The following is a 57,671-nucleotide window of genomic DNA, read 5'->3' on the forward strand; positions in this document are numbered from 1 at the left end:
CGCAGCCGCATCGTGTGCGTTACAAGAAGCTGGCGCAGTAAGTGTTCGCCAGATGAAAAAACGGAGCCTTCGGGCTCCGTTTTTCGTTGAGGCATGTGGGCTGCGTCAGCCTGCGGACTCCGTTTTGTAGGGTGCGCCGTGCGCACCGGTTGCGCTGGAATATCGGTGCACACAACGCACTCTACCTGCTCAGAGTCTGGCCAGCAGACTCTCCAGTGCCTTGGCCTGATCCTCGGCCAGATCGATGATATGAAAGCCGGCCCAACAATGCTGGCCGTCGGCGCCGGGGCGGCTCCACAGGCAATCGGCGCCCAGGCGCACTTCCTGTACCGCATCGCTACCTGAGGTGCACACCAGGCGGCATTCCAGCACCGCGTCGGCGGTGTGGGGGGTGTCGCTGAACAGCATGAAACCATCGGCAGACAGGTCGACTATCCGCCCCAGGCGCTGGCCGCTGTTCAGGTCGAAGACCTCCAGCTGCATTTCGGTGCCATGGCGGCTGTGTTGACGACGCTCTTCCATGGAAATTCCTCAGCGGGGTTCGGCCGTGCGCCCGGTGAAACGCTGCAGCACACGGTAAATGGCAGTCAGCGCGCGATCCACCAGGGGCGCCGCGCGTTCGGGTGTCACGATTCGGGCCAGGCCCTTTTCCATCTCGCTGGCCAGCAGGGTCAGCGGCTTGATCGCAACGCGCTGGCCGCTGTGGTCGACGAACATGTAGTTGTGCGTGGTCGGGCTGAACCAGGAAAGCTTGAGCACGCGGCTCTTGCCGCCCTCGACGAACTCGAACCAGGTGCCGAACTCGACGCTGGCCAATTCCTTGGCCAGGGCTTGTGCGCGTGCCGAGAGCTTACTGCGCAAAGGTGCCTGGCGAGCCAGATCGGCATCCTCTCCGAGCATGGCGCCCAGGGGACTTTCTGGCAGGGTAGGCTTGAGCTGGGCGGCCAACTGCGGCTGCTTGGCCTGGACTGCATGTTGGCAGGCCACCAGATCCTGCAGCAGGCGGCGGATGCCGTCCTCATGGTAGCCACCGAGCAATTCCAGGCCCTTGCGCAGGTCGCTGAGCATCGGCACGCGCTGTTCCTGCAGCTGCAGCACCTCGGCCTCGCCCAGCGGCGTGCCGCTCCAGGCCAGCTGTTCGGCCACTTCGCAGGAGCGCTTCCACTCCGCGCTCTGTTCGCCATGGCGCAGCAGGACGAACACCAGGACGTCGGCCCAGGTCAGTTCGAGGAAGTTGCGGATGATTGTCGGTAGGTCGCGCTTTCCGACGCATCGCTGAACCACCTCAAGCGCCTGCTCGCGAGCCCCCAGCAGACGATCACGCCCCTTGGCCGCCTCGACCGCGCGGCGCTCGCGCAGTTCGACCTTGTGGCGCAGGGTCTCGACATACTCGTTGAACTCATCGATCAGGCTGTCGAACAGTCCCAGATCACCGCTGAAACCGTGAATCACCCGTTCGACCACCCATTGCATCTTGGCCAGCAGGCTGCGTTCGTCACCTTCGCTGCCATAGAGCACGCCGGCCTGGGCCATGGTGTTGAGCAGGCGTCGCGCCGGATGGTGGTGCTGGGTGAACAGCGCCTTGTCCTGCAGCGCGATTTTCAGATAGGGCGTATGCAGGTGCGAAAGTGCGGTCTTGCAGGCGTCCGGCAGGTTCTCGTCATCGAGGATGAAGTCGAACAGCATGCCAACCAGGTCGATCACGTCGGCTTCCTGATCGGACACCTTGCTGTCGCCTGGCAGGCTGCTGTGCGATTCCAGTTGCTGCTGCAGGTCGGCCTTGAGGCCTTCAACGGCTTGCGGTTGGTGCAGGCGTTGGGCCAGTTCATGGGCCGACTGCTGTTGCATGCGATTGAGCGCGGCAAGCAGTTCGCTGGCGCTGTAGGTACGGCTGGCCTGGCGCGGTGAGAAGCTGACGATGCTCCGTGTGCCGCCCAGCAGCGGGGCGTCCGGGTGGCTCTGGCGGTGTTCGCCGAGTAGGCTGGACAGGCCGCTGAACAGCGCGCCCGGATCGCTCGGCGGCGGTGCGCTGAGATCCAGATCGAACAGCGCCGGCTCTACGGGCGCTGGCGTCGTACCCGGTCTGCCCGCTGTTTGTTGGGGCGCCGGGGCTTCTGGCGCAGGCGCGTCGGGGCGGCTGACGCTTTGATTGATCTGCGCGCTGTACTTGAGGTTGGGCAGCACGCCGGCATCGATCAGGCGCTGGTTGAGTGCGCCATAGAGTGAATCGAGGCTCTGCATCACATGGCGATCGAAGAGCATGTAGAGGATGGTCTTGATCTGCAGTGGGAAGGGGCAGGGCGCCAGCGCATCGCGAAACGCCTGGGCAATGGCCTGTGGACCGAAGGGGTTGCTGTCCTCGCCGAGCTTCTGGCCGTTGTTGAGCAGCGCCAGGCGCTGCTCCAGAGCGAATAGCGGCTGGGTGCAGCGTGCCTTGACCCGGCTGACCATATTGGTGACTTGCAGGGTTTCTTCGTAATCCTCGTTCTGCACCAGGGCCAATTGCTCGGGGTCGACTTCGGCCGGCGTCTGATCCAGCAGCTTGCCGTCGAGGAAATCGGAAAAATTGTTGGCGATGGCCTGGTGGTAGCTGCGCTCGATCTGTGGTCGCTGGCGGCGGATCTCGCGCATGTTATCGAAGAACAACGTCTGCACCTTGTTGTTCTCGGCTTTCTCGGCGCATTCGAACAGGGTGTCATCGACTTGGCCGAATACACCGCTCAGATGCTCCGCCAGTCGATTCATCACCAGTTTGCGGCAGGCTTGTACCAGATCGCTGAAGCGCGGCTGTATACCGCGGCTGGCGAGGCTAACCACCTTGGGATGAATGGGGGGCTTGTCCTGGTTGCTCATGGACTGTCCTGGCTGGCGTCGTCGGCTGGCGCGTCCTGCGTCGTGCCGCAGTTCGATGAAACATATAGTAGTCCATGGCTTGCCTGCAAAGCATTGTCGTAAAAGCAGTTTGCAGGGGTTGACAGGGAAATTTTGCTACGTAAAATGGCGCGCCTCTGAAGCGGTAAAGCGAAAGCCAAAGCGCAGCAGAGCTGGAAGACCGAAGTTCCGCGATAGCTCAGTCGGTAGAGCAAATGACTGTTAATCATTGGGTCCCTGGTTCGAGTCCAGGTCGCGGAGCCAACTTCCTATCGGGGTATAGCGCAGTCCGGTAGCGCGCTTGCTTTGGGAGCAAGATGTCGGGAGTTCGAATCCCCCTACCCCGACCATATTTGGGTCGTTAGCTCAGTTGGTAGAGCAGTTGGCTTTTAACCAATTGGTCGTAGGTTCGAATCCTACACGACCCACCACTACAACGAAAAAGCCCGCCTAGTGCGGGCTTTTTCGTTTCTGCGCCTTACGCGGTGCTTGGCCGTCTCGCATTTCAGGCACGGCTCGGTGCTGCGCCCGATGCGATCACTGAGCATCGGCCCGTAGGGTGGGCTTTAGCCCACCAGCGTTGGTCGACGTGGGCTGAGGCCCACCCTACAAGACTAGAATCGCGCTGCGTGCTTGTCTCCCCTCTCCCGCTTGCGGGAGAGGGGCTGGGGGAGAGGGGCATCAGAAGGCCGCATGGCGGCCGCTATCAATGCAGCTTTAGACGCGGCTCGGTGCTGCGCCCGATGCGATCGCTGAGCATCAGCAGCAGGGTGCGTGGTACGCCATACAGGGCCATCTGATGCATGCGATACAGCGACACGTAGAACACCCGTGCGAGCCAGCCTTCGAGCATGACGCTGCCGGTCAGGTTGCCCATCAGGTTACCCACCGCGGAGAAGCTTGACAGCGAAATCAGCGAGCCGTAATCGCGATAGCGGTATTCCGGCAGCGGCTGGGCGCTGATCTTCAAGCGTAGTGACTTGGCCAGCAGCGATGCCTGCTGATGCGCTGCCTGGGCGCGTGGCGGCACGTTGCGGCCCTCAGTGCCCGGCTGCGGACAGGCTGCGCAGTCGCCGAAGGCGAACACGTCGTCATCGAGCGTCGTTTGCAGGGTCGGACGAACCTGCAGCTGATTGATACGGTTGCTCTCCAGGCCGTCGAGATCCTTGAGAAAGCCGGGTGCGCGAATGCCGGCAGCCCAGACTTTCAGGCTGGCCGGGATGAAGTTGCCGTCGGCGGTTTTCAGGCCGTCGGCAGTCACTTCGCTGACGGCCGCACCGGTCAGTACGGTGACGCCGAGCTTCTCCAGGGTCTGATGCACCGGCCGCGCGATGCGCTCGGGCAGGGCTGGCAGTACACGCGGCCCGGCCTCGATCAGGGTGATACGCATGTCTTCGGGGCGAATGCGATTGAGGCCATAGGCAGCCAGCTGCTTGGCGGCGTGGTGCAGTTCTGCTGCCAGCTCGACCCCGGTGGCGCCAGCGCCGACGATGGCGATATCGATCTTCGAGCCGTCTTCGCTCTCGTTGGCATGTGCACGCAGGTAGTGGCTGAGCATGCGGCGATGGAAGCGCTCGGCCTGCGCGCGGGTGTCGAGGAAAATGCAGTGCTCGGCGGCACCAGGCGTGCCGAAGTCATTGGTGGTGCTGCCAACGGCAATGACCAGGCTGTCGTAGGTGATGCGGCGTTCAGGCATCAGTACCTGGCCGTCGTCATCCAGCGTCGGTGCCAGGGTGATGCTCTTGCTGGCACGGTCGAGGCCGGACATGCGCCCGAGCTGGAATTCGAAATGGTTCCACTTGGCCTGGGCCACGTAGTTCAGTTCGTCTTCCGAGGAGTTCAGCGAGCCGGCAGCCACCTCGTGCAGCAGGGGCTTCCAGATGTGGGTGAGGTTGGCGTCGACCAGAATGATTCGGGCCGCGCCACTCTTGCCCAGTTTTCTACCCAGACGGGTGGCCAGCTCCAAACCGCCGGCGCCGCCGCCGACAATCACGATGCGATGGGACATGAATATTGCTCACAAGGCTTTGAAAAAGACGGTGTGAGTGCGAGAGGGCGAGCGCAAGGCAGCTCATAGCACCAGTCGACTCAGAAAGCGGCTCAGCAGGCCCAGGCCAATGGTCACGACCATGACCACCGTCAGCAGACGCCAAACGCGAAACGGCTGACGTTCAACCTGATGCTGCGGTGCGCTCAGGTATTGGTCGACTTTCTGTTGGTCTTCGGGGCTCAGGCGACTGGTCATGGGTGGGCCTCTGCTTGAATGCGGCTATTCTAGGCGTGCCCGCCAGCCTTGGCGAGCGTCGTTGTCCTGCGGGTCAGATATCGTTTCGAGGGGTTCCACACTTACTGTGTCCTCCAGGCGGATGATGCCGCCCTCGATCACGCGAGCGGTAATGCCGCCATGGCCACGCATGGCCTGGAAGGTGCCGCGACCGAGGCGTTCCTCCAGGCGGGCGCAGGGTTGGCACCAACCGGTGGTTTCCAGCAGCGCCTGGCCAATGCGAAAGCGCCGGCCCTTGAGGCTGAACAGATTGATGCCAGCGACTGCGATATTGCGGCGCAGCTCGCTGGGCGGCATGGGCGCATCGCGGCCGAGCAAGGCGGCAACGACGGCCAGGTGTTCCCACTGGATCAGCGTGACCTGCCGCGCATTGCGTGGCCCTGGGCGGCTGTGGTCGCCGGTCAGGCCGGCTTCACGCCGCGCTTCCACGGCCACGACTTCGAGCATCGCCTCGCGCGCCCTGGGGCGCACGCCTATCCAGCGCACCTGGCCGACTTGCGGCACGTCGGCGAGTAATTCCTGCAAGGGGCTCACAGGCCGATACCGATGTCGAACAGCAGACTGCGGCCGAGGTTTTGCCGTAGAAAATCCGGCGCGTCCGGGTGAGCGAACAGTACTCGGGCGAAGCGCGGGCCAACCAGCGACAGCGAGCGCCAGCCTTGGCGCAGGTATTCGGTAGGGGGCGGGAAGTGGCTGTTGCAGTCGAGCACGGCGCGCTTGAGGCTGACGAAGGCGATCAGGTCGAGTTCGCCGAGGTCGATGCCACGCTCGCGGTAGTTATGCGCCTTCTTGCGCAGGGTCGGCGCCAGCCGCGCCTGCATTTCGCTGGCGGGAATGCGTTTGGGGCGCGCTTCACGGCGTACCAGCTGGCTCAGGGAAAAGGCGCTGCGGCGCCGCTCCAGTTCGGCGCGCCACTCGTCATTGAGGCGCCGGCCTTCATCGAGCACGAAAAACACTTCGAAGTTGGCATCGCGAAACAGCACATCCGGCGGCTCCTGGCCGCTGGGAGTGAAGTCATCGCTATGGTGACGCACGTTCAGCGCTTGCAGCAGGCGTTGACAGACCCAACGCTCACGCTCCCATTTCTTGGCGTTGGAGAGGAAGGCATTGGCTTGTTCGGCCTGGTGCGTAAGTAAGCGCAGATAGTCGGAATCGTCCATGTCTGAAGCTTAGCCGCAGCGCTTACCCGCATGCCAGTGCCTGCAGCTCCAGTCGTTCCAGTGAGCGTGGAAATCCAGCTGGGCTTTTGGGGGGGCTGTTGTCGATCAATGGCAGGGCAGTCGCCGTTACAGTTGCTCTGCCGGAAAAATCAAATCCGAGTGCCGGTGTAGACTGCTTGGCATGGCGATGAATGAAGGAGAGGGTGTGCGCGCATGATCGCTTCCAACCTGCTGGCGTTCTCTACCTTGCTGGGCGGCTGGCTGGTCTACGGGCTGGCGCTGCTCTGGGCGATAACACGGACGCCCTGGGTCGAGCTGTTCAGTGATCTGCGCCGCCAGCATCTGCTGTTCGGCACCATGCTCGCGCTGTTTCTACTCTGGCTGGTGCGCCGCGATTTCGACTCTGGGCTTTCCTATCACTTCATCGGTATGACCGCCGTAACCCTGTTGCTTGATTGGCCACTTGCCGTCCTGGCTGGCCTGGCGGCGCAGCTTGGTCTGCTGGCTATCGGTCGCATGGACCTGGCCTCGCTCGGCATCAACGGCGTGCTGCTGGTGTTGACTCCGGTGCTGGTCACCGAGCTGTGCGCAATCCGTGTCGAGCGCGCGCAGCCACGTAACCTGTTCGTCTACATCTTCTTCTGCGGTTTCTTTCCAGCGGCGTTGGCGACGTTGATGACGCTGCTCGGCGGCCTTGCCTTGTTATGGATGGACGGGCTGTTCCCCATGCCGCCCTGGCTGTACGACTTTGCCGGCTATCTGTGGCTGGTGGCGTTCCCCGAGGCCTTTATCAACGGCACCATCGTCACCGCGTTGGTGGTGTTCTACCCGGACTGGCTGGAAACCTTCAACCGCAGCCGCTATCTGCAGGCGCCCTGGAAGGAGGGTGATCGCGGCGAGTGAATGGCGTTGTATTGGCCGATTGAATGGCGCGGCCGAGATTGATCTTCGTCAATGATCAGAGCGGGCCTGCCGCCATGCTGTGAAAAACGCCTGCGAGGGGCTTGAACATGAGTATTCACAGTTGGGCCAGAAGCGCCCTGCACGATGATTTGCGCGACGGCGAGGCCCAGGGTTTCGAGCGTCTGATGGTGTTGCGTGCGCTGCTGGCGGAAATCGTGCAGCAGAACAAGGCGCTGCGTGTCTCTCAGGAACTGGCCAGCGTACTGCAGTTTCTCGCCGACAACCTCGACGATGATCGCGATTACGCCTTCATGCGCCCCTGAGTGCCGTAAGGTGCGCCGTGCGCACCGCCTGCGCGCATGATGCTGATGGTGTTCCGTAGGCGCTACCGTAGGAGAGGCTTCAGCCGCGATTGCTCGTCAATGCGGCCTTGTCGGCAGGTCGCCGCTGAACATCTCGTCTTCCAGGTCATTGCCGGGAATCGCATGTTCTTCGGCGGCCCAGGCGCCCAGATCGATCAGCTTGCAGCGCTCGCAGCAGAAGGGACGGTAGGTGTTTTCGGCTTTCCACTCGACGGGGGCGCTACAGGTTGGGCATTGAACGGTAATGGTCATGGCTGGCCTCCACGCAGGGTCAGATAGAAGTTGTGCAGGCGCTCGACCTCCGCGTCCAGCCAGGCCATATCACGATCATTGACCAGCACGTCGTGAGCATGGCGCAGGCGCTCTTCGCGGCTGGCTTGGGCCTGCATGATGGCGCGAACCTGTTCTTCGGAACTCTGGTCGCGCGCGATGGTGCGTTGCACCTGCAGCTCGGCAGGCGTGTCGACGACCAATATGCGTTGGGTCATCTGCCGCTGGCCGGACTCGACCAGTAGTGGTGACACCAGAATGGCATAGGGCGATTCTGCGCGCGCCAGCACCTGAACGATCTCCTGACCGATCAGCGGATGCAGCAGGCCTTCCAGCCAGCGGCGTTGCTCCGGGGCGGCAAATATCAGCTTGCGCAGTGCGGCGCGGTCCAGTTCGCCATTGGCTTGCAGTACGCCTGCACCAAAGTGCTCGACGATCCTGGCCAGCGCCGGGCGCCCCGGCTCCACCACCCAGCGCGCCGCATGGTCGGCGTCCACCACGTGCACGCCACGCTCGATAAAGCCTTGCGCCACCGCGCTCTTGCCGCTGCCAATGCCGCCAGTCAGGCCGAGTATCCAGGGTTTCATAACGCCAATGCGGTCTCGTTACTGCTCAAGGCCGCGATTGTAGGGGGGATTTCGATGTGATGCGAATCGCGTGTGCCGCGATCCGTCATCCCCGCGAAGGCGGGGACCCAGCTTGTGGAGTCAGGATAACTCCTGGGCTCCCGCCTTCGCGGGAGTGACGAATGTTGTTGGGTTAGCTCAAAACCCAGCGAACTTCAGATAGCTGCCGGTAATCACATCACCCCACAGCAGGGCGATCCACCCGGCAATCGCCAGATAAGGGCCGAAGGGAATCGGCGTGCCGGAATCACTGCCACGCATGCGCAGCAGAATCACACCTAGCACCGCCCCGACCAGCGACGACAGCAGAATGGTCAACGGCAGAATCTGCCAGCCACCCCAGGCGCCGAGCATCGCCAGCAGCTTGAAGTCACCGTAACCCATGCCTTCCTTGCCGGTGATCAGCTTAAACAGCCAATACACTGACCACAGGCTCAGGTAACCGGCAATCGCCCCCCACAGAGCATCTTCCAAGCTGGTGAACAACCCGAAGTAATTGACGATCAAGCCCAGCCACAGCAACGGCAGCACCAGTACATCCGGCAGAATCTGGTGATCAGCATCGATCAGACTCATCGCCAGCAGCCCCCAGGCCAGCACCAGCATCGCCCCGGCCTGCCAGGTGAAACCGAAATGCCAGGCGACGTAAGCGGAAAGCAGCCCGCAGGCCAGTTCAACGATGGGGTAACGCTTGCTGATCGGTGTCTTGCAGTTCGAACACTTGCCGCGCAGAAACAGGTAGCTGATGACCGGGATGTTCTCCCAGGGTTTTATCTCATGGCCGCAATCAGGGCATGAGGAGTTGGGCAGAAGCAGGTTGAAGGTTTCTGCTGGTGCGGCGGGCGGTAACTCCAGTACCTCCCGAGCCTGGCCTTGCCAATCGCGCAGCAGCATCAGCGGCAGACGGTAGACCACGACGTTGAGGAAGCTGCCGATCAGTAGACCGAAAATCGCACAGGCAAAAACAAAGGCCGACAGATTGTCGGCCATAAAGTCGAACGCCATGTTTTAGCCAACCACCGAACCGAGTTGGAAGATGGGGAGATACATGGCGATGATCAGGCCGCCGACCAGCACACCGAGCACAGACATGATCAGTGGCTCCATCAGCGTGGTGAGGTTATCTACCGCGTTGTCCACTTCTTCTTCATAGTAACCGGCGGTTTTATCCAGCATTTCATCCAGAGAACCGGCCTCTTCACCGATGGCGGTCATCTGTACGGCCATGGTTGGGAAAATCCCGGTGTTGCGCATGGAGAAGTTGAGCTGCGAGCCTGATGAGACATCATTCTTGATACGGTTGACCGCATTGCGAAACACCACGTTGCCGGTCGCGCCCGCCACGGAGTCCAGTGCGTCAACCAGTGGTACGCCAGCAGCAAACGTGGTTGCCAGGGTTCGAGCAAAGCGCGCGACTACAGCCTTGTACAGAATGGGGCCAACGATGGGGGCTTTGAGCAGCGCTCGGTCTAGTGAGTCGCGAAACTTCTCCGAGCGTTTGTACATCTGGCCGAAGCTGTAGAACGAGATGAAGATCGCGAACAGTACTAGGAACCACCACTCCTGCAGCCATCTGGAAAGGTTGACCACCACCATCGTAAAGGCAGGGAGCTGTGCGCCAAAGCCTTCGAATACGCTCTCGAACTGCGGTACGACCTTGATCAACAGAATCGCCGTGACGATCACTGCCACCACGACTACCGCAATAGGGTAGGTCATGGCCTTCTTGATCTTGGCTTTCAGCGCTTCGGTTTTTTCCTTATAGGTGGCGACCCTGTCGAGCAATGTTTCCAGGGCACCGGACTGTTCGCCGGAGTCGACCAGGTTGCAGTACAAGTCATCGAAATACATCGGCTTTTTACGTAGCGAGGTGGCGAAGCTATTGCCCGCAGCTACTTCCTGCTTGATCTCATCGATTAGCTTGCGCATGTTCGGGTTGTCGAAGCCTTCGGCGATAATGTCGAACGACTGCAGCAGTGGCACGCCAGCTTTCATCATGGTGGCCATCTGGCGGGTGAACAAGGCGATATCCATCGGCTTGATCTTCTTGCCCGCGCTGAAAAGAGAAGCTGCCTTTTTACGCACCTTGAGTGGGTTGATGCCCTGCTTGCGCAGTTGGGCCTTGACCAGTGCGGGAGATTGGCCGGAAATCTCTCCCTTGATCTTGCCGCCTTTTCTATCGGTACCTTCCCAGGCGAATACGCTGGTTTTCAGTGCTTTTTCCGCCATGGATTAATCCTTGGTCACACGGTTGACTTCTTCCAGGCTGGTGATGCCCTGCATCGCCTTGAGCAGGCCGGAAGTTCGGAGGTCATTGAAGCCGTCGGCTTTCGCCTGCGCGGCGATTTCGATGGAGTTGCCTTCCTCCATGATAATGCGTTGCAGGGAGGGCGTGATTTTAACTACTTCATAAATCCCCACCCTTCCTTTATAGCCGCCTTTGCAATTGTCACAGCCGTTGGGGGCAAAAAGCTTGAAGCTGCCAATCTTGCTTTCAGGAAAGCCTTCTTTCAGCAAGGCCTCGCGCGGTAGTGCGACTTCCTTCTTGCAACTGCAGAGTTTGCGCGCCAGGCGCTGGGCGATAATCAGGTTGACCGAGGTGGCGATGTTGAATGCCGGCACGCCCATGTTGCGCAGGCGTGTCAGGGTTTCCGCAGCGCTATTGGTGTGCAGGGTGGACATCACCATATGCCCGGTCTGCGCGGCCTTGATGGCGATTTCGGCGGTTTCCAGGTCGCGGATCTCACCCACCATGATCACGTCCGGGTCCTGGCGCAGGAAGGCGCGCAGGGCCTGGGCGAAATCCATGCCGTGTTTCGGGTTGACGTTGACCTGGTTGATGCCTTCCAGGTTGATTTCCACCGGATCTTCCGCGGTGGAAATATTGATGTCCGTGGTGTTGAGAATATTCAGGCCGGTATAAAGCGATACCGTTTTGCCTGAGCCGGTTGGGCCGGTCACCAGAATCATGCCTTGCGGCTGCTTCAGAGCTGTCATGTACAGCTCTTTCTGTTCCTCTTCATAGCCGAGTGCATCGATACCCATCTGCGCACTGGTGGGGTCGAGAATCCGCATCACGATTTTCTCGCCCCAGAGGGTGGGCAGGGTGTTGACGCGAAAGTCGATGGCTTTGGTCTTGGATACCTTCATCTTGATCCGGCCGTCCTGCGGCTTGCGCCGCTCGGAGATATCCAGTTGGGCCATGACCTTGAGGCGGGCGGAAAGTCTGCTGGCTAGCTGGATGGGCGGGCGGGCTACCTCATGCAGCATGCCGTCGGTGCGAAAACGTACACGGTAGGCTTTTTCGTAGGGCTCGAAGTGCAGGTCGGATGAGCCACCCTTGATGGCGTCCAGCAGCATCTTGTTGATGAAGCGCACTACAGGCGCATCGTCAGAATCGTTAACCGCGCCAGCATCGTCCGCTTCATCGCTGACGGCTTCGACATCCAGTCCGTCCAGATCGACGTCAGCCAGATCTTCCATGCCGCTTGTACCGGAATCGAAAAACTTGTCCAGTGCGTCGCCCAGCTTGTCATCTTCGACCAGCAGGGCTTCGGTACTGATGCCGGTGCTGAACTGAACATCGGTAAGGGCCTGGTGATTGGTCGGGTCGGACAGAGCGATGAACAGCTTGTTGCCGCGACGGTAGAGCGGCAACACGCGGTGCTGGCGGCACAGTTTCTCGCTGACGAGATCCTTCGGTTGGTGCTCCTTGTCTACTGCGCTGAGGTCGAAGTAGGGCACGCCGAACTGCTCGGCGGCGATCTCGGCCACGGCACGGCTCGAGGCCAACTTGTTCTGTACCAGATAGGACACCAGCGGAATCTTGTTGCGCAGTGCCTGGGCAAAGGCCTGGCTGGCGGTGCGTTCGTCGATAAGGCTGGCATTGACCAGCTGGCGGGCGAGGCCGGTGAGTTGGGCGGTATCGCTCATGATGCAGGCGCTTGATCCGAGGATTGATGCTGCTTATATAGCCCATATTACGTCTCGGCCCAAGCGTAGTTATCTGATGTGACCAAATGCGTCACATGCTGCCGAATTCCTGTGATGTGAATAGGTGGAGGACGCTGGATATCCTTGAAAAAGCGGTATTTCAGAGTTGGCACGCGACCTGCTAAGTATTTCTCAGGTCACTGACCTTAACCACATAGGAGTTAATCCATGAAGTCTCTGAAGAAGCAAAAGGGTTTCACCCTGATCGAGCTGATGATCGTCGTTGCGATCATCGGTATTCTCGCCGCCATCGCTATCCCGCAGTTCAACGAGTATCGCGCCAAGGCGAACGACTCCACTGCTCAGGCTGATGTGAAAAACTCCATCAGCGTTATGACTGCCGCTCAGCGCTAAGGGTGACCGATATGAAAAAGAATCTGCTGGCTCTGTTCGCCGCTTCTGCTGTTGTTTTCAGTTCCTCTCTCTTTGCCGCTCCTGCTGCAATTGAGAGTGGTGAAGCTATTACCACCACCGAGTGCGCTATTCTGGGCGATACCGTTCGCCTTAACCTCTCGAAGGGAGTTTATGGCGCATACAATTGTGATGAGGCTCGTAATGCGATCAACGTAGGTGCTTGCCACACTACTGGTAGCCGCAGCACTACTCTGACTTGTGCTCAGATCGGTGTGGATGCCAACGGCGATGCCGTTTATAACGATACGCAGTGCAGTGCAGCCAATGCTGGCGAGAGTGTGACTGTTACCAACCCAAGTTATCGTGGTTTCCGTGCCTCCAGCACAGGTGGCACTGTTGGTGCTCAATCCCTGAGCGCAAACTGCGATGAAAACGCACCTACCGGGCAACTGGTTAGCTTCCAGTAATTTTTCTAGTTACTGCTAAGTTCGAGGCCGTGGGGGAGCATCTTCACGGCCTTTTTTTTGGTAAAGCTTAAATTTTGAAAGTGGGGGCGCGTGCTTTATGCGTTCTAAAAATTCCGGCTTCACATTGATCGAATTGATGATCGTGGTCGCCATTATCGGCATTCTTGCCGCCATCGCCATTCCTCAGTTCAATGAGTATCGCGCCAAGGCGAACGACGCCAATGCCCAAGCCGACGTCAAGAACTCTTTGTGGATCATGGCTTCCTCGCGGAAGTGATCTGCGCGCTTATGTAGCGATCCTGTTTGCGGTATAACAGTTAATTTTTCACTGTCCAGATACCCTCTGCATATGTTTTCTGATTTTCGTTCGGGCGTCCTGCTCGCTTTTCGAGCCCATTTTCTCTGGCTCGCTAGTATATCGCTCTTTTTTCTGCTGCTTATAGTCTGGATGGCCTCCGAGTTCAGCGGCCGCCAACCTGCAACCGTAGGGCTGGACGTTGGGCTGTCGGTGATGCGCCTGATCCTTCCGCTGATCATGGTCCTGATGGTGCAGGAACTGCTCTCGCGCGAGTTCGACAGGCGTTATTTTCTTTCTTCCCTGACGTATCCGCGTGCCCGGCAGGGTTTGCTGTTGGGGCGCTTCGCTTCGGTTGTGATATTGATGGCGTGCATGCTGATCGTGATGGCGATTGCGCTCGGCCTGCTGGTGGTCTGGATCGGAGAAGACTACGCCCAGGCCACCGGCGTTTCGCTGGGCTGGCCTTACGTCGCGACCGTGGCGCTGATCGGGCTGGATCTGCTGGTGCTGACGGCGCTGGCTGTCTTCCTGGCCATGGTCGCCTCCACGCCCAGTTTCGTGCTGATCGGTACGCTGGGCTTCATGCTGATGGCGCGCTCCTTCGCGGCCATCATCGAACTGCTGACGCGCGAAACCTGGGTCGTCGAGGGCGCGGAAAGCTACCGAGCCGGCGTCGGTGTGCTTGGCTACCTGCTGCCGGACCTGGGCTCGCTCGACATCCGCATGACGGCCCTCTACGGTCGTATGGAGTTCCTGCCCAGTGACCTGGGTGTGCTGGTGATCAGTTGTCTGGCATACGCCTTCGCCTTCCTCTGGTTGGCGGTGTGGGTATTGCAGCGCAAGCGTTTCGCCTGATCATGTTCAAGCGCTCTTTGAGTCTTCTGCTCGCTCTTGCCGGTTTCGCGGCATTCGTGGCTGCGGTGCTGTGGCGCAGTGGTCAGCCGATCATCTTTCACAATGCTACGGTCAAGGACCGTGTTGTGGTGTCGGCCCCGGTCTTGACCGCGCTTTATGCGGGTGATCGCTTTCTCGCTGCGAACATGGAGGCCATACGCCTCTCTGCCACGGCTGTGGACCAGGGGCAAGCCGACATTCATTATTTGGTTCGTGCGCAGGTGGTCGTCGCCCAGCTCAATGCCTGCCACGAAGACAACTATTACCTGGCCAACGGTTTGCTGATCTGGGGCGGCGCGGTTGCCGAGGGTAACGAGGTATTGCGCAGGGCCATGAGTTGTCGTTTCTGGGACGGTATCCCGCCCTTCTTCTATGGCGTCAACCTGGCTTTTTTCGAGAAAGACAAGACGCAGGCGGTGCAGGCCCTGGAGTTGTCTGCAGAGCGCTGGCCGGAGAACGCTGTCACCTTGCGACGCATGGCAATCATGTTGCGAGCCGAGGCGCTGGCAGATGAGCGTTTGGCATTGAATTACCTGATGCAACAGCGTGATACGACCCATGATCCCAAACTGCGGGAGATGCTCGACAAGCGAGTGATGCGACTGCAGGGGTTGATCGACCTGCGGGCTGCCCAGCGTCGCTACGAGGAGGGTCATGGTCCTTTGCAGGATTTGCAGCAGTTGGTCGACTCAGGGGCGATGGCTATGCTCCCGCAAGACCCGTTGAGGCTTGGTTACGAGTTACGCGACGGGCGAATCGAGTTTAAAGAACTGAAAATTCCCGGTATGGAGAGTCAGCAGTGAGTGCTGTGCTGGAGTTCAAGAACGTCAGCCAGACGTTTCGTGTCAAGGGCAAAGAGGTTCGGGCGCTGAAGGACATAAGCTTCGCGCTCACCGAGGGCGAAGTGTTCGGTTTTGTCGGGCCTAATGGCGCCGGCAAGTCCACGACGATCAAGGTTATGCTCGACATCATCAACGACTATCAGGGCCAGGTGAGCATCTATGGTGTGGATGCGCGCAATGCTTCGGCTCGTGCGCCCCTGGCCTACGTGCCCGAAACGCCGGCTCTTTACGAGCAGTTCACGCCGCTGGAAATCTTGCGCATGGGGCTTGCCATGTACGGGATCAAGGGGGGCGACGCCGATGCCAGATGCATGCACTGGCTGGAGCGTTTCTCCGTCGATATGAATGCCAAACGGCGGATTCGTGAACTGTCTAAGGGTAATGTTCAGCGGGTAGCGCTGGCCCATGCGATGGTCGTGCAGCCCAGGTTGCTGGTGCTGGACGAGCCGCTTTCCGGTCTTGATCCAGTCGGGCGTAAGGATGTGGTGGATATCCTCACCGAGTTCAAGCAACAGGGTGGGGCGATCTTCTTCACCTCACATGTGCTGCATGACGTGGAACGTATTGCCGACCGTTTTGGCTTTATCAACAAGGGTGAGTTGCTGACCGTGCGCTCGCCGCGCGAGCTGGCTGCCGAGCGGGCTGACGATATGCTGGTGCGTTATCACGCCGCGCAGCCGATAGGTGAGCCGCTGCGTGTGCTGCGTGAGGGTGAGTTCGAGTGTGAAGTGCTGCAGGCCGAGCTGCCGGCCTTCATTGCACAGTTGAACCAGGTGGGCGGTCATCTTCTGACGGTCAAACCTGCGGTTTCACTGGAAACGGTGTTCTTTAATATTCTCGATGGCGCCGCCAGGAAGGCGACAGCCTGACCTGGCTCGGCATTCTTGGCGCGGAGGGGGGCACAGGGGCGAGCTTTGGGGGCTGGTGGGGTGGCTCCATATTGATTCGCCGTGAGGCGCAGCTCCTTCAGTGAGTCGGTGGCTTACAAGGCCAACCGCATCGACAAATCCACCGCCTTCACATCCTTGGTCAGCGTCCCCAGCGAGATGTAATCCACCCCCGTCTCTGCGATCGCGCGCAACGTGCTGTCATTGATCCCGCCCGAAGCTTCGAGCTTGGCGCGGCCGGCGGTGAGTCTTACGGCTTCGCGCATATCCTCCAGTGACAGTTCGTCGAGCATGACGATATCGGCTCCCGCTTCCAGTGCTTCGCGCAGTTCTTCCAGGCTTTCCACTTCGACTTCCACCGACTTGCCCGGGGCGATCTGGTGGGCGGCGTTGATGGCCTGGGCAATGCCGCCGCAGGCAGCGATGTGGTTTTCCTTTATAAGGAAGGCGTCGTACAAGCCGATGCGGTGGTTGTGGCAGCCGCCGCAGGTCACCGCGTACTTCTGCGCCAGGCGCAGGCCGGGGAGGGTCTTGCGGGTATCCAGCAGTTTTACCTGAGTGCCTTCAACCAGGTCGGCATAGTGACGGCAGCGGGTGGCAACGGCAGACAGGGTCTGCAGAAAGTTCAGTGCGCTGCGCTCGCCGCTGAGCAGGGCGCGGGCCGGGCCTTCGAGGCGGAACAGGGTCTGGTCGGCGCTGACCTTGTCACCATCCTGCACCTGCCAATGCACCGCGACGCGCGGGTCGAGCTGGCGAAATACCGCATCGACCCAGGCTGTGCCGCAGATCACGGCCTCTTCACGCGTGATCACGCGGGCGCTGGCCAGACGCTCGGCCGGTATCAGCTGGGCCGTGATGTCGCCGCTGCCCATGTCTTCGGCCAGGGCGCGACGGACGTTGGCTTCGATTTCGCTGCTGAGGTCGGCGAGGGTGAGGTTGGGCATGATCGGCTCCGGTGTAGACGAGCGGCGATTATAGAGGCACGCAGGGTCAGGGCAATGGGCTGGAGTGTGCTCGCAGGCATCGACTGGCAAAGGATTTCGCTGCGGCATGCAGCGTCAGAAGAGGCATGTGCGGCCCGACCAGCGGGGCAGCGTCACAGGGCTGTCAGCGTTAGGCTGTAGACATACGGCTGTCGTGTATTGGCTACCGTCTGGAGGTGGCGTGTAGCTATCTGTGATCTGGGTCATGTCTGTAGGAAAAATTGGCTTGGTATGGCGCGCAGCCTCCCTATAATGGCTTTACTTTTTTCATTATTGACGCCAGGCCTTTGACGTTACGGACGACGCTCGGTTGACGCTGTGCAGACCAGGAAGCTCGAGTTCGGGCAGTCTGCGGGAGACTAGAATGAAGACCGACGCGAATGTGGTGCACCTGAACAAGGCCACCGCAGAGCAATCGCCAACTTCGCCGGTAGGAAGACTGCCCGTGGCGCTGATTCAGGTGCGTGACAAAGCGGCGCAACAGCTCAAGCAGAACCTGCAGAGCCTGTTCGACAATGCTGACGATACCCTCTTCGAGATGGCGGATCGGGCGACCAGCAATGCCGAGCAGAATGCTTTCTTCGAAGCCATGCGCGACCTGCGTCTGAAGCGCAAGAACATCGAGCGCGGCTTTCTGCAGAAGGTGTTCGAGTCCTTCGCCAATCTCAATCAGTACGAAATCGGCAAACCACAGCCAGCGCTGGATGCCGTGTCGTTCGATAGCCTGAGCCTGGTACAGAACGACGAGCTGGAAGAAACCGTGGCGCTGGACGCCATGGTAGCCAAGGTGATGAGCCGAGACGCTGTTGCGTTGGGTCATCTCACCACGCGCCTCAATGCGGTGATCAGCAAGAAGCTGGACGACAAGAGCAACCCGCTCGGCCCGACCCTGCTCAGCGAATACTTCCTCGACGCCTGCGGTAGCCTGGGTGTGGAGATCAAGGTCAAGCTGATCATCCTCAAGCTGTTCGAAAAGTACGTGCTCGGCAGCTGCGACATGCTGTATGCCGAGGCCAATCAGGCGCTGGTCAGCGCGGGCGTGTTGCCTGAGCTGAAATCCGCACCGCCGCGCCGTCAGCAGCGCCCGGCAGCTTCCACTTATGTTCAGTCGTCCGGCGAGGAAGGCATTCCCTTGCTCGAAGGCGCCGATCAGGGTGTGCAGGAAGTGTTCGGTGCGTTGCAGGATCTGCTCTCGCAAGTGCGCGGCACGGCGATGCCACGCCGGGCTCAAACAGCCGATGCAATGCCGATCACCAGCAGCGACCTGATGCGCCTGCTATCGCACATGCAGCAGCGTGCCCCGACGCAGGTCAACGTGGAAGATTTCGATCTTCGCGACCAGCTCGAACGATTGCTCGAGCGCGCCAGCGCCAAGAGTGGCAAGGCGCGGGTGGTTGGCGAGGTCGATGAAGATGTGATCAATCTGGTGTCGATGCTGTTCGAGTTCATTCTCGATGACCGCACCCTGCCTGATTCGCTCAAGGCACTGATCGGCCGTCTGCAGATCCCGATGCTCAAGGTTGCAGTGCTGGACAAGACCTTCTTCAGCCGTGGCAGCCATCCGGCGCGCCGCTTGCTCAATGAAATCGCCTCTGCTGCGCTGGGTTGGGTCGATCAGGACGATGCGCAGCGTGACAGCCTTTATCAGAAGATCGAACAGGTGGTGCAGCGTCTGCTGAACGACTTCGTCGATGATCCGGCGATCTTCTCCGAACTGTTGGCCGAGTTCATGGCGTTCACTGGCGATGAGCGTCGTCGTAGTGAGTTGCTCGAACAGCGTACCCGCGATGCCGAGGAAGGCAGCGCCAAGGCCGAACTGGCCCGCCGTCAGGTCGAACATGCCCTGAACGAGAGGCTACTGGGCAAGACCCTGCCGGAAGTGGTGGTGCGGTTGCTGCAGGAAGCCTGGAGCAAGGTGCTGATGCTCACCTGTCTCAAGCATGGCGTGGAGTCGGACGAATGGCAGGCTGCGCTGCAGACCATGGATGACCTGGTCTGGAGTGTCGCCCCGCACGAAGATCCCGAGGCGCGTCTGCGTTTGCTGGAGCTGGTGCCGGGCTTGCTCAAGGCGCTGCGCGAAGGCATGGCCAGTGCGGCGTTCGATCCGTTCTCTACCAGCGAATTCTTCAGCCAATTGGAGGTGCTGCATGTGCAGGCCTTCCAGCGCTTCAAGCGCGCGGCCCCGGAAGCCGAGACGGTCGTTGCCGAGGATGCTGCACACACCGATCCGAGCGAAGCCGGCATCGAGCTGCCACTGCTGGAACTGCCGGCGGCCGAAGAGGTCGAGGACGCTCCGGCGATGGTCGAGGTGGTCGAAGAGATCATTCTGCTCGCGCCGGGCCAGACCCGTCCGCAGGAGCCGGATGTGGTGCTCCCGGACGACGACGAGGCGCTGCTGCAGGTGGACAGCCTGCGTGTGGGTAGCTGGGTGGAAATCCAGGAAGATGAAGAGCACAAGCTGCGCTGCAAGCTGGCGGCCATCATCAAACCCACCGGCAAGTACGTGTTCGTCAATCGCACCGGCATGAAGGTACTGGAGAAGACGCGTAACGCGCTGGCAGTGGAGTTCCGTCGCAACGCCGTGCGCCTGCTTGACGATGCGCTGCTGTTCGACCGCGCCCTGGAGTCGGTCATCGGCAATCTGCGCAAGCTCAAGCACAGCTGATCGTTGCCAGGGAGCCCTTCGCTCCTGGCAACGGCCTGGTCTGTAGGCTCCCCGCCCCGGTTTAAATCCTCCGGCGTGCTCGATATGGATTCGCCGCGAGACGCGGCTGATACATGTCGTGATCCTCGATTTTTCCTCCTTTGCACATCCTGTTGCGGCCTCGCGCTTGGCCGCCGTAGCCACCTGCTCTAGAGTGGTGGCACGTTCAGGAGTGCCACATGCAGCTCGACCATTCCACTGGCTGGTTTCAGGGCATCCCTCACTGCCCATCGCCGAATTTCAACGCTCGCCCCGGTGGCGAGATCTCTCTGCTGGTGGTGCACAACATCAGCCTGCCGCCTGGGCAGTTCGGCACCGGCAAGGTACAGGCGTTCTTTCAGAACCGCTTGCCCGTGCACGAGCATCCTTTCTTCGCTGAGATCGCGTCCCTGCAGGTTTCCGCGCATTTCTTCATCGAGCGTGATGGCGGGCTGACGCAGTTCGTCTCCTGCCTCGATCGTGCCTGGCATGCCGGGGTTTCCTGGTTCGAGGGGCGCGATAACTGCAATGATTTTTCGCTAGGAGTGGAGCTGGAAGGGACGGATGATCAGCCCTACACCGACGCTCAGTACGCCAGGTTGGTCGAGCTGACGCGACAGTTGCTGGATGCCTACCCGGCGCTGTCGACGCAGCGTATCCGTGGCCACAGCGATATCGCGCCTGGGCGCAAGACCGACCCGGGGGCAGCGTTCGACTGGTCGCGTCTGCACGCCGAATTGAAGGAGAGGTAGCAATGAGTTTTCTGGTGATTCTGCTGGTGCTATGGGTCGAGAAATTTTCTGCCTGGCGTCTGCGCATCCAGCAGGACGGCCCCTGGTTGGCGCAACTGCAGCGCCTGCAACAAGGCGGCCTGCAGCAGGCCCCGTGGCTGTGCCTGGCCATTCTGGTGCTGTTGCCGGTGTTGGCGCTGGGCCTGCTGTTGCTGATCCTCAAACCGCTGGCATATGGCTGGCTGGCATTTCCGGTGCATTTGCTGGTGCTGATCTACAGCCTGGGGCGTGGTGATCTGCTGGCGGCGTTGGGGCCGTTTCGCGACGCCTGGCGGCGCGGTGACGGTCAGGCGGCTTACCACGTGGCCGAGCGTGATCTGGCACTGCAGCCGGAAGAGGGGACCGAACTGCTGCAGCAGGTTCAGGGGCATCTGTTGTGGCAGGCCTATCAAAGCTTTTTCGCCGTTATCTTCTGGTATCTGCTGCTCGGCCCCATGGCGGCGCTCGCTTATCGCCTGTTGGCCTTGAGCGCCGAACATGCGCAGCAAGCCGCCCTGCGTGAGCGCGCCGTGCAACTGCGCCACGCCTTCGATTGGCTGCCGGCGCGGGTACTGGCTTCCAGCTTCGCGTTGGTCGGTAATTTCGTCGCCGTCAGTCGCGCCTTGCTGCATGAGTTGCTGAGCTGGGACATTTCTGCCGCGCAACTGGTGATCAAGGCCGGACGTGCGGCCGGTGAGATGCCGCCGCCGGTGATGGGCGAGGAGGGCGTCAATACCCTGGATCAGCTGTGGCAACTGCTGATTCGTGCTGCGGTGGTCTGGTACGCCGGTTACGCGGTCTGGGTGTTATTCATCTAGAAGTGCCCGTCGAGAGCCTGAGCCTCTCTGTTTCGTCGTGCTGGCTTTATGGGAGCCGCGCCCCGCGGCGAATGGCGGAGTAAGAGCAAAACAGCATTCGTCCCGAGTCGGGGCTCCTACATGGCCTTAGCTGGATTCGCTGGGCGCGCGTTTAACCTTAAGTTACAGAGACGGGTGTCGATAAGGGGTATAAGGAGGCGGTAGCCGACCCTGTTTGGTGATTTTCGTCACATTTATCTGCCTGTATTCGCCGCGTAGATTCACGCGCCACAGGTCGGGCTGCGCAGGACGCCGTTGTCAGCCCGTAAGAGGCTCTGCGGCCGTTCGAGCTATACCAATAACAATAATGGCAACTGGAGACGTCTAGTGAAGACCGTGTTGTATCCGGCCATCGCGCTGATGAATCGCCTCAGCTTCGGCATGAAGTTCAGCCTGATCAGCGTTTTATTCTTCCTGCCCATGCTCGTCACCAACTTCTATCTGGTGCGCGATTCCTATCGTCAGTTCGTCGGCACCCAGACTGCCCTGGAAAGCCTCGAACTACTCGGCAGCAGCCTACAACTGCGCCGTGAACTTGAGAGCCTCAACGATCTGGTGCAGATCAACTCGATGATCGGTCAGTCCGGTCAGGCGGGGGATCTGGAGGGGCGTATAGATCAACTGCAGCAGTCGCTAAATGCCGGCCTGCAAGGGCTGCAGCCGGTGACCGGCGATGCCGAGCAGGCAGCGGAGTTCGTTGCCAAGCGCGACGAATTGCTGGCCGAGCTGAAAAGTGCAGAGGCCGAGACCTCTTTGCAGAGCAAGACCGTCATCGTCGAGAAGCTGCTGGGCTCCTCCCAGGTCTTCATCAAGCTGGTGGCCGGCCAGGCGGGGTTGAGCCAGGACCCGCAACGCCAGGTGCGGCAGATCACCGAGCTGATCACTAACGTCACCCCGCAGATCACCGATGTGCTCAGCCAGGGCCGTGCCATCGGCGCCTATTCCCTGGGGCAGGGTTTTCTCAATTCCGCGGCCAGTACCAAGTTCGACGACCTGCTGCTGCAGTTGGAGAAGTTGCACGCCGAGTACGGCCTGAATCTGCAGGAGGCACTGGCCGGTAACGTCGCGGCGCAGAATGGGCTGGGCAGCCTGGCCGAAGCCAGTCGCCAGAGTCTGAAGGACAGCGGCGTGCTGTTCGAGGATCAGGTGATCATCGCCGACAGCCTGGATACGCCCTGGGCGCAGTTCTACGATCAGGTCAGCCAGGAAATGGCCAAGACCTACGCCTTCAACGACGGCCTGCTGGCATTTCTCGATAGCCAGTTGAGCGAGCGGCTGACCGAGAACCGTGCGCAGATGGTGTTGCTGGTGGTGGCGTTGGTGGTGGTGTTCCTGTTGATCGTCTACCTCTACAGCGGCTTCTACGTTTCCACCCGCTCTACCCTGAAAAACCTGGGCAAGGTGATGGACAGGGTTGCCGCAGGCGATATGACGGCCAACTTCCAGGCACAGAGCCGAGACGAGCTGGGCGAGCTGGGGCAGGTGTTCAACCAGACCGTGGTGCGTATCCATGACCTGATCGAGCGCGTCGGGCATACGGTGGGCGAGGTCGGTGGCCAGGCGGATCGTGTCGAGCTGGTTTCAGGCGAGAGCAACCAGGCGGTGGCCGGTCAGCGTGCACAGATCGAGCAGGTGGCCACGGCGATGAACCAGATGTCCGCCACTGCCCAGGAGGTGGCGCGCAGCGCCGCCGCAGCGGTGGGTAGCGCGCAGAGCGTGAATCAGGAGACGGTCAGTGGCCGCGCGTTGGTCGAGCAGCAGGTCGGTGCGATCCAGCGTCTTGCCGGTGAAATCGACCAGTCAGTGGCGGTGATCAACCAGCTGGCCAGCGACAGTGCGGCGATCAGCCAGGTGCTTGATGTGATCAAGGGCATAGCCGAGCAGACCAACCTGCTGGCGCTCAATGCCGCCATCGAGGCGGCGCGCGCTGGTGAACAGGGTCGCGGTTTCGCCGTGGTGGCTGACGAGGTGCGCAATCTGGCCAAGCGCACGCAGCAGTCCACCGAAGAGATCGAAGCGATGATCGCCAAGCTACAGGGCGGTGTCGGTGCCGCGGTGAAGGCGATGAACGCCAGCCACCAGATGGCGGATGGCACGGTCAGCCAGTCGGCCAAGGTGCAGCAGGCCCTTGAGAACATCCTCGGCGCAGTGGGCATGATCGTCGATCAGAACCAGCAGATCGCCGCTGCGGCCGAGCAGCAGACGGCGGTGGCGCACGATATCGACCAGAACATCGTCGAGATCAACCACGCGGGTGAGCGCACCGCTGCCGGTGCCAGCCAGACCGAGCAGGCCAGCCGCGAGCTGAGCGAGCTGGTTACGCGTCTCAAGCAGTTGATCGGCGCGTTTCGGGTCTGATCGCCGCGTGGGAGGCGCTTTAGCAGCGATGCTTTGCAGTCGTCGCGGCTGAAGCCCCTCCCACAGCACTCCCGCGGCCGTTGCTCTAGCGGCGCCCCACCGCGAACATGGGCGGCTCGATCTGGAAACATTCACCCCGAGGCGGGGCTCCTACGGACGGTCGTGTAGGGGGATTTGCCTGACCATCTGTGCGGTCTATGCCCAGCCGAACAACTCATCCGCATTACGGCTGCTGGCCGTAGCCAGCTCTTCGGCGGTAACGCCACGTAGCGCGGCAAGCTCGGCACAGATTTCTGCCAGGTACTCCGGGCTGTTGCGCTGGTTCGGGTGCATGGCCGGGGCCATGTCCGGCGAGTCGGTTTCCAGCACGATGGCCTCCAACGGCAGTTGCGCCACCACCTTGCGCAGGCGATTGGCCTGCGGCCAGGTGGCGGCGCCGCCGAGACCGAGGCGAAAGCCCAGCTTGATGTACTCGCGGGCTTCCTCATAGCTACCGGCGAAGGCGTGGATGATGCCGCCGCGTGCCAGGCGAAAACGCTTGAGTGTGGCAATGGTCGCGGCATGGGCGCGGCGCACGTGCAGCAGCACCGGTAACTCGAACTCGGCGGCCAGTCGCAGCTGCGCTTCGAACAGCGCTTGCTGGCGCTGCCGATCCAGGTGTTCAAGGTAATAATCCAGACCGAACTCACCGACGGCGCACAGCTTGTGGTGCCCGGCCAGTTTGCCCAGCCAGTCGTGCAGCTCAAGGAGATGCTGCGGGTGGTGGTCTTCCAGGTAGACCGGATGCAGGCCGAAAGCTGCGTACAGGCCTTCATTCTTTTCGACCTGCTGCCACAACCGCTGCCAGTTGGCCTGGTAGACGCCAAGCACGACCATGCGCTGCACGCCCAGCGCGTGGCTGCGCGCGAGTACTTCGTCGCGATCAGCGTCGAAGTCGGGGAAGTCCAGGTGCGTATGGGTGTCGATCAGGCGCATTGGTCTGCTCACCAGCGGGCGTTCAGAATCGGCTATTTTCCCCTTTCACGCCAGGACAAGGGAGCGTTGGCGAATCTTTTCAGTCGTATGGACATGGACGCGTTTCACTCGGGCAGTGAAATAAGGAGGTCGCTGGGTGCGCCATTTACGCAAGTTTGTAGGCGCATTGTTCGCCGTTTTCCTGCTGTTGCTGGCGGCGTTGATGCTGTTTCTGGTGCTGTTCGATTGGAATAGGGCGCGGCCGCTGATCAATGAACAGGTTTCTGCGGCCCTGAATCGGCCGTTCGCCATCGAGGGCGATCTGCGCGTGGTCTGGCAGCGTGAAGCTGGCCAGCAGGGTTTGAGCGCCTGGCTACCCTGGCCCCATTTTGCTGCCGAGCAGTTGCGCCTGGGCAACCCGGACTGGGCGCAGGGCGATACCTTCGTCAGTCTCGACAGCGTGCGTTTACGCCTGTCGCTCCTGCCGCTGCTGTGGAAGACGGTGAGCATCCCCAGTATCGAACTCGGCGCGCCGGTCGCCGATCTGCAGCGCCTGGCCGATGGCCGGGCGAACTGGGTGTTCGATCTGGGCAAGGAGGCGGCGGACGACAGCAGGCAGCCCAGCCCCTGGACGCTGGATATCGGCACCATCGGCTTCGACAAGGGGCAGGTGAAGGTCGACGACAAGATCAGCAATACCCGCCTGGAGGCAATTATCCAGCCGCTGGGCGAACCGATCCCATTCGCTGATATCGTCGGCAAGAGCGCGGCCGAGCGCCTGACCGAGAGCAATGCCAGCGCCCAGGATTACGCTTTCGCCTGGCAGACCAAGGGCAGCTTCCGTGGCCAGCCGTTGACCGGTGACGGCAAGGTCGGTGGCCTGCTGGCGCTGCATGACGCGTCGCAGCCGTTCCCGTTGCAGGCCGATCTGCGCATTGGCGCGACCCGTATCGTGCTGGCTGGCAGCCTGACCGATCCGCAGAATCTGGGGGCTCTGGATCTGCGTTTGCGTCTGTCCGGCACCAGCCTCGGTCAGCTGTATCCGCTAACCGGCGTGACCTTGCCTGACACCCCGCCATACAGCACCGACGGTCGCTTGCAGGCCAGCCTGCACGATGCTGACGGGGCGATCTTTCGCTACCTCGGTTTCAATGGTCAGATCGGTGACAGCGATATCCATGGCGACCTGACGTTCGTGGCCCGCGAGCCACGGCCGAAACTGTCGGGGAGGCTGACCTCCAACCAACTGCTGTTCAGTGACCTGGCGCCGCTGATCGGCGCCGACTCCAGCGCGGACAAGCGCGAGCGTGGCGAACGGGACGTGCAGCCGGCGAACAAGGCGCTACCCGTTTCCGAGTTTCGCACCGACCGCTGGCGCGCGATGGACGCCGATGTGCGCTTTGTCGGCAAGCACATCGTGCACAGTGAGCAGTTACCGATCACCGATCTCGACACCCATGTGGTGCTCAATGACGGCATGCTGAGTCTGGAACCACTGCGTTTCGGCATGGCCGGCGGTGTGCTCGACTCGCAGATCCGGCTCAATGGTGCGACCACGCCGTTGCAGGGGCAGATGCGTTTGCGCGCGCGTGACCTCAAGCTCAAGCAGCTGTTTCCCACCTTCGCGCCGATGCAGACCAGCCTCGGTGAGCTCAACGGCGATGCACGCATCAGCGGCCGTGGCAACTCGGTGGCCGCTTTGCTCGGCAGCGCCGATGGCGAGTTGAAGATGCTGATCAACGATGGCGCGGTGAGTCGCGGGCTGATGGAAATCGCCGGGCTGAACGTCGGCAACTACCTGGTCGGCAGGCTGTTCGGCGACGAGGATGTGAAGATCCACTGCGCGGCAGCGGATCTTGGCATCAAGCAGGGGCTGATGAGCACGCGGCTGTTCGTCATCGACACCGACAATGCGGTGATCAAGGTCGACGGCAGTGCCAACTTCGCCAACGAGCGGCTGAACTTCACCATCACGCCCGCGACCAAGGGCTTTCGTATCTTTTCCCTGCGCTCGCCGCTGTATGTGCGCGGCACGTTCAAGGAGCCGTCACCAGGCGTACAGGCCACGCCGCTGGCGCTGCGTGGTGTTGGCCTGGTAGCGCTGGGCATTGCGGTGGCGCCAGCGGCTGGGCTGCTGGCGCTGGTGGCACCCAGCGCTGGCGACGAGCCGAGCCAGTGCGCGCCGCTGCTGCAGAGGATTCAGGGTGGTTAGCAGGATGCATCAAAGCTAGATGTAGGGTGCGTCGCGCGCACCGGCCTGTTCCGACAGTCGGTGCGCATGGCGCACCCTACTCTCAGGTTCGGTCCTTGAAGCTGCGGCCGATGGCCTCGATGCCGGGCTGATAGTCGTTGTGTTCCACCGCCTGCAGTGTCCAGGCCAGCACGCGCTCGGCGATGCGTTCGTGCTGCTGGCTCATGGCATTGACCCGCAACGTTAGGAAATCCAGCAACTGGGTATCGCCGAAGGTGGCCAGGCGCACTGAAGGCCATTGCTCGCTGCTCTGTTCGCGTAGCGCATCGAACACCCCTTCGAGCAGCACGTAGGCGGTGGTCAGCAGCGCATCCGGCGAGCCGACTTCCTCCAGCAGCGTTTGCATCTGTCGGTAGCCGCAGGCGCGGCTGAACAACTCGCCGTGGTAGACGCTGACGCGCCCGTCGAAACCTTTCAGTGCCGAACGGAAGCCGCGTTCGCGCGCCTGGCTGATGACCAGCTCCGCACGGGCGCCGAGCAGGGCGACATGCTGGGGTTTGGGCGTCAGCAGGCTTTCGGTCAGGGTGCGCCCGGCCTGTTCGTCGTCGCTGACCACCGAGCGGATGTGGGTGGGCGACAGCGCGCGATCCACGGCCACCACCGGCAGGCCGGCGGCGACGATGGCCGGATACAGCGGATCGTCCGCAGGCAGGCAGCTGGCGACGATCAGCGCCTCGCAGCGGCGTGAGCGGAACAGCTCGAGCAACTGCCGCTCGCTGTTCGGATCATCGTCGGAGCTGGCGATCAGCAACTGATAGCCGGCGGCGCGCGCCTTCTGTTCGAGCAGCTTGGCCAGGCGCGCATAACTGGGGTTTTCCAGGTCCGGCAGGATGAAACCCAGGCAGCGGCTTTGCCCGCGGCGCAGGCTGGCGGCCTGCTGGTCTGGGAGATAGCCATGCTCCTCGACCACGGTCAGCACCCTGGCCACGGTCGCGGGGCTGATGCGCCGACGTTCGGCCTGACCGTTGATCACGTAGCTGGCGGTGGTCACCGAGACCTGTGCCAGGCGGGCGATGTCGCTGAGTTTCACGGGCGCAGCACCATGCAGGGAAAGGATTTCGAGCGTGAGAACGCGGCGAGTCTACACCGACTCGACGACGACTGGGCTTCAAGGATTACCCATTATCGGATAAGGTGCCAGCGTTTGATGAAACGTTTCAGCAATGCGGTTCATCAGCTAGTCTTGAGGGTGTTTGGGGGCATAAGTGAGCGTCGAACCCGTGAACACCCTTCTCAATCAGAACAAGAATCCAAGCCGGAGGCACCCATGCTCGAACTCGATGCCAGTCAAATCCAGATGGGCCGGGCGGCGGCGAACAAGGGCGAAGCCCTGGCCATGCTCGGCGATGCGCTGGCCAGTGCCGGCCTGGCCACTGCGGCTTACCTCGAAGGCCTGCAGGCGCGCGAGGCCCAGGGGTCGACCTTTCTCGGCCAGGGCATCGCCATCCCCCATGGCACGCCGCAGACCCGCGATCAGGTGCTGCGCACCGGCGTCAGCCTGATCCAGTTCCCCGCGGGCGTGGACTGGGGCAACGGCCAGCAGGTCTACCTGGCCATCGCCATTGCCGCCCAATCCGACGAGCACCTGCACTTGCTGCAACTGCTGACCCGCGCCCTGGGCGAGGGCGATCTGAGCCAGGCGCTGCGTGAAGCCCGCGAGCCGGCGCAGATACTCGAACTGCTGCAGGGTGCACCGCAGGCGCTGGCGCTGGACGGTCAACTGGTGGCGCTGGCGCAGCCCGCCGAAGACTTCGATGAATTGCTCTGGCAGGGCGCACGCCTGTTGCGCCAGGCCGGCTGTGCTCGCAGTGGCTTCGCCCTCGGGCTGGCCCGTGGCGAGCCGCTGCCGCTGGGCGATGGCCTGTGGTGGCTGCACAGCGAGGCCAGTGTCGAGCGGCCCGGCCTGGCTTTCGTCACCCCGGCGCAGCCGCTGAGTTTTCGCGGTGAGGCGTTGCGCGGCCTGTTCTGCCTGGCCAGCCAGGGCGAGGCGCACCGTCAGGCGCTGGAACGCCTGTGCGATGTGCTGATCGGTGGTCGCGCGGCCGCCTTCAGTGAAGCCAGCGATAGCCGCCAGGTGATCGAGGCGCTGGGTGGCGAGGTAGCGCCGGACTGGCCCAGCCTCAGCGTGCCGCTGCTCAATGCCCATGGTCTGCATGCGCGCCCGGCCAAGGCACTGAGCGAACTGGCGCAGGGCTTCGCGGGCGACATACGCGTGCGCCTGCTTGGCGATACGGGCGCCGGGGTCTCGGCCAAGAGCCTCAGCCGCCTGCTGGCGCTGGGCGCACGGCGTGGTCAGATGCTCGAATTCAGCGCCGAACCGGCGATTGCCGACAGCGCGCTGCCGGCCATTCGCGCCGCGCTGGAAAGTGGCCTGGGCGAAACGGTCGAGCCGCTGAATGAAGCGCTGCCCGAGGTCGCGGCGCAGCTGGAACCGGTCGAAGCGGTTGCTCCTGCTGCCGGTAGCCGTCTGCAGGCGGTCGGTGCCTCGCCCGGCATCGCCATCGGCCCGGCGTTGGTGCGCACGCCGCCGGCGTTTGATTTCTCTGAGCAAGGCCTGGGTGTCGAGCAGGAACGCGCGCGTCTGGATGCAGCCTTGGCCGCTGTCGCCGCGCAGATCCAGCGTTTGGTCGATGGCGCCGGTGTGGCGAGCATTCGGGAAATCTTCAGTGCCCACCTGGCCATGCTCGCCGATCCAGCGCTGCGTGAAGACGTCGACGCCCGCCTGGCCAAGGGCGCGAGCGCCGAAGCGGCCTGGCAGGTCGAGGTCGAGGCGGCGGCCAAGCGTCAGGAAGCGCTGCATGACCCACTGCTGGCCGAGCGCGCAGCGGACCTGCGTGATATTGGCAACCGTGTGCTGGCGCATCTGTGTGGCGTCGAGCTGCCCAGCGAACCGAACGAGCCGTACATCCTGGTGATGGCTGAAGTCGTGCCGTCGGACGTCGCTGGCCTCGACCGGCAGCGCGTGGCCGGCATCCTGACCGCGCAGGGTGGCGCCACCGCGCATAGCGCGATCATTGCCCGGGCCTTGGGGATTCCCGCTGTGGTCGGTGCCGGCGATGGCGTGCTGGCGTTGGCGCAAGGCACGCCGCTACTGCTCGATGGCGACAGCGGCCTGCTGCGCATCGCCCCGGATATAGCTGAGCGCGACCAGGCGCTGCATGAACGTGAGACGGCGCAGCAGCGTCGCGAGCAGGCGCATGCCGCGCGCTTCAACGATGCGCAGACGCGCGACGGTGTGCGTGTGGAGGTGGCAGCCAATATCGGTGCCAGCGGCGAAACCGCCGACGCGGTGGAGCTGGGCGCGGAAGCGGTGGGCCTGCTGCGCACCGAGCTGGTGTTCATGGAGCATGCCCAGGCCCCGGATCACACCGCGCAGGAGCGTGAGTATCGACGCGTGCTCGATGCGCTGGCCGGTCGCCCGCTGGTGGTGCGTACGCTGGATGTCGGCGGCGACAAACCCCTGCCGTACTGGCCGATGCCGGCCGAAGAAAATCCTTTCCTTGGCGTGCGTGGCATTCGCCTGAGCCTGCAGCGTCCGGAGATTCTGGAAACCCAGCTGCGCGCCTTGCTCGCCTCGGCCGATGGCCGGCCGCTGCGGATCATGTTCCCCATGGTCGGTTCGGTGGAGGAGTGGCGTGCGGCGCGGGACATGGTGCAGCGGCTGCGCGAAGAGATCGAGGTACGCGACCTGCAGGTCGGCATCATGATCGAAGTGCCCTCGGCGGCGTTGTTGGCGCCGGTGCTGGCGCGTGAGGTCGACTTCTTCAGTATCGGCACCAACGACCTGACCCAGTACTGCCTGGCCATCGACCGCGGCCATCCGCAGCTGTCGGCACAGGCCGATGGTCTGCATCCGGCCGTGCTGCGCCTGATCGAGATGACCGTGACCGCTGCCCATGCCCAGGGCAAGTGGGTCGGCATCTGCGGCGAGCTGGCCAGCGACCGTCTGGCCGTGCCGCTATTGGTCGGCCTGGGCGTGGACGAGCTGAGCGTGACGCCGCGCTCGATTGCCCTGGTCAAGGCGCGTGTGCGTGAGCTGGACAGCCGCCAGGCGCGAACCCTGGCCGACCGCGCCCTGACCCTCGACAGTGCCAGCGCCGTGCGGGCGCTGGTGGCGGAGATGCACTGATGGCCCGAATCCTGACCCTGACCCTGAACCCGGCGCTGGATCTGACCCTGCGTCTCGACCGTCTGCAGCCCGGTGCTATCAACCGCTGCCATGAGCTGCGCAGCGACGCCGCTGGCAAGGGTCTGAACGTCGCCCAGGTGCTGGCCGATCTTGGTCATACCTTGAGTGTCGGCGGCTTTCTCGGCCGCACCAATGCCGCACCGTTCGACAGCCTGATGCACAAGCGCGGCTTTCACGACCTGTTCGTCCGCGTGCCGGGCGAGACGCGCAGCAATATCAAGCTGGCCGAAGCCGACGGCTGTATCACCGACCTCAACGGCCCCGGCCCGCAGGTCGAGACCGAGCACCTTCAACGTCTGCAGGATGAGCTGGAGCCGCTCCTGGCCGGGCATGACGCCGTGGTGGTGGCCGGCAGCCTGCCGCGTGGGGTGACGCCGCAATGGTTTGCCGGCCTGCTGCGGCAGATCAAGACCAGTGACGTGCCGCTGGCGGTCGATAGCAGTGGCGAGGCCCTGCGTGCGGCGCTGAGCGTCGCGCCCTGGCTGATCAAACCCAACGAGGAAGAACTGGCCGAGGTCTGCGGCAGCGATCTGTCCGCCGCCGTGCAGGGCCTGCGCGTACAGGGCATCGAGCATGTGCTGCTGTCGCGCGGCGCGGCCGGTGTCGACTGGCATGGCCCGGACATCGCCCTGCGCGCCGTACCGCCGCGTGTCGAGGTGGCCAGCACGGTCGGTGCCGGCGACTCGCTGCTGGCGGCCAGCCTGCATGGTCTGCTCGAAGGCTGGCCCGCCGAACGCACCCTGCGCCTGGCCACGGCGGTGGCCGCGCAGGCGGTCACCCAGATCGGTTTCGGCATTCACGATCGCGAGCAGCTTGCCCGTCTCGAGGCGGCCGTACAACTGCACCCCATAGAAGAATAAGAGGCACTGACATGAACCTGCTGATCGTTACCGCCTGCCCCAATGGGCAGGTCACCAGCGTGCTCTGCTCGCGTCTGTTGCAGGCGGCAGCCGAGCGCCTGGGCTGGCAAACCCGTGTCGAGGTGCACGACGCCCGCGCCATCGGAGCGCCCTTGAGCGAGGCGGATATTGCCGCTGCCGATCTGGTGCTGGTGGTCAAGACCGGCGAGCTGGCGCTCGGCCGTTTTGTCGGCAAACCCCTGCTGCAGGCCACACCGGCCGATGCGCTGGCCGACCCGCAACGCTTTCTGCGCGAAGCCCCCGAGCGGGCCCGGCCCTATGCCGAGGATGCCGCCGCGCCGAGCGCGCGCAAGCGGCTGGTGGCAGTCACTGCCTGTCCCACCGGCGTGGCGCACACCTTCATGGCCGCCGAGGCGCTGCAGCAGGCGGCGATGCGCATGGGCATAGAGTTGCAGGTGGAAACCCGAGGTTCGGTCGGTGCGCGCAACCTGCTCGACGATGCCGCCATCGCGGCGGCCGATGCTGTGCTGCTGGCCACCGATATCGAGGTGGATACCAGCCGTTTCGCCGGCAAGAAGGTCTACCGCTGTGGCACCGGTGTGGCACTGAAACAACCGCAACAGACGCTCGAACGGGCGCTCAGCGAGGCGCGACCGCTGAGCGAAGCCACGCCCGAGGGCAAGGCCGTCGCCAGCAGTACCGAGAAAACCGGCCCCTACAAGCACCTGCTCACCGGCGTGTCCTACATGCTGCCGATGGTGGTGGCCGGCGGTCTGCTGATCGCCCTGTCGTTCGTCTTCGGTATCGAGGCGTTCAAGGAGGAAGGCACCCTGGCTGCCGCGCTGATGAAGATTGGCGGCGAGAGCGCCTTTCAACTGATGGTGCCGCTGCTGGCCGGCTATATCGCCTATTCCATCGCCGATCGTCCTGGCCTGGCGCCGGGGATGATCGGCGGGTTGTTGGCCAGTTCGCTGGGGGCCGGCTTCATCGGCGGCATCATCGCCGGTTTCCTCGCTGGCTATTCGGCCAAGGCCATCGCCCATTGGGTGCGCCTGCCGCCCAGCGTCGAGGCGCTCAAGCCGATTCTGATCATCCCGCTGGTGGCCAGCCTGTTCACCGGGCTGGTGATGATCTATCTGGTTGGCAGTCCGGTAGCAGGCATGCTCGCAGGACTTACTGCCTTTCTCGATGGCATGGGCAGCACCAATGCGATCCTGCTCGGCGTGCTGCTCGGCGGCATGATGTGCGTCGATCTCGGCGGGCCGATCAACAAGGCGGCCTATGCCTTCTCCGTCGGCCTGCTGGCCTCGAGTAGTTATGCGCCGATGGCCGCGACCATGGCGGCCGGTATGGTGCCACCCATCGGCATGGCCATCGCCACCGTGCTGGCGCGGCGCAAGTTCGCCCAGAGCGAGCGCCAGGCCGGTAAGGCAGCCGGGGTGCTGGGGCTGTGCTTCATCTCCGAAGGGGCGATTCCCTTCGCCGCCAAGGACCCGCTGCGGGTGATCCCGGCCAGTATTGCCGGTGGTGCGCTGACCGGCGCGCTGTCGATGTACTTCGGCTGCAAGCTGATGGCGCCGCACGGCGGTCTGTTCGTGCTGCTGATTCCCAACGCCATCAATCACGCGCTGCTGTACCTGCTCGCCATCGTCGTCGGCAGCCTGGTCACTGGCTTGCTCTATGCGCTGATCAAGCAGCCCGAGGCGCAGCCGCTGGGGGTTGGGGCGCAATAAGCGCAGGGTTCGTTGCCTCGGTTACACTGAGCTGAACAGCGCCGGGCAAATCGGAGTCTGTTGAAGGGGGTGGTGCGCCGATGCGCTGCAATGCCCCCCTTTGGCTTCGTGGCGCAGTCGCCCTCACAAAGAAAGGACCTTCTGTAGATGACTCAAGCTCTCGCGCATCGCTGGCGCTTCTTCCGTGCCGGCGGCTTCGATCAGGTGCAACTGGAAACGCCCGCCGACCTCGCCGCCTTGCGTGGCCTGGATCAGAAGCTTTGGGCCAGCCTGGCCTGCCCGGTGAACAACCTGGAGCTGGATCGGCGCATGCTGCAGTACATCGACCTGAACAATGACGGTCGTATTCGCGCGCCGGAAATTCTCGATGTGGTCGATTGGACGTTGGCGCGTCTGGCCGACCCTGCCGTGCTGTTCCGTGATGGGCCGCTGCAGCTGTCGTCGCTCACCGACGATGCCGCGGGTGCACGCCTGCGTCTGGCTGCACAGCGCCTGCTGGGCGTGCTCGGCCGGCCCGACGGCGACAGTCTGACTCCTGCCGATACCGCTGATCTGGCGAAGCTGTTCCCGCCGCATGAGGCCAACGGCGACGGCCTGGTACCGGCAACCTTTACCGACGATGCCGAACTCAAGGCCGCCATTGCCGACATCATCGCCTGCCTGGGGGCGCAGACCGACCGCAGTGGCGAGCCTGCCGTCGCCGCCGAACAGATCACCACCTTCTTCGATCAGGCGCGTCAGTTGCACGCCTGGCATGCGCGTGCCGCCGAGCAGGGGCTGGATGCGTTCGGTGAGGGTACCGTGGCCGCTGTCGAGGCGCTGAGCGCCGTGCGCGCCAAGATCGACGATTACTTCACCCGCGTGGCCATGGCCGAGTTCGATCCGCGCGCCGCCGCCTTGATGAATGCCAAGGAAGAGGAGCTGGTGCGTCTGGCATCGTTGTCGCTGGCAGATGCCGGCGAAGTTGCCGGCCTGCCTCTGGCAACTGTGCAGCACGGTGATGAGCTGCCGCTGCACAAGGGCCTCAACCCGGCCTGGCAGGGTGCCATCGATGAATTCCGCCAGCGTGTGGTGGTGCCGGTGTATGGCGAGCAGGACAGCCTGTCGCGTGAGCAGTGGCAGCACCTGGTCGCGCTGTGCGGCAACTACCTGGCCTGGCGCGCCGAGACGCCGAACGTGGCGATTGCCGAGGTGCTTGAGCGCGGACGTATTCTCGAACTGGTGGGGCAGGGGGCCGAAGCGCGCCTGTTGGCGCTGGTGGAAGAGGACAAGACCGTGGCCGAAGCGGCGGACGGGTTGGTCGAGCTGGACAAGTTGATTCGCCTGCGTCATGGCCTGGTCCGACTGCTGCGCAACTTCGTGTCTTTCCAGGCCTTTTATTCGCGGCAGGAAAAGGCCGTGTTCCAGGCTGGCGTACTCTATATCGACGGCAAGAGTTGCGAGCTGGTGGTTGAGGTCGGTGATGTCGAGGCCCATGCCAAGGTCGCGGCGGCCAGCGACTGCTTTTTGCTCTACTGCGCCTGCACCCGTCGTGGCGAGCCGGTACGGGGCAAGGAGACGCTGAACATCGTGGTGGCGGTGACCGCCGGCAGCGAGGGCGACCTGCAGGCCGGTCGCCATGGTCTGTTCTACGACCGCGACGGTAACGACTGGGATGCCACTGTGGTCAAGGTGGTACAGCATGCGATCAGCATTCGCGAGGCGTTCTGGTCGCCGTATCGACGCGTTTCCAAGCTGGTGTCCGATCAGGTGCAGAAGCTTGCCGCCAGTCGCGACGCCGACATGGTCAGCAAGACCGCAGCCAAGGTCGGCGAAACCGGGTCTGCTCCAGCCGCCACGCCTACCCCGGCCTTCGATATCGCCAAGTTCGCCGGTATCTTCGCGGCCATCGGCCTGGCGGTCGGTGCCCTGGGCACGGCACTGGCGGCGGTGGTCACGGGGATTCTGTCGCTGGCCTGGTGGCAGGTTCCGCTGCTGCTGCTCGGCGTGCTGCTGGCCATCTCCGGGCCGTCGATGCTGCTGGCCTGGTTCAAGCTGCGCCGGCGCAGCCTGGGGCCGATCCTCGATGGCAACGGCTGGGCGGTGAATGCCCAGGCGCGTATCAGCATTCCCTTCGGCACCGCGCTCACGCAGATGGCGGAACTACCCAAGGGCAGCGATCGCGCTTTGCGCGATCCCTATGCCAACAAACCGGTGGTGTGGCCCTGGATACTGGCGTTGCTGCTGGCGCTGGGCCTGGGTTACTACGCCTGGAGCAATGGCGTGTTCAGCCCGGCGCCGGAGGTGCCGGCCGAAGCGGCGGCGCCTGTCGACGCCGCTGCCGGCTTAGGGCAAATTGTAGGAGCCGCGCCCCGCGGCGAATCGGGTATTCGCCCCGAGGCGGGGCTCCTACAAGGCTGCGACTCTTAGCTCGCCAGCAGCTCCGCCACCCAGCGCGGCAGCTGTTCGGTGGCCGGGCCATAGCGTTTCTCGGCGAACAGCGAATGGCACAGGCTCGGTTCCAGATTGATCTCCAGCGTATGCGCACCGGCCCGGCGCGCCTGCTCGACGAACCCCGCCGCCGGGTAGACATGGCCCGAGGTGCCGATGCTGACGAACAGCTCGCATTGCTCCAGCGCGTCATAGATGCGCTCCATGTGATAGGGCATCTCGCCGAACCAGACGATATCCGGGCGCAGCGTACCGACCAGCCCGCAGCAGGCGCACGCCTGGCTGACCGGCATGTCATCCTGTAGCGGAAAGCGTTGCTGGCTGTTGCTGCAGAGCATCGACTGCAACTCACCGTGCATATGCAGCAAGCGTCTGGTGCCGGCGCGTTCGTGCAGGTTGTCGACGTTCTGCGTGACCAGCAGAAACTCGCCCTGCCAGGCGGCCTCCAGCTCGGCCAAGGCCAGATGCCCGGCATTCGGTGCGATGGCCGGATCGCGCAGCTGGGCGCGACGCATGTCGTAGAAACGCTGCACCAGCGCCGGATCGCGGGCGAAGCCTTCGGGTGTGGCCACCTCTTCGATGCGGTGGTCTTCCCAGAGTCCGTCAGCGGCGCGAAAGGTGCGGATGCCGCTCTCGGCGGAGATACCGGCACCGGTGAGAATGACGATATTGGGATGGGGCATGTTGGCTCCGAAGCAGATCGCACATTAAGTGCGGCGCTTCAGCAGGGCTTGCCGTTGGTGCGGTTTTCGGCTGGCTGTACGCACACCTGCTCAACGATGGATTGAATCTGGGGGCTCTTGTCGCGAATGCTGCTGGTGAAGCTGCTGATAAAACGTTCGGCTGAAGCGGCATCGTCAAAGCGTCGCGCACCATTGAGGTTGCCGGTGTAGGAGCCGTTGCTAGACGCGTAGCACTGTTGGTAGCCGTCGCACTTGAGTGCAACGACCCATACCGTCGAGTTGACCAGCACTCCAGCTTGAGCAAGGCCTGTGACTAATAGCAGTGAGAGAAGGGCTACGCGCATATCGAGAACTCCTGTAGTCGAAAGCACGAGAGTAGCGGATGGGGGACGCTTCGGCTATTGGATATTGGCATCAGTGCCCGGTTTGCTCAGGTGCATCGGGCAGCATAACCCGCCGGTTCGATCATCGTTGGCGTGCTCTGGGGGTCATCCCCGCTCGCTCATTGCCGCCAACGCTACCGAGGCGGCGGCGGTGCGGGTTTCCACACCGAGCTTCACGTAAACATGCTCCAGATGCTTGTTCACCGTGCGTGGGCTGAGGCCGAGAATGTCGCCGATATCGCGGTTGGTCTTGCCGCAGGCTACCCAGCGCAGTACCTGCACTTCGCGCTCGGTGAGCTGGAAGCGCGCCGATAGCCTGGCATAGGCGGGGGCATCGTCGAGGCTGAGGCTGACCGGCTTCGATGCAGCACGCGCGGCCTGGAGTATGCGCGCCGTGCGCAGGTGCGAGGCGACACGGGCGAGTACCTCCTCGGGGTTGATCGGCTTGGTCACGTAGTCGATACCGCCGGCCTCGAAGCCCTGCACCACGTGCTCGCTATCGGTCAGGGCGGTCATGAACAGCACCGGGATATCGGCGCTGCTCGGCTCGGCCTTGATCCGCCGACAGGTCTCGAAACCGTCCAGCCCCGGCATCATCGCATCGAGCAGGATCAGGTCGGGCCTACGCCGCTGGATGCGGCCTAAAGCGCTTACACCGTCCAGCGCGACCAGCACCATGTAGCCGGCGTCGTCGAGAGCGTCGGAGAGCAGCGCGAGGTTGTCCGGTGTGTCGTCGACGATGAGGATGATGCCGCGCTCGGCCGACAGGTTGGCGGGCGAGCACGAGTCAGGCTGGTGGAGCGGCGCATTCATGTTCGGCCTCCTTCAGTTGGCGGTTGAATTCGTCGAGCTGGAAGTTCTTCACCAGTAGGCGCAAGGCGGCGGTGAAGCCCGCGCAGGCCGGGTCGCGCTGGTCGATATCGTCCAGGCGTTGCTGGATGCCGCGCACGTAACCCAGAGCGCCCAGTTCGCGCAGCGCCTGCAGGTCGTCGCTGCCGGGTAATGTGATGGCTTCAGGCGGCGGCAACTGCTCCTGGGTGCGGCGCAGCCAGGCCAGACCGAGCTGGTGCTGGATGCGTTCGAGCAACTGCGGGGTGTACACCGGTTTGGCCAGGTAGTCGTCGCAGTCAGCAGCGACGCTGCGTTCGCGGTCGTCGGTGAAGGCATTGGCGGAGATCACAATGATCGGCGCCTGGCAGCGTGTGTTACGGCGAATCAGGCGACTGGTTTCCCAGCCGTCCATTTGCGGCATGGACAGGTCCATCAGGATCAACGCCGGGTTGTGCAGCGCCACCTGGCGAATCGCCTCCTGGCCACTGGCGGCCTGGATCACCTCGAAGCCCAGCGGTTCGAGCATACCGGCGAGCACGCGGCGATGTTCGAGATGATCGTCCACCACCAGAATCAGGCGGCGTTCCCCCTGGTAGCCAGTGATGTCGTGCTCGACGTGTACCACCGCCTGCGGCACCCGTACTTCGGAGAGGAACAGGCGAACCTGGAAGCGTGTGCCCTGCTCGGGTTCGCTGTGTACTGACAATTCGCCGCCCATCAGTGAGGTGAGCATGCGGGTGATGGTCAGGCCGAGGCCGACACCGTTGTCCTGGCGCATCAGGTCGCCGCGTTCGAAGGGCTGGAAGATGCGCTCGATCTGTTCCGGGGCGATGCCGATACCTGTGTCGATGATCTCGAAGGTGGCGGTCTCGCGCATATAGCCCACGCGCAGACGCACCTCGCCGCGCTCGGTAAAGCGCACGGCGTTGCCCAGCAGGTTGATCAGGATCTGTCGCACGCGTTTCTCGTCGCCACGCACCACTGCCGGCATGCGGCCGATGCATTCGAGGCGAAAGCGCAGGCCTTTCTCGGCGGCCTGAGGGGTGAACATGCGTTCGATCTGGTCGATGAACTCCGGGAAGGGAATTTCCGCCAGTTCCAGGTGCAGTTTGCCGGCTTCGATCTTGGCCACGTCGAGCAGGCCGTCGATCAGTGACAGCAGGTGCGAGCCGCTACGCAGGATGGTGGCCAGGGCGTCCTGGTGCTGGCTCGGCATGGCCGCGTCGCGCTGCAGGATCTGGGTGTAGCCCAGGATGCTGTTGAGCGGCGTGCGCAATTCGTGCGATAGCCCGGTGACGTAGCGGCTCTTCGCTGCGTTGGCGGATTCCGCCGCTTCCTTGGCCTGTTGCAGGGCTTCGTCGGTCTTGCGGTGGGCTTCGATCTCCTGCATCAGCAGCAGGGTCTGTCGATCCGACTCCTCCTGCGCCACGCGGCGACTTTCGCGGGTCAATACCAGCCACCAGGCGAGCATGGCAGCGAACAACGAGAGGGTCAGAAAGGCCTTGAGGAAAGCCTGGAACAGGGTCTGGCGGACTTCCGGTTCCTGCGTCAGCAGGCTCAGCGATACCTGGCTGTAGATCAGCGCGAGTGCGCCGAACAGCATCAGTACCAGCAGGCTCAGCAGGCCCAGGTACTGCGCCAGACGGCTGTGCAGGCGCGGGATGGAAACGCGCGGGAACAGCCAGCCGATGAAGTCGTCGAGCTGATCACTCAGGCGGGCTCTGGGTTTGCAGCGATCCTCGCAGCGTGCGTCGAGCGAGCAGCACAGCGAACAGATCGGCGCGCCGTAGGCGGGGCAGTGTGCAGTGTCCGGCTCTTCGAAACGGTTGTTGCACAGACCGCACTGCACCTGGCCGGCTTCGGTATGGGGATAGAGCAGGTGTGGCTGGCGCTCGCGGGCGATGTAGTAGCGTCCGCCGGTGAGCCAGGCCAGTAGCGGCGCCAGCAGGAATGCCGAGCCTAGTGCCACGGCTGGCGAGGCCGCCTGCGCCAGGTCGCCGAACAGGCCGCCGTGGGCGAGCACCGAGAGCAGGGAGGCGATCAGCATGGCGCCGACGCCCACCGGATTGATGTCGTAGAGGTGCGCGCGTTTGAACTCGATGTATTTCGGCGACAGGCCCAGCGGCTTGTTGATCACCAGATCCGCCACCAGCGCGCCGATCCAGGCGATGGCGATATTGGCGTAGAGGCCGAGCACTTCCTCGATCGCCTCGAACACGCCCAGCTCCATCAGCATCAGGGCGATGGCCACGTTGAACACCAGCCACACCACGCGCCCGGGGTGGCTGTGGGTGATGCGGGCGAAGAAATTCGACCAGGCCAGCGAGCCGGCGTAGGCGTTGGTGACGTTGATCTTCACCTGGCTGACGATGACGAACAGCACCATGGCCGCCAGTGCCCATTGCGGCGAGGCGAACACGTAGTTGAAGGCCACCAGGTACATCTGCGTCGGCTCGGCGGCGCGTTCCATTGGGATTTCATGCTGCAGGGCGAGAAAGGCGAGGAAGGCGCCGGCGAGCATCTTCAACGCGCCGGGGATGATCCAGCCGGGGCCGGCCAGCAGCAGCGCCGTCCACCAGCGCACGCGGTTGGCGCGGGTTTTCTCCGGCAGGAAGCGCAGGTAGTCGACCTGCTCGCCGATCTGTGTGATCAGGGCCAGGGCAACGGTGCAGGCAGCGCCGAAATGCAGCAGGTTGAAGCTGCCGGGCTCGCCTTCGCGGCCGGCGAAGCTAGTCCAGTCCGATAGCGCCTCGGGGTTCTTGGCGATGACGAACACATAGGGCAGCACCAGCAGAAACAGCCACACGGGCTGCGTCCACATCTGCAGGCGATTGATCAGGGTGATGCCGTAGGCCACCAGCGGAATGATGATGATCGAGCAGATCACATAGGCCAGGGCCAGCGGGATGTTGAAGTACAGCTCCAGGGCCAGCGCCATGATCGCCGCTTCGAGGGCGAAGAACAGGAAGGTGAAGCTGGCGTAGATCAGCGAGGTGATGGTCGAGCCGATGTAGCCGAAGCCGGCGCCACGGGTGAGCAGGTCCATGTCCAGGCCGGAGCGGGCGGCGTAGTAGCTGATCGGCAGGCCAGTGAGGAAGATCACCAGGCTGACCGCGAGGATCGCCCACAGGGTGTTGGTGAAACCATAGGACAGCGCCAGGGCGCCGCCGATGGCCTCCAGGGCGAGGAACGACACGGCACCGAGCGCGGTGTTGGCGATGCGCAGCTCCGACCACTTGCGGAACGACCTGGGCGTGAAGCGCAGGGCGTAGTCCTCCATGGTCTCGTCGGCGACCCAGGCGTTGTAGTCGCGGCGAATCTTGATGATGCGCTGGGTGCCGGTTGGCTGCACGGGCGAAGTCCTGGTCGTAGGCGGATTGTAGGAGCGGCTTCAGCCGCGAAGCGTTTCCGCGCCTGAAGCGGAATGCCGCCCAGCCGCTCCTACAGGCTGAAATTGCAACTTCCATGCCCCGGCTCGGCGAGGCCTCTGCCGCGCGCGCGGGCTTCTGTCTGCCTGGTTTTTCTGCGCTCAGCTTGCACCAGGCTGGCGCAGGGCGCTGTACGTCAGATGACGTATGCCCTTACGTCATGCTGCGTATACCCCGCTCGGTGAGGGCAAACGCATCCTAGCTGCGAAGCCGGCGTGGTTCGGCACGAATAACCAGCACAGGAGCACGACCATGGATTCTCAACCGATTCGACTTCTTCCCCGCCGGCTGGCGGTGGGGGCGGCAGCGCTCTCGCTGCTGGCCGCCAGCCTGTTCAGCCATGTGGCCAGCGCCGAGGTGAACACCACCGGCCTGGCGGTGACCGACAGCGAGGTCACGGTCGGCATTCTGCATTCGGCCACCGGCACCATGGCCATTTCCGAAACCGGTTCGATCCAGGCCGAACGTCTGGCCATCGAGCAGATCAACGCCAGTGGCGGAGTGCTCGGCCGGCAGATCAAGGTCATTCAGGAAGATGGGGCTTCCGACTGGCCGACCTTCGCCGAGAAGGCACGCAAGCTGCTGGTCGGTGACAAGGTCGCCACCGTGTTCGGCTGCTGGACCTCGGCCTCGCGCAAGGCCGTGCTGCCGGTGTTCGAGAAGGAAAACGGCCTGCTCTACTACCCGACCTTCTACGAAGGCCTGGAGCAGTCGAAGAACGTCATCTACACCGGCCAGGAAGCGACTCAGCAAATACTCGCTGGCCTGGACTGGGTGGCCAAGGAGAAGGGCGCCAAGACCTTTTACCTGCTGGGTTCGGACTACATCTGGCCGCGTACTTCGATGAAGATCGCGCGCAAGCACATCGAGAACGTGCTCGGCGGCAAGGTGGTCGGTGAAGAGTATTACCCGCTGGGCAACACCCAGTTCGGCTCGCTGATCAACAAGATCAAGCTGCGCAAGCCTGACGTAGTCTTCGCTGCCGTGGTCGGTGGCTCCAACGTCGCCTTCTACAAGCAGATGAAAGCCGCCGGCGTCACCGCCGACAAGCAGACCCTGCTGACCCTGTCGGTCACCGAAGACGAGCTGCTGGGTATTGGTGGCGAGAACATGGCCGGCTTCTACGCCTCGATGAAGTACTTCCAGAGCCTGGACAACCCGAACAACGCCGCCTTCGTCGAAGCCTTCAAGGCCAAGTACGGCAAGGATGCGGTGATCGGTGACGTGACCCAGGCCGCCTACCTCGGCCCATGGCTGTGGAAAGCCGCGGTGGAGAAAGCCGGTAGCTTCGACATCGACAAGGTGGTCGCCGCTTCCCCGGGCATCGAGCTGGACACCGCGCCGGAAGGCTACGTCAAGGTGCACGACAACCATCACCTGTGGAGCAAGACCCGCATCGGTGAAGTGCAGAAGGACGGTCAGTTCAAGGTGGTATTCGAGTCCGACCTGATCGAGCCGAACCCCTTCCCGGAAGGCTACCAGTAAGTAACACCCTCTCGTAGGAGCCGGCTTGCTGGCGATCAATGAATCGCCGGCAAGCCGGTTCCTACCGGCTTTTCTCTTTTCTTCTGGAGACCATCGACATGGAATGGCTATCGGAATTCGGCGCCATCGCAGCCATGCAGGGGTTCAACGGCTTGTCCGTGTTCTGCGTGCTGCTGCTGATGGCTCTGGGGCTGGCGATCATCTTCGGGCAGATGGGCGTGATCAATATGGCCCATGGCGAGTTTCTCACCATCGGCGCCTACACCACCTTCGCGGTGTCCTCGCTGACCTCCAGTTATGCACCGGCCTTCGGGCCTTACTACTTCTTCCTGGCGATCATCCTCTCGTTCTTCATCGCCGGCGCCATCGGCTGGCTGGTGGAGTGGGCGATGATCAGCAAGCTCTACCAGCGTCCGCTGGACACCCTGCTGGCCACCTGGGGGCTGTCTCTGGTGATGCAGCAGGGTTTTCGCTCGATCTTCGGCGCGCGTGAAGTCAGCGCCACGCTGCCGGACTGGCTGATGGGCTCGTGGAACCCGACCGAGGCCATCGACATTCCGCGCAATGGCCTGTTCGTCATGGGCCTGACCCTGCTGCTCACCGCGCTGCTGTTTCTGATGATCTACCGCTCGCGCTGGGGCCTGCAGGTGCGCGCCACCATGCAGAACCGGGTGATGGCTCGCTCTGTGGGCATCAACACCAAGCGCGTCGACCGCATGACCTTCGCCCTCGGCTGTGGCGTTGCCGGTGTTGCGGGCGCGGCCTTTACCACCATCGGTTCGACCGGGCCTACGGCAGGTTCGCTGTACATCGTCGACACCTTCCTGGTGGTGGTGTTCGGCGGTGCGTCCAGCCTGCTCGGCACCATTGCCTCGGCGTTCAGCATCGCCCAGGCGCAATCGCTGCTGGAGTTCTTCACCAGTGGTTCGATGGCCAAGGTGCTGACCCTGTCCGCCGTGGTGCTGATTCTGATGCTGCGTCCGCAGGGGCTGTTCTCGGCCAAGGTGCGCAAATGAACAGTCACTTTCAACCTACTGCGCGCCGCATCTGCGGCGGCGCGCGGTGCTCGCTTGCTCGACGTACTGCGTGTACGCCTTCGTCGCTGTGCTCCGGGCTTCTTGCAGCTGGGGCTGCTCGCTACGGTTCAAAGCGACTTTTTGTATGCAGGGGGATTAACTGATGAAAAACGCATACGAAAGCCTGCTCGGCGGCAAGCAAGGCGCCATCGGCCTGGCGCTGCTCGCCGCGCTGATCCTGGTGGTGTTTCCGCTGGCGCTGGATGCCTTCCGCCTGAACATGGTAGGCAAGTACCTGACCTACGCCTTCGTCGCCGTTGGCCTTGTGCTGTGCTGGGGTTATGGCGGCATCCTGAGCCTTGGCCAGGGCATCTTCTTCGGCCTCGGCGGTTACTGCATGGCGATGTTCCTCAAGCTCGAGGCGTCCGACCCGGAAAGCACCAAGATCCAGTCCACACCCGGCATCCCGGACTTCATGGACTGGAATCAGATCACCGAACTGCCGCTGTTCTGGGAACCCTTCCACAGCCTGAGCTTCACCCTGATCGCGGTGGTGGCGGTGCCGGTGTTGTTGGCCTTGGTGATCGGTATTGCGATGTTCAAGCGCCGCGTCGGTGACGTGTACTTTTCCATCGTCACCCAGGCCATCGCGCTGATCCTCACCGTGCTGATCATCGGCCAGCAGGGGCTGACCGGTGGCGTCAACGGCATCACCGACCTGCGCACGCTCAAGGGCTGGGACATCCGTAGCGACGAGGCCAAACTGATCCTCTACTTCGTCAGTGCGGCGCTGCTCATCGGCTGCATCCTCATCGCCCGTTTCATCATCGCCTCGAAGCTTGGTCGACTGTTACTAGCGATGCGCGACAAGGAGGAACGGGTGCGCTTCTCCGGCTACGACGTGGCCAGTTTCAAGATCTTCGTGTTCTGCGTCGGCGCGGCGTTCGCCGGCATCGGCGGGGCGATGTTCACCTTGCAGGTGGGCTTCATGTCGCCGAGCTTCGTCGGCATCGTGCCATCGATCGAAATGGTCATCTTCGCCGCGGTCGGCGGGCGCCTGTCGCTGCTCGGTGCGGTGTACGGCGCGCTACTGGTCAACTTCGGCAAGACCTATTTCTCCGAGAGCTTCCCCGAGCTGTGGCTGTACCTGATGGGCGGCCTGTTCATCGTCGTGGTCATGTATTTCCCCAATGGTCTGGCCGGCCTGTGGGACAGCCACGGTAAGCGCTGGCTGGCGCGATTGCGGCGCAAACCACAGGCGGTCGCTACGCCGGCTCCCGTGGTCGTTGCCAGCAGCAAGCGTCCCACCCCTGAACTGGAGACCACGCCATGAACAGCCCAGCAGGCTTTCAGGCCGCCAAGCCGGTACTGGCCATCGAGGGGCTGACCGTGTCCTTCGACGGCTTCAAGGCGGTCAACGACCTCAACCTCTACGTCGACCGCAACGAGGTGCATGTGGTGATCGGCCCCAACGGGGCCGGCAAGACCACGGTGCTCGACCTTATCTGCGGCAAGACCCGCGCCACCGCCGGCAGCATCGATTTCGACGGCCGTGAGCTGACCAGGATGCGCGAGTTCGACATCGTCCGTGCGGGCGTCGGGCGCAAGTTCCAGAACCCGTCGATCTACGAAAACCTGACGGTGTTCGAGAACCTGGAAATGTCTTACCCGGCCGGGCGCAAGGTGTTCGGCGCGCTGTTCTTCAAGCGCACGCAGGAGGTGATCGAGCGGGTCGAGCAGGTGGCGCAGGAAATCATGCTCGGCGATCACCTGCACCGCCAGGCCGACCTGCTTTCGCACGGGCAGAAGCAGTGGCTGGAGATCGGCATGCTGCTGATGCAGGACCCGCAACTGCTGATGCTCGACGAGCCGGTGGCCGGCATGAGCGTGAGCGAGCGAGTGGCCACGGCCGATCTGCTCAACCGCATCAGCCAGGGCCGCTCGGTGCTGGTCATCGAGCACGACATGGAGTTCGTGAAAAGCATCGCTCACCGCGTCACCGTGCTGCACCAGGGCAAGGTGCTGGCCGAGGGCAGCATGGACGCGGTGCAGAGCAACCCGAAGGTGATCGAGGTGTACCTGGGGCATTGATGGTCATGGCTACGAAACGGTGCGCGCGGCGCACCCTACACCCGGGTATCAGACCGTAGGGTGCGCGGTGCGCACCGCCTATGTTGGAGTGACAAACATGTTCCAGATCAGCAACCTCGCTTCCGGCTACGGCCAGAGCCAGATCCTCCACGAGCTCAACCTCGACGTGGCGAAGAAGGAAATCGTCGCGGTGATGGGCCGTAACGGCATGGGCAAGACCACCTTGTTCAAGAGCCTGATGGGCATCCTGCCGCAGTGGGGCGGGCAGATCCGCGTGGACGGCAAGGATGTGTCGAAACTGGAGACCCATCAGCGTGTGGAAAGCGGCATCGCCTACGTGCCGCAGGGGCGGATGATTTTCTCGCACATGACCGTGCTGGAAAATATCCAGACCGGACTGCCGGCCTCCGCCGGGGGCAAGGTGCCGGACGATCTCTATGCGTTGTTCCCGGTGCTGCTCGAGATGCGCCACCGCAAGGGTGGCAACCTTTCCGGTGGGCAGCAGCAACAGTTGGCCATCGCCCGCGCGCTGGCCACCAACCCCAAGGTGCTGCTGCTCGATGAGCCGACCGAGGGCATCCAGCCGTCGATCATCAAGGACATCGCCCGCAGCCTGAAGGAGATCCGCAACATACGCGATCTGACCATCGTCGTGTCCGAGCAGGTGCTGTCGTTCACCATGGAAATCGCCGACCGTTTTCTGGTCATCGAGAAGGGCAAGTTCGTCGTCGAGGAAACCCGCGACAAGGTCGATGAGGCGAGCATCAGCCGTTATCTGTCGGTGTAGGTTTCTGTGTGATCGATGTAGGAGCGGCTTCAGCCGCGAATCGCGGCTGGAGCGGAATGCCGCCCAGCTGCTCCTACGAAGGTGCAAGCACTTGGTTTTCCGCTTTACGGCCACTGTGTTCTCCATGCAGTGGCCGCTTTTTCGCGCCCGCGAAAAATGCCTGAAGCCCTCGTGAATACGGACTCCAAGGCATACGTCATCCAACGTATTTGCCGATTCCCCCGCACGTTCGAGACTGGCTGCGTATCCCGGCACAGGCCGGCATTCCTCACAGGTCTTATGGAGCTCAGTCATGACCGATACCCTGATCAAGGTCGACCTCAACCAGGCTGCTACCGATAACGAACAGGTGCACAACCGCTGGCACCCGGACATTCCCATGGCCTGCTGGGTCAACCCGGGCGATGACTTCATCCTCGAGACCTACGACTGGACCGGCGGTGCGATCAAAAACAACGACGACGCCAGCGATGTGCGTGACGTCGACCTGTCCACCGTGCATTACCTGTCCGGCCCGGTGGGCGTGAAAGGCGCTCAGCCGGGCGACCTGCTGATCGTCGAGCTGCTCGATATCGGCGCCAAGCAGGACATGCTCTGGGGCTTCAACGGCTTCTTCTCGAAGAACAATGGCGGTGGTTTTCTCACCGACCACTTCCCCTCTGCACAGAAGTCGATCTGGGACTTCGAGGGCATGTTCACCAAGAGCCGGCACATTCCCGGCGTGCGTTTCGCCGGCCTGATCCACCCCGGCCTGATCGGCTGCCTGCCGGATCACAAGATGCTCGCCGACTGGAACAAGCGCGAGCAGGCGCTGATCGATACCAACCCGACCCGCGTACCGCCGCTGGCCAACCCGCCGTTCGCCAGCACCGCGCACATGGGCAAGATGAAGGGCGAGGCGCGCGACCTGGCGGCCGCTACCGGCGCGCGCACCGTGCCGCCACGTGAGCACGGCGGCAACTGCGACATCAAGGATCTGTCGCGCGGCTCGAAGATCTTCTTTCCGGTCTATGTCGACGGCGCCGGCCTGTCGGTGGGTGACCTGCACTTCAGCCAGGGCGACGGCGAGATCACCTTCTGCGGCGCCATCGAGATGGCCGGCTGGGTGCACATGAAGGTGGAGCTGATCAAGGGCGGCATGGCCAAGTACGGCATCAAGAACCCGATCTTCAAGCCCAGCCCGATCGTGCCCACCTACAACAACTACCTGATCTTCGAAGGCATCTCGGTCGACGACGACGGCAAACAGCACTATCTGGACGTCAACCTGGCCTACAAGCAGGCCTGCCTCAACGCCATCAACTACCTGACCAAGTTCGGCTACTCGCCGGCCCAGGGCTACTCGCTACTCGGCTCAGCGCCGGTGCAGGGGCATATCAGCGGTGTGGTCGATATCCCCAACGCCTGCGCCACGCTGTGGCTGCCGACCGACATCTTCGAGTTCGACATCAACCCCAGCGCCAGCGGCCCGACCAAGTTCCTTGACGGCAGCATCGACCTGCCCATCGCCTACGACAAGTGATGCTCATGCGCACGGCCACCCTAGGGTGCGCCGTGCGCACCGAATTTATCGAGGTTTTGCCATGCCCATCTACGAATACGATTGCCCGAGTTGCGGCGACTTCAGCGTGCTGCGGCCGATGGCCGAACGTGACGCCGCTTGCGCCTGCCCGTACTGCGACGCGCCGAGCGAGCGGGTGATTCTCAGCGCACCGGGGTTGACCAGCATGGCCGGCAGCCAGCGCCGCGCCCATGAAACCAACGAGCGCAGCGCCCACGCGCCGCAGAGCCTGGAAGAGTACAAGGCCAACCGCAAGCACCCGGCCGGCTGCAGTTGCTGCGGCCCGAGCAAACCGGTCGAACGCACCAAGGCCAACCCCCACGGCCTCAAGGCCAGCCCATCGGCACGGCCGTGGATGATCAGTCACTGAGGCTGTTTATTGGGTCCCCGCTTGCGCGGGGATGACGTGGGTTTTCACCGTCATTCCCGCGAAGGCGGAAATCCAGTTCGCAGAACGTTCCTGTAGGAGCGGCTGGGCGGCATTGCGCTTCAGCCGCGATAAACGGCCACACAGAGAAAACTTCGCGGCTGAAGCCGCTCCCACAAAACCTCGTCAACCGGAGGATTTTCAGCCATGCGCCACGGCGATATTTCCAGCAGCCCCGATACCGTCGGCGTCGCCGTCGTCAATTACAAGATGCCGCGCCTGCACAGCAAGGCCGAGGTGCTCGACAATGCGCGAAAGATCGCCGAGATGATCAAGGGCATGAAGCTCGGCCTGCCTGGCATGGACCTGGTGGTGTTCCCCGAGTACAGCACCATGGGCATCATGTACGACAAGGACGAGATGATGGCCACCGCCGCTACCATCCCCGGCGAGGAAACGGCGATCTTCTCCGCCGCCTGCCGCGAGGCCAAGACCTGGGGCATCTTCTCGCTCACCGGTGAGCGTCATGAAGAGCACCCGCACAAGGCGCCGTACAACACGCTCATCCTGATCAACGACCAGGGCGAGATCGTCCAGCGCTATCGCAAGTGCATTCCCTGGTGCCCCATCGAGGGCTGGTATCCGGGCGACCGTACCTATGTGTCCGAAGGCCCCAAGGGCATGAAGATCAGCCTGATCATCTGCGACGACGGTAACTACCCGGAAATCTGGCGCGACTGCGCGATGAAGGGCGCCGAGCTGATCGTGCGCTGCCAGGGCTACATGTACCCGGCCAAGGATCAGCAGGTGCTGATGGCCAAGACCATGGCCTGGGCCAACAACTGCTACGTAGCGGTGGCCAACGCCACTGGCTTCGACGGCGTGTACAGCTACTTCGGCCACTCGGCGCTGATCGGCTTCGACGGCCGCACCCTGGGCGAATGCGGTGAAGAGGAAATGGGCATCCAGTACGCTCAACTGTCGGTATCGCAGATTCGCGACGCGCGGGCCAATGACCAGTCGCAGAACCACCTGTTCAAGCTGCTCCATCGTGGCTACACCGGCGTTTACAACTCCGGCGACGGCGACAAGGGCGTGGCCGATTGTCCGTTCGAGTTCTACCGCACTTGGGTGCTGGATGCGCAGAAGGCCCAGGAGGACGTGGAGAAACTCACCCGCTCAAGCATCGGCGTGGCTGACTGCCCGGTGGGCGAGTTGCCGCATCCGGGCAAGGAGCGGGTGGTGTAGGGTGCGCCGTGCGCACCATGAGAACCATTGGTGCGCACGGCGCACCCTACGGGTAGCTGTCTCATGCCTTTTGCCAACGATATGATCGACAGCAACCGTGAGCGCCTGGAGCACCAAGGCGTTACCCGGCTGCAATCACGTTTCCTCTTCGAGCCCGCTGCCGTGATGGCCCTGCTACGTTCGCGTATCGTCGGCCAGGACGCGGTGCTGGCGCAGGTCGAGGCCATGCTCAAGGTGATCAAGGCCGATATCGGCGAGCGTGAGCGGCCGCTGGCGGTCAACCTGTTCATGGGCCCGACGGGCGTCGGCAAGACCGAGATCGTGCGCCTGCTGGCCCAGGCTATCCATGGTCGCGCCGACGCCTTGTGCCGCATCGACATGCACACCCTGGCCCAGGAACACTACGCCGCCGCGTTGACTGGCGCGCCGCCCGGTTACGTCGGAAGCAAGGAAGGCACCACGCTGTTCGATGCCGAAGCGATTGCCGGAAGTTTCGGCCGGCCCGGCATCGTACTGTTCGACGAACTGGAGAAGGCCAGCCCGGAAGTGCTGCGCAGCCTGCTCGGCATTCTCGAACATGGCCGGCTGACCCTGACCGCCGGCAGCCGTACCCTGGATTTCCGCAACAGCCTGATCTTCATGACCAGCAACGTCGGCGCGCAGCAGGCGCAGCGCTACCGGGAGCGTTTCACGCGCGGTTGGCGGCGTTGGTTGGGGCTGGCACCGAAAGGCGAGGGTGCATTGCTGGAGCAGGTGCTGCACGAGCGTTTCGAGCCGGAATGGCTCAATCGCCTCGACCGCATTCTGGTCTTCGAGCGTGTCGACGAGCAGTGGTTGGATGCCTTGCTGAATATCGAACTGGACAAGCTCAACCAGCGCCTGGGCCGCCAGGGCCGCTCACTACAGGTGGAGCAGAGCGCCCGCGCCTGGCTGTGTCGCGAGCATGACATTCGTTTCGGCGCCAGGGCCCTGGCGCGCCGTATACGCACCGAGCTGGAGCCGGCAATTGCTGAGCGGCTATTGGCGCAACCGGATCTGCTCCGCTTGTCCTGCACAGCTAAAGATGGCCACCTGTTGATCAATTAGCAGCCGGTTTCTCTACACTCTGTAGAGCGTTGGGTGGCGACACGTCCAGCATACGGCTTTGCAAGTGCAGCCTTACTCGCAGAATCGCTGAACTCTATCCCTCACTTCGCATCCACAGATCACGGCCCCGATCTCCGGGGGCAGCGTTTCGGGGAGCGAGCAATGACTGACAACAACAAGGCGCAGCTCCTGCGCATCAAGCTTACGGTTTGGGCGACAGTCGTTCTGGGCGCGCTGCTGGCGCTCGGTGGCGCTTATCTGCTGTGGCTGGGCGGTTCCTGGTACTACCTGCTGGCCGGCCTCGGCCTGCTGTTGGTGGGCGTGCTGATTCATCGCCGTCAGCGCGCGGCGCTGTGGCTGTATGCCCTGGTGTTGCTGGCGAGCCTGGCCTGGACAGTCTTCGAGGTGGGGTTCGATTGGTGGCAGATGGCGCCGCGCATCGACCTGTGGTGCGTGCTCGGCCTCTGGCTACTGTTGCCTTGGATCAACCGGCACATCGCGCCTGGGCAACCCTGGCGTGACGGTGCCAGCGTGATGCTGGGTATCGGCCTGCTGCTGGGCGCGGGTATGGCGGGCTATTCGCTGACCCAGGATTACCATCGCCTGCCCGGCCGTTTCGACGAGCCGCGCATGGCAGCTTCCGCCGTAGTGCCAACCCGGCGTTCGGCCAGTGAATGGACCGCCTATGGCGGCTCGTCGCGCGGCGAACGCTACGCCAGCGCCGAGCAGATCACTACCGCCAACGTCGGACGGCTGAAGAAGGCCTGGGAGTTTCACACCGGCGATCTGCCTGGCGAGGGCGACCCCGGCGAGATTACCAATCAGGTGACGCCGCTGAAGATCGGCGACAACCTGTTCATCTGCACGCCGCACAGCATCGCCATCGCCGTGGATGCCGATACTGGCGAGGAGCGCTGGCGCTTCGACCCGGCCATCAACCGCCAGGCCGAGTACTACCAGCACATGACCTGCCGCGGTCTGGCCTATCACGATGCGGCAGCCTATGCCGGGCCCCTGATCGCGGCGCGAGACGGCGTGGCCCCCGAGCTTTCGCCGCAGGCACCGCCGCGCTGCACCCAGCGGCTGTTCCTGCCGACCAACGACGCCACCCTGTACGCGCTCGATGTGCACGACGGCAAGCCTTGCGAGGATTTCGGCGAGGGCGGCATGGTCGATCTCAAGGTGGGATTGGGCGACGACGCGCTGGGCGTCTACCTGCCCACCTCGCCGCCGGTGGTCACCGAGAAGCTGGTCATCGTCGGCGGTTCGGTGACCGACAACGGTTCGGTGGATTCGCCGGGCGGAGTGATCCGCGCCTACGATGTGCGCAGCGGCGAGCTGGTGTGGAACTTCGACCCCGGTCGCCCCGGGGCCACCGAGCCCTTGCCCGCGGGCGAGACCTACGTGCGCAGCACGCCGAACTCCTGGACCATCGCCACGGCGGACGAAGCGCTGGGCCTGGTGTACATCCCCATGGGCAACCAGACACCTGACCAGTGGGGCGTGCAGCGCAGCCCCGAGGCGGAGCGCTTCACTGCGTCGCTGGTGGCGCTGGAGCTGGAAACCGGCCGGGTACGCTGGGAGTTCCGCACCGTGCACCATGACCTCTGGGATCGCGACCTGCCATCGCAGCCCACCCTGGTGGATATCGAAGGCCCTAACGGGCCGCTGCCGGCGATTATCCAGGCGACCAAGCGCGGCGACCTCTACGTGCTCGACCGGCGCAGCGGCGAACCTATCGTGTCGGTCAGCGAGCAACCGGTGCCGCAGGGCACGGTGGAGGGCGACTTCACCGCACCGACCCAGCCAGCCTCCGCGCTCAGCTATGCCCCTGAGCAGCCACTGCACGAGCGCGACATGTGGGGCGGTACGCCGTTCGACCAGTTGATCTGCCGCATCCAGTTCCACCGCCTGCGTTACGAGGGTGATTTCACCCCGCCGTCGGAGCAGGGCTCGCTTATCTATCCGGGTAACGTCGGGGTGTTCAACTGGCCCTCGCTGGCGGTCGATCCGCAGCGGCAGATCCTCTTCGGCGCGCCGAACTATCTGGCCTTCGTCTCGCGCCTGGTCAAACGCGAGGAGGGTGGCGAACAGGCCGGTGCCGGCGGCAGCGAGCGCGGCCTGCAACCCAACCTCGGCGCGCCTTACATGGTTAGCCTGGAGCCTTTCCTGTCACCGCTGGGGTTGCCTTGCCAGGCGCCGCCATGGGGTTATGTCACGGCGGTGGATCTGCGCAGCATGGACAAGGTCTGGCAACGCAAGAACGGCACCAGCCGCGACAGCGCGCCACTGGGTATTCCCCTGACCGTTGGTGTGCCGAACCTCGGTGGCCCGCTGATTACCGCCAGTGGCCTGGGTTTTCTCAGTGGCACGCTGGACTACTACCTGCGCGCCTACGACATGCGCACCGGCGAGGAGCTATGGAAGGACAGATTGCCGGCAGGCGGCCAGGCCACGCCCATCAGCTACGTCTCGGAAAAGACCGGCAAGCAATACGTGGTGGTGATGGCCGGCGGGCATGGCTCGTTCGGCACGCGCCTGGGCGACTCGCTGGTGGCCTGGACGCTGGAGGAGGATGAGTAGATGGCGCAAGGCCCGCAGAGCGGGCCTTGTTCGATGTCAGTGATGCTCGCGCGTGGCGCGGAATTTGATCTCCGGCCAGCGCTCTTCCATCAGGCTGAGGTTGACGCGGGTCGGGGCCAGGTAGGTGAGGTGGCCGCCGCCGTCCATGGCGAGGTTCTCATAGGCCTTGTCCTTGAACTCCTTGAGCTTCTTCTCGTCGCTGCATTCGATCCAGCGCGCCGACCAGACGTTGATCGCCTCGTAGGCGCACTCCACCTTGTATTCCTCCTTCAGGCGGCTGGCGACCACGTCGAACTGCAGCACACCGACGGCGCCGAGCACGATGTCGTTGTTGCGCTCGGGGAAGAACACCTGGGTGGCGCCTTCCTCGGCCAGCTCCTGCAGGCCCTGGCGCAGCTGCTTGGATTTCAGCGGGTCTTTCAGGCGCACGCGGCGGAACAGTTCCGGGGCGAAGTGCGGGATGCCGGTGAAGCCCAGGTTCTCGCCTTCGGTGAAGGTGTCGCCGATCTGGATGGTGCCGTGGTTGTGCAGACCGATGATGTCGCCAGCGTAGGCTTCTTCCAGGTGCTCACGCTCGCTGGAGAAGAAGGTCAGGGCGTCGCCGACGCGCACGTCCTTGCCCAGGCGGGCGTGGCGCATCTTCATGCCCTGGGTGTACTTGCCCGAGCAGATGCGCATGAAGGCGATGCGGTCGCGGTGTTTGGGGTCCATGTTCGCCTGGATCTTGAACACGAAGCCGGAGAATTTCTCCTCGGTCGGCTCCACAGTGCGCTCGTTGGCCGCACGTGGCAGTGGGCGCGGCGCCCAGTCGACCACGGCATCGAGTACATGGTCGACGCCGAAGTTGCCCAGTGCGGTGCCGAAGAACACCGGGGTCATCGTGCCCTTGAGGAAGGCTTCAGGTTCGAACGCATGGCAGGCGCCCTGCACCAGTTCCAGCTCGTCGACGAAGCGCTCGTACATGTCGCCGAGGTGGTTGCGGGCCTCGTCGGAATCCAGCTTCTCGATGATCTTGACTGCGGTGCGCTCGTGGCCGTGACCCGGGGTGTAGACGATGATGTAGTCGCCGGTCAGGTGGTAGACGCCCTTGAAGTCCTTGTAGCAGCCGATTGGCCAGGTGATCGGCGCGGCCTTGATGTTGAGCACCGCCTCGATCTCGTCGAGCAGCTCGATGGGATCGCGGATGTCGCGGTCGAGCTTGTTGATGAAGCTGACGATGGGCGTGTCGCGCAGGCGGCAGACGTCCATCAGGGCGATGGTGCGTGGCTCGACGCCCTTACCGCCATCGAGCACCATCAGTGCGCTGTCTACGGCGGTCAGGGTGCGGTAGGTATCCTCGGAGAAGTCTTCGTGGCCTGGGGTGTCGAGCAGGTTGATCATGTGCTCGCGGTAGGGAAACTGCATCACCGAGGTGGTGATGGAGATACCGCGCTGCTTCTCCATCTCCATCCAGTCGGAAGTGGCATGACGGTCGGATTTACGCGACTTCACCGTGCCGGCAACCTCGATGGCCTTGCCCATAAGCAACAGCTTCTCGGTGATGGTGGTCTTACCGGCGTCCGGGTGGGAAATGATGGCGAAGGTACGGCGCTTGGCGACTTCGGCGGCCTGGGTGGTCATGAATATGTGCCTGGATGGAGTCGTTGAGGGTGCCACGGCACCCGTAAAACGCGGGATTATACCGATAACTGCGAGCTCTGGCGGAGAGCGGCTATCGGTTTTCAGATGGGTCGGTAGGTGATGCTGCCGGGCAGTGCCGCAGATGCGTAAATATCGCGTAAATGAATGGTTATGAAAATTATTCCCATATAGAGTGGCCGCCCGTCGCAGTGGGTCAGGGTAAGGGTGGCTCCGTCGTGTTCAAGAAAATCATCTTCCAGTTGCACTGGTTCTTCGGTATCAGCGCCGGCCTGGTGCTGGCCATCATGGGGATTACAGGCGCGCTCTACAGTTTCGAGGGCGAGATAACCCGGGCACTCAACGCCGAGCGCTGGCAGATTCATCCCAGCGCGCAGGGGCATCTCACGCCAGGCGAGCTGGCTGCGAAGATCGAGGCCGCTACCGCTGATCGCGTCACCGGGCTATGGGTCGATGGTCGCCATGACGGACCTGGCAACGCTTTTCTCGTACCTGCGCCGGGGGAGCGGCGGGGGCCGCGCGTTGTGTTCGACCCCTACACCGGTGAGGTGCTGGCCGAGCCCGTTGGCCAGGACTTCTTCCACCTGATGCTGATGCTGCACCGCTTCCTGGCCATGGGCGAAGTGGGCAAGCAGGTCACGGCTGCCAGTACGATTGCGTTGATTTTCTTCTGCTTGTCAGGCCTGTACCTGCGTTGGCCGCGCAAGGCCGCGAGCTGGCGCACCTGGCTGACTCTGGACTGGAAGAAGAAAGGCCGCAGCTTCAACTGGGATCTGCACGCCGTTGCGGGCACCTGGGCGCTGCTGTTCTATCTTTGCGCGGGGCTGACCGGTCTCTACTGGTCCTATGACTGGTACCGCGAAGGGCTGACGCGCATGCTCTCCGATACCCCGCCCGAGCAGCGCGGCGAGCGTGGCCGCGGCGGTCGCCAGGCTCCCAGTGGCCCTGCACCGGAAGTCGACTACGACGCCGTATGGCAGAGCATCCAGCAGGCCGCCGGGCCCAAGCTGGTCGCCTGGAACCTGCGCCTGCCGCCAGTGGCGGGGCAGCCGGCGACGGTCTTCTACATACTCGATGGCGCCGAGCACGTGCGCGCTTTGAACCAGTTTCAGATCGACCCTAAAAGCGGCGAAGTCAGTCGCCACGAGCGCTACGCCGACAAGAGCTTCAAGGCGCAGTTGCTGACCAGTGTCTACGCGCTGCACGTTGGCGAGTACTTCGGTATGCCCGGGCGCATCCTGATGATGCTGGCCACGGCGGCTATGCCGCTGTTCTTCGTTACCGGCTGGCTGCTCTATCTGGATCGCCGGCGCAAGAAGCGCGCTGCGCTGGCTGCGCGCGGTGCGCTGAAAACGGATGATTCAGGCGAAGGCTGGTTGGTGGGTTTTGCCAGCCAGAGCGGCTTTGCCGAGCAACTGGCCTGGCAGAGCGCCGGGCAGTTGCAGGCTGCGGGTATCCCGGTGCGGGTCGAGCCGCTGTCGCGTCTCGATGCCGACAGCCTGCGGCAGACGCGCAAGGCACTGTTCGTGGTCAGCACCTTCGGTGACGGCGAGGCGCCGGACGCTGCGCAGGGTTTCGAGCGCAGGGTGCTGGGCGGCTCGCTGCCACTCGAACAACTGAGCTATGCCATGCTGGCCCTGGGCGACCGCCAGTACCAGCACTTCTGCGGCTTCGCTCGGCGTATCAACGACTGGCTGGGTTTGCAGGGCGCGCAGCGCCTGTTCGACAGCGTCGAGGTCGATGGCGTCGATCAGGCCGCGCTGCAGCGCTGGCAACAGCAGCTGAGCGAGCTGACCGGCGCTGCGCCGATTCGCTTCGAAGAGGCGCCCTGGCAAAGCTGGACGCTGGCCGAGCGGCGCCTGCTCAATCCTGGCAGCCAGGGCGCACCGGTGTTCTTCATCGGCCTGACGCCGCCTGCGCAGAGCACCTGGCAGGCCGGCGACATTCTGGAAATTCATCCACGCCATGCCTCTGCGCGCGTGCAGGCCTGGCTGCAGCACTCCGGCTGCGACGGCCTCGAGCCGGTGACGCTCGATGGTCAGGTGATGAGCCTGCGCGAAGCTCTCGCCGAACGCCAGTTACCGGAAAGCCTCGCGCACCTGGTCGGCCTGCATGCCCAGGCGCTGGTCGACGCCCTGGCGCCGCTGGGTACGCGGGAATACTCCATCGCCTCGGTGGCGGCCGATGGCATGCTGCAGTTGATCG

The 57,671-nt window shown here is 63.1% G+C and carries 48 protein-coding genes and 3 tRNA genes (2 of these 51 cut by a window edge); 32 read left to right on the plus strand and 19 right to left on the minus strand.

The genetic code is table 11. The features are described 5' to 3' along the window. Positions 1-41 carry the 3' portion of an energy-dependent translational throttle protein EttA gene (gene ettA / locus JWV26_RS14740; RefSeq protein WP_017678815.1) on the plus strand. 1,627 nt of this gene lie to the left of the window's left edge, so 41 of the gene's 1,668 nt are visible here — the last part of the coding sequence; its start codon lies off the left edge, out of view; the stop codon is at positions 39-41. 148 nt (positions 42-189) lie between these two features. Here ettA and JWV26_RS14745 read toward each other — a convergent pair whose 3' ends face one another. After that, positions 190-522: a PilZ domain-containing protein gene (locus tag JWV26_RS14745; RefSeq protein WP_017678816.1), complete on the minus strand. Its 333-nt coding sequence runs from the start codon at positions 520-522 to the stop codon at positions 190-192. A gap of 9 nt (positions 523-531) precedes the next feature. After that, positions 532-2,853 carry a DUF1631 domain-containing protein gene (locus JWV26_RS14750; protein WP_206417188.1) on the minus strand — a complete coding sequence of 774 codons (2,322 nt, stop codon included), beginning with the start codon at positions 2,851-2,853 and terminating at the stop codon, positions 532-534. Between the two features lie 206 nt (positions 2,854-3,059). On the opposite strand from JWV26_RS14750, the gene JWV26_RS14755 reads away from it, so the two are divergent. From JWV26_RS14755 to JWV26_RS14765, 3 genes are all read left to right on the plus strand, one after another. Next, positions 3,060-3,135: transfer RNA gene (locus JWV26_RS14755), tRNA-Asn, on the plus strand. 9 nt (positions 3,136-3,144) lie between these two features. After that, a tRNA-Pro gene (locus tag JWV26_RS14760) sits at positions 3,145-3,221 on the plus strand. Between the two features lie 5 nt (positions 3,222-3,226). Then, positions 3,227-3,302: transfer RNA gene (locus JWV26_RS14765), tRNA-Lys, on the plus strand. 275 nt (positions 3,303-3,577) lie between these two features. On the opposite strand, the gene JWV26_RS14770 is transcribed toward JWV26_RS14765, so the two are convergent. The 4 genes from JWV26_RS14770 to JWV26_RS14785 form a co-directional block, all read right to left on the minus strand. Continuing rightward, positions 3,578-4,879, minus strand: coding sequence for an NAD(P)/FAD-dependent oxidoreductase (locus JWV26_RS14770; protein ID WP_206417189.1), 1,302 nt, complete (start codon positions 4,877-4,879; stop codon positions 3,578-3,580). A 63-nt stretch (positions 4,880-4,942) separates the two neighbouring features. Continuing rightward, positions 4,943-5,116, minus strand: a complete 174-nt coding sequence (locus tag JWV26_RS14775) for a DUF3094 domain-containing protein (protein WP_206417190.1) — start codon at positions 5,114-5,116, stop codon at positions 4,943-4,945. 24 nt (positions 5,117-5,140) lie between these two features. Next, complete coding sequence (locus tag JWV26_RS14780; RefSeq protein WP_206417191.1) at positions 5,141-5,689, minus strand: MOSC domain-containing protein; 549 nt, start codon at positions 5,687-5,689, stop codon at positions 5,141-5,143. Then, entirely contained in the window at positions 5,686-6,315 is a 630-nt protein-coding gene (locus JWV26_RS14785) for a DUF1780 domain-containing protein (RefSeq protein WP_072423155.1), read from the minus strand. The genes JWV26_RS14780 and JWV26_RS14785 overlap by 4 nt, the downstream gene beginning before the upstream one ends. A gap of 213 nt (positions 6,316-6,528) precedes the next feature. On the opposite strand from JWV26_RS14785, the gene JWV26_RS14790 reads away from it, so the two are divergent. Next, positions 6,529-7,218, plus strand: a complete 690-nt coding sequence (locus tag JWV26_RS14790) for an energy-coupling factor ABC transporter permease (RefSeq protein ID WP_072423154.1) — start codon at positions 6,529-6,531, stop codon at positions 7,216-7,218. 107 nt (positions 7,219-7,325) lie between these two features. Beyond that, the gene (locus JWV26_RS14795; RefSeq protein ID WP_206417192.1) at positions 7,326-7,541 is read left to right on the plus strand and encodes a hypothetical protein; all 216 of its coding nucleotides are present in this window, start codon (positions 7,326-7,328) and stop codon (positions 7,539-7,541) included. Between the two features lie 96 nt (positions 7,542-7,637). On the opposite strand, the gene yacG is transcribed toward JWV26_RS14795, so the two are convergent. The 5 genes from yacG to pilB all read right to left on the minus strand — a co-directional run bounded on the left by yacG (position 7,638) and on the right by pilB (position 12,409). Then, complete coding sequence (yacG, locus tag JWV26_RS14800) at positions 7,638-7,832, minus strand: DNA gyrase inhibitor YacG (RefSeq protein ID WP_004425006.1); 195 nt, start codon at positions 7,830-7,832, stop codon at positions 7,638-7,640. Then, positions 7,829-8,437 carry a dephospho-CoA kinase gene (gene coaE, locus JWV26_RS14805; protein ID WP_206417193.1) on the minus strand — a complete coding sequence of 203 codons (609 nt, stop codon included), beginning with the start codon at positions 8,435-8,437 and terminating at the stop codon, positions 7,829-7,831. The genes yacG and coaE overlap by 4 nt, the downstream gene beginning before the upstream one ends. Before the next feature lie 177 nt (positions 8,438-8,614). Continuing rightward, entirely contained in the window at positions 8,615-9,481 is an 867-nt protein-coding gene (locus JWV26_RS14810; RefSeq protein ID WP_206417194.1) for a prepilin peptidase, read from the minus strand. A 3-nt stretch (positions 9,482-9,484) separates the two neighbouring features. Further along, the gene (locus tag JWV26_RS14815; protein ID WP_206417195.1) at positions 9,485-10,705 is read right to left on the minus strand and encodes a type II secretion system F family protein; all 1,221 of its coding nucleotides are present in this window, start codon (positions 10,703-10,705) and stop codon (positions 9,485-9,487) included. A gap of 3 nt (positions 10,706-10,708) precedes the next feature. After that, positions 10,709-12,409, minus strand: a complete 1,701-nt coding sequence (gene pilB / locus JWV26_RS14820) for a type IV-A pilus assembly ATPase PilB (protein ID WP_206417196.1) — start codon at positions 12,407-12,409, stop codon at positions 10,709-10,711. A gap of 228 nt (positions 12,410-12,637) precedes the next feature. Between pilB and JWV26_RS24525 the strand changes: the two genes are divergently transcribed. The 6 genes from JWV26_RS24525 (at position 12,638) to JWV26_RS14850 (ending at position 16,193) form a co-directional block, all read left to right on the plus strand. Further along, entirely contained in the window at positions 12,638-12,823 is a 186-nt protein-coding gene (locus JWV26_RS24525) for a type IV pilin protein (RefSeq protein ID WP_003242736.1), read from the plus strand. An 11-nt stretch (positions 12,824-12,834) separates the two neighbouring features. After that, a complete protein-coding gene (locus JWV26_RS14830) occupies positions 12,835-13,290 on the plus strand; it encodes a hypothetical protein (RefSeq protein WP_206417197.1) in 456 nt (151 codons plus the stop codon). A 97-nt stretch (positions 13,291-13,387) separates the two neighbouring features. Further along, positions 13,388-13,567, plus strand: a complete 180-nt coding sequence (locus tag JWV26_RS24530; protein WP_206417198.1) for a type IV pilin protein — start codon at positions 13,388-13,390, stop codon at positions 13,565-13,567. Positions 13,568-13,801: 234 nt separating this feature from the next. Beyond that, positions 13,802-14,443 (plus strand): hypothetical protein, encoded by a 642-nt coding sequence (locus tag JWV26_RS14840; protein WP_241201220.1) that lies wholly within the window; start codon positions 13,802-13,804, stop codon positions 14,441-14,443. Then, positions 14,413-15,285, plus strand: coding sequence for a hypothetical protein (locus JWV26_RS14845; RefSeq protein ID WP_241201221.1), 873 nt, complete (start codon positions 14,413-14,415; stop codon positions 15,283-15,285). The genes JWV26_RS14840 and JWV26_RS14845 overlap by 31 nt, the downstream gene beginning before the upstream one ends. Further along, positions 15,282-16,193 (plus strand): ABC transporter ATP-binding protein, encoded by a 912-nt coding sequence (locus JWV26_RS14850; protein WP_206417199.1) that lies wholly within the window; start codon positions 15,282-15,284, stop codon positions 16,191-16,193. Before JWV26_RS14845 ends, JWV26_RS14850 begins: the two co-directional genes overlap by 4 nt. A gap of 113 nt (positions 16,194-16,306) precedes the next feature. Here JWV26_RS14850 and nadC read toward each other — a convergent pair whose 3' ends face one another. Then, complete coding sequence (nadC, locus tag JWV26_RS14855; RefSeq protein ID WP_206417200.1) at positions 16,307-17,155, minus strand: carboxylating nicotinate-nucleotide diphosphorylase; 849 nt, start codon at positions 17,153-17,155, stop codon at positions 16,307-16,309. A gap of 403 nt (positions 17,156-17,558) precedes the next feature. Here nadC and JWV26_RS14860 point away from each other — a divergent pair, with 403 nt between their 5' ends. The 4 genes from JWV26_RS14860 (at position 17,559) to JWV26_RS14875 (ending at position 23,862) form a co-directional block, all read left to right on the plus strand. Next, the gene (locus JWV26_RS14860; protein WP_206417201.1) at positions 17,559-19,859 is read left to right on the plus strand and encodes a DUF1631 domain-containing protein; all 2,301 of its coding nucleotides are present in this window, start codon (positions 17,559-17,561) and stop codon (positions 19,857-19,859) included. Between the two features lie 218 nt (positions 19,860-20,077). Further along, the gene (ampD, locus tag JWV26_RS14865) at positions 20,078-20,629 is read left to right on the plus strand and encodes a 1,6-anhydro-N-acetylmuramyl-L-alanine amidase AmpD (RefSeq protein WP_206417202.1); all 552 of its coding nucleotides are present in this window, start codon (positions 20,078-20,080) and stop codon (positions 20,627-20,629) included. A 2-nt stretch (positions 20,630-20,631) separates the two neighbouring features. Then, on the plus strand, positions 20,632-21,465 hold the full coding sequence (ampE, locus tag JWV26_RS14870) for a regulatory signaling modulator protein AmpE (protein WP_004424955.1): 834 nt from the start codon (positions 20,632-20,634) through the stop codon (positions 21,463-21,465). Between the two features lie 366 nt (positions 21,466-21,831). Then, a complete protein-coding gene (locus JWV26_RS14875; protein ID WP_206417203.1) occupies positions 21,832-23,862 on the plus strand; it encodes a methyl-accepting chemotaxis protein in 2,031 nt (676 codons plus the stop codon). Positions 23,863-24,057: 195 nt separating this feature from the next. On the opposite strand, the gene JWV26_RS14880 is transcribed toward JWV26_RS14875, so the two are convergent. Further along, positions 24,058-24,837, minus strand: coding sequence for a TatD family hydrolase (locus JWV26_RS14880; protein ID WP_206417204.1), 780 nt, complete (start codon positions 24,835-24,837; stop codon positions 24,058-24,060). A 136-nt stretch (positions 24,838-24,973) separates the two neighbouring features. On the opposite strand from JWV26_RS14880, the gene JWV26_RS14885 reads away from it, so the two are divergent. Then, the gene (locus JWV26_RS14885; RefSeq protein ID WP_206417205.1) at positions 24,974-27,028 is read left to right on the plus strand and encodes an AsmA family protein; all 2,055 of its coding nucleotides are present in this window, start codon (positions 24,974-24,976) and stop codon (positions 27,026-27,028) included. Positions 27,029-27,110: 82 nt separating this feature from the next. Here JWV26_RS14885 and cra read toward each other — a convergent pair whose 3' ends face one another. Next, positions 27,111-28,097 carry a catabolite repressor/activator gene (gene cra / locus JWV26_RS14890; protein WP_206417206.1) on the minus strand — a complete coding sequence of 329 codons (987 nt, stop codon included), beginning with the start codon at positions 28,095-28,097 and terminating at the stop codon, positions 27,111-27,113. Between the two features lie 237 nt (positions 28,098-28,334). Here cra and ptsP point away from each other — a divergent pair, with 237 nt between their 5' ends. The 4 genes from ptsP (at position 28,335) to JWV26_RS14910 (ending at position 36,258) form a co-directional block, all read left to right on the plus strand. After that, the gene (gene ptsP, locus JWV26_RS14895) at positions 28,335-31,196 is read left to right on the plus strand and encodes a phosphoenolpyruvate--protein phosphotransferase (RefSeq protein ID WP_206417207.1); all 2,862 of its coding nucleotides are present in this window, start codon (positions 28,335-28,337) and stop codon (positions 31,194-31,196) included. Beyond that, the gene (pfkB, locus tag JWV26_RS14900; RefSeq protein ID WP_206417208.1) at positions 31,196-32,116 is read left to right on the plus strand and encodes a 1-phosphofructokinase; all 921 of its coding nucleotides are present in this window, start codon (positions 31,196-31,198) and stop codon (positions 32,114-32,116) included. The genes ptsP and pfkB overlap by 1 nt, the downstream gene beginning before the upstream one ends. An 11-nt stretch (positions 32,117-32,127) precedes the next feature. Continuing rightward, positions 32,128-33,849 (plus strand): fructose-specific PTS transporter subunit EIIC, encoded by a 1,722-nt coding sequence (locus tag JWV26_RS14905; RefSeq protein WP_206417209.1) that lies wholly within the window; start codon positions 32,128-32,130, stop codon positions 33,847-33,849. A gap of 147 nt (positions 33,850-33,996) precedes the next feature. Continuing rightward, on the plus strand, positions 33,997-36,258 hold the full coding sequence (locus JWV26_RS14910) for a hypothetical protein (RefSeq protein WP_241201222.1): 2,262 nt from the start codon (positions 33,997-33,999) through the stop codon (positions 36,256-36,258). On the opposite strand, the gene cobB is transcribed toward JWV26_RS14910, so the two are convergent. The 4 genes from cobB to JWV26_RS14930 form a co-directional block, all read right to left on the minus strand. Further along, the gene (gene cobB, locus JWV26_RS14915; protein ID WP_206417210.1) at positions 36,255-36,962 is read right to left on the minus strand and encodes a Sir2 family NAD+-dependent deacetylase; all 708 of its coding nucleotides are present in this window, start codon (positions 36,960-36,962) and stop codon (positions 36,255-36,257) included. The two genes, JWV26_RS14910 and cobB, sit on opposite strands and share 4 nt — an antisense overlap. Positions 36,963-37,000: 38 nt before the next feature. Then, positions 37,001-37,306: a hypothetical protein gene (locus tag JWV26_RS14920; protein ID WP_206417211.1), complete on the minus strand. Its 306-nt coding sequence runs from the start codon at positions 37,304-37,306 to the stop codon at positions 37,001-37,003. Positions 37,307-37,450: 144 nt separating this feature from the next. Then, complete coding sequence (locus tag JWV26_RS14925; protein ID WP_206417212.1) at positions 37,451-38,158, minus strand: response regulator; 708 nt, start codon at positions 38,156-38,158, stop codon at positions 37,451-37,453. Beyond that, on the minus strand, positions 38,133-41,528 hold the full coding sequence (locus tag JWV26_RS14930; RefSeq protein WP_206417213.1) for an ATP-binding protein: 3,396 nt from the start codon (positions 41,526-41,528) through the stop codon (positions 38,133-38,135). The genes JWV26_RS14925 and JWV26_RS14930 overlap by 26 nt, the downstream gene beginning before the upstream one ends. A 328-nt stretch (positions 41,529-41,856) precedes the next feature. Here JWV26_RS14930 and urtA point away from each other — a divergent pair, with 328 nt between their 5' ends. The 10 genes from urtA to JWV26_RS14980 all read left to right on the plus strand — a co-directional run bounded on the left by urtA (position 41,857) and on the right by JWV26_RS14980 (position 53,828). Continuing rightward, complete coding sequence (gene urtA, locus JWV26_RS14935) at positions 41,857-43,089, plus strand: urea ABC transporter substrate-binding protein (protein WP_045734074.1); 1,233 nt, start codon at positions 41,857-41,859, stop codon at positions 43,087-43,089. A gap of 98 nt (positions 43,090-43,187) precedes the next feature. Then, positions 43,188-44,105, plus strand: coding sequence for an urea ABC transporter permease subunit UrtB (gene urtB, locus JWV26_RS14940; protein ID WP_206417214.1), 918 nt, complete (start codon positions 43,188-43,190; stop codon positions 44,103-44,105). 163 nt (positions 44,106-44,268) lie between these two features. Next, a complete protein-coding gene (gene urtC, locus JWV26_RS14945) occupies positions 44,269-45,438 on the plus strand; it encodes an urea ABC transporter permease subunit UrtC (protein ID WP_206417215.1) in 1,170 nt (389 codons plus the stop codon). Next, the gene (urtD, locus tag JWV26_RS14950; protein ID WP_206417216.1) at positions 45,435-46,196 is read left to right on the plus strand and encodes an urea ABC transporter ATP-binding protein UrtD; all 762 of its coding nucleotides are present in this window, start codon (positions 45,435-45,437) and stop codon (positions 46,194-46,196) included. The genes urtC and urtD overlap by 4 nt, the downstream gene beginning before the upstream one ends. Before the next feature lie 97 nt (positions 46,197-46,293). Further along, the gene (gene urtE / locus JWV26_RS14955; RefSeq protein WP_206417217.1) at positions 46,294-46,983 is read left to right on the plus strand and encodes an urea ABC transporter ATP-binding subunit UrtE; all 690 of its coding nucleotides are present in this window, start codon (positions 46,294-46,296) and stop codon (positions 46,981-46,983) included. Positions 46,984-47,275: 292 nt separating this feature from the next. Beyond that, complete coding sequence (gene fmdA, locus JWV26_RS14960) at positions 47,276-48,505, plus strand: formamidase (RefSeq protein WP_017678855.1); 1,230 nt, start codon at positions 47,276-47,278, stop codon at positions 48,503-48,505. Positions 48,506-48,566: 61 nt separating this feature from the next. Next, the gene (locus JWV26_RS14965) at positions 48,567-48,914 is read left to right on the plus strand and encodes an FmdB family zinc ribbon protein (protein ID WP_196456504.1); all 348 of its coding nucleotides are present in this window, start codon (positions 48,567-48,569) and stop codon (positions 48,912-48,914) included. Between the two features lie 204 nt (positions 48,915-49,118). Then, positions 49,119-50,159 (plus strand): aliphatic amidase, encoded by a 1,041-nt coding sequence (locus JWV26_RS14970; RefSeq protein ID WP_072423128.1) that lies wholly within the window; start codon positions 49,119-49,121, stop codon positions 50,157-50,159. Between the two features lie 63 nt (positions 50,160-50,222). Next, the gene (locus tag JWV26_RS14975) at positions 50,223-51,245 is read left to right on the plus strand and encodes an AAA family ATPase (protein ID WP_093048635.1); all 1,023 of its coding nucleotides are present in this window, start codon (positions 50,223-50,225) and stop codon (positions 51,243-51,245) included. A 162-nt stretch (positions 51,246-51,407) separates the two neighbouring features. After that, positions 51,408-53,828 carry a membrane-bound PQQ-dependent dehydrogenase, glucose/quinate/shikimate family gene (locus tag JWV26_RS14980; protein WP_206417218.1) on the plus strand — a complete coding sequence of 807 codons (2,421 nt, stop codon included), beginning with the start codon at positions 51,408-51,410 and terminating at the stop codon, positions 53,826-53,828. Between the two features lie 36 nt (positions 53,829-53,864). Here JWV26_RS14980 and JWV26_RS14985 read toward each other — a convergent pair whose 3' ends face one another. After that, positions 53,865-55,448 carry a peptide chain release factor 3 gene (locus tag JWV26_RS14985; RefSeq protein WP_072423126.1) on the minus strand — a complete coding sequence of 528 codons (1,584 nt, stop codon included), beginning with the start codon at positions 55,446-55,448 and terminating at the stop codon, positions 53,865-53,867. A gap of 236 nt (positions 55,449-55,684) precedes the next feature. On the opposite strand from JWV26_RS14985, the gene JWV26_RS14990 reads away from it, so the two are divergent. After that, positions 55,685-57,671: the 5' portion of a PepSY domain-containing protein gene (locus JWV26_RS14990; RefSeq protein WP_206417219.1), read on the plus strand. The gene runs 542 nt beyond the window's last position; only the first 1,987 of its 2,529 coding nucleotides appear in the window; the start codon lies at positions 55,685-55,687; its stop codon lies beyond the right edge, outside the window.

The sequence above is a fragment of the Ectopseudomonas toyotomiensis genome (genome assembly GCF_017167985.1).
Taxonomy (GTDB): domain Bacteria; phylum Pseudomonadota; class Gammaproteobacteria; order Pseudomonadales; family Pseudomonadaceae; genus Aquipseudomonas; species Aquipseudomonas toyotomiensis.

Coding starts and splice junctions, on each gene's coding strand:
- JWV26_RS24530 (WP_206417198.1), top strand. CDS start 13,388: ATGCGTTCTAAAAATTCCGGCTTCACATTGATCGAATTGATGATCGTG.
- JWV26_RS14860 (WP_206417201.1), top strand. CDS start 17,559: ATGAAGACCGACGCGAATGTGGTGCACCTGAACAAGGCCACCGCAGAG.
- JWV26_RS14830 (WP_206417197.1), top strand. CDS start 12,835: ATGAAAAAGAATCTGCTGGCTCTGTTCGCCGCTTCTGCTGTTGTTTTC.
- JWV26_RS14975 (WP_093048635.1), top strand. CDS start 50,223: ATGCCTTTTGCCAACGATATGATCGACAGCAACCGTGAGCGCCTGGAG.
- yacG (WP_004425006.1), bottom strand. CDS start 7,832: ATGACCATTACCGTTCAATGCCCAACCTGTAGCGCCCCCGTCGAGTGG.
- JWV26_RS14745 (WP_017678816.1), bottom strand. CDS start 522: ATGGAAGAGCGTCGTCAACACAGCCGCCATGGCACCGAAATGCAGCTG.
- JWV26_RS14925 (WP_206417212.1), bottom strand. CDS start 38,158: ATGAATGCGCCGCTCCACCAGCCTGACTCGTGCTCGCCCGCCAACCTG.
- JWV26_RS14970 (WP_072423128.1), top strand. CDS start 49,119: ATGCGCCACGGCGATATTTCCAGCAGCCCCGATACCGTCGGCGTCGCC.
- pilB (WP_206417196.1), bottom strand. CDS start 12,409: ATGAGCGATACCGCCCAACTCACCGGCCTCGCCCGCCAGCTGGTCAAT.
- coaE (WP_206417193.1), bottom strand. CDS start 8,437: ATGAAACCCTGGATACTCGGCCTGACTGGCGGCATTGGCAGCGGCAAG.
- cobB (WP_206417210.1), bottom strand. CDS start 36,962: ATGCCCCATCCCAATATCGTCATTCTCACCGGTGCCGGTATCTCCGCC.
- JWV26_RS14790 (WP_072423154.1), top strand. CDS start 6,529: ATGATCGCTTCCAACCTGCTGGCGTTCTCTACCTTGCTGGGCGGCTGG.
- JWV26_RS14775 (WP_206417190.1), bottom strand. CDS start 5,116: ATGACCAGTCGCCTGAGCCCCGAAGACCAACAGAAAGTCGACCAATAC.
- JWV26_RS14785 (WP_072423155.1), bottom strand. CDS start 6,315: ATGGACGATTCCGACTATCTGCGCTTACTTACGCACCAGGCCGAACAA.
- JWV26_RS14810 (WP_206417194.1), bottom strand. CDS start 9,481: ATGGCGTTCGACTTTATGGCCGACAATCTGTCGGCCTTTGTTTTTGCC.
- urtA (WP_045734074.1), top strand. CDS start 41,857: ATGGATTCTCAACCGATTCGACTTCTTCCCCGCCGGCTGGCGGTGGGG.
- JWV26_RS14910 (WP_241201222.1), top strand. CDS start 33,997: ATGACTCAAGCTCTCGCGCATCGCTGGCGCTTCTTCCGTGCCGGCGGC.
- JWV26_RS14795 (WP_206417192.1), top strand. CDS start 7,326: ATGAGTATTCACAGTTGGGCCAGAAGCGCCCTGCACGATGATTTGCGC.
- JWV26_RS24525 (WP_003242736.1), top strand. CDS start 12,638: ATGAAGTCTCTGAAGAAGCAAAAGGGTTTCACCCTGATCGAGCTGATG.
- urtE (WP_206417217.1), top strand. CDS start 46,294: ATGTTCCAGATCAGCAACCTCGCTTCCGGCTACGGCCAGAGCCAGATC.
- JWV26_RS14770 (WP_206417189.1), bottom strand. CDS start 4,879: ATGTCCCATCGCATCGTGATTGTCGGCGGCGGCGCCGGCGGTTTGGAG.
- JWV26_RS14750 (WP_206417188.1), bottom strand. CDS start 2,853: ATGAGCAACCAGGACAAGCCCCCCATTCATCCCAAGGTGGTTAGCCTC.
- JWV26_RS14965 (WP_196456504.1), top strand. CDS start 48,567: ATGCCCATCTACGAATACGATTGCCCGAGTTGCGGCGACTTCAGCGTG.
- JWV26_RS14880 (WP_206417204.1), bottom strand. CDS start 24,837: ATGCGCCTGATCGACACCCATACGCACCTGGACTTCCCCGACTTCGAC.
- pfkB (WP_206417208.1), top strand. CDS start 31,196: ATGGCCCGAATCCTGACCCTGACCCTGAACCCGGCGCTGGATCTGACC.
- ampE (WP_004424955.1), top strand. CDS start 20,632: ATGAGTTTTCTGGTGATTCTGCTGGTGCTATGGGTCGAGAAATTTTCT.
- JWV26_RS14840 (WP_241201220.1), top strand. CDS start 13,802: ATGCGCCTGATCCTTCCGCTGATCATGGTCCTGATGGTGCAGGAACTG.
- nadC (WP_206417200.1), bottom strand. CDS start 17,155: ATGCCCAACCTCACCCTCGCCGACCTCAGCAGCGAAATCGAAGCCAAC.
- JWV26_RS14815 (WP_206417195.1), bottom strand. CDS start 10,705: ATGGCGGAAAAAGCACTGAAAACCAGCGTATTCGCCTGGGAAGGTACC.
- ptsP (WP_206417207.1), top strand. CDS start 28,335: ATGCTCGAACTCGATGCCAGTCAAATCCAGATGGGCCGGGCGGCGGCG.
- JWV26_RS14980 (WP_206417218.1), top strand. CDS start 51,408: ATGACTGACAACAACAAGGCGCAGCTCCTGCGCATCAAGCTTACGGTT.
- urtB (WP_206417214.1), top strand. CDS start 43,188: ATGGAATGGCTATCGGAATTCGGCGCCATCGCAGCCATGCAGGGGTTC.
- urtC (WP_206417215.1), top strand. CDS start 44,269: ATGAAAAACGCATACGAAAGCCTGCTCGGCGGCAAGCAAGGCGCCATC.
- fmdA (WP_017678855.1), top strand. CDS start 47,276: ATGACCGATACCCTGATCAAGGTCGACCTCAACCAGGCTGCTACCGAT.
- JWV26_RS14905 (WP_206417209.1), top strand. CDS start 32,128: ATGAACCTGCTGATCGTTACCGCCTGCCCCAATGGGCAGGTCACCAGC.
- JWV26_RS14920 (WP_206417211.1), bottom strand. CDS start 37,306: ATGCGCGTAGCCCTTCTCTCACTGCTATTAGTCACAGGCCTTGCTCAA.
- ampD (WP_206417202.1), top strand. CDS start 20,078: ATGCAGCTCGACCATTCCACTGGCTGGTTTCAGGGCATCCCTCACTGC.
- urtD (WP_206417216.1), top strand. CDS start 45,435: ATGAACAGCCCAGCAGGCTTTCAGGCCGCCAAGCCGGTACTGGCCATC.
- JWV26_RS14985 (WP_072423126.1), bottom strand. CDS start 55,448: ATGACCACCCAGGCCGCCGAAGTCGCCAAGCGCCGTACCTTCGCCATC.